Raw genomic sequence first — 54922 nt, 5'->3', positions numbered from 1 at the left:
GTTGCCAGGCAAATCAAAAAGACAATCAACTGTGATTGTCTTTTTTTGTTGTTCATAAAATAGTTAAGACTGCCATCATGAACGAGGGCTTAAGTTGATCGGTCTAATGTTTTGCAAAGGTCATAGTTGGGAAAGCAATGGATAAGATAAGAAAGAAGCTGAATAGAAAAATTCATATGAATATCGTGACTTCCCATTTTTCTAAAGATATTTTGTTTTTTAGCCAAATAATAAAATATCATCATGAATTCGGAGTGATAGATGTGCTAAAGTGAAGGAAGCATAATATTGAGGAGGATTTCCGGTGTTAGAGAATAGTTTTATGATGGTTGCCATTATCTTGATCATCAATATCGTTTACGTTTCTTTTTTTACAATAAGAATGATTTTGACCTTAAAGGGCCAAAGGTATTTAGCGGCATTCCTTAGTATGATCGAGGTTGTGATTTACGTGCTGGGCCTTGGTTTGGTGTTAAATAACTTAAATGAAATACAAAATCTGATTGCCTATGCGGTTGGTTACGGTATCGGCGTTGTTGTCGGTATGAAAATCGAAGAGAAGCTGGCATTAGGATATATTACGGTGAATGTGATAACGGCAGAATACGATAAGGATTTGCCCAGATTATTACGGGAAAAAGGCTATGGAGTAACGGACTGGGCAGCGCACGGCCTGGAGGGAAATCGCATGGCTATGCAAATCCTAACGCCCAGAAAATTTGAATTAAAGTTATATGATCTGATTAAAAGTCTGGATCCAAAGGCGTTTATCATTTCTTATGAACCCAAATCCATTCATGGAGGATTTTGGGTGAAATCAGTGAAAAGAGGGAAGTTATTTTCATGAGCAAAAAGAAACGGCAATTTGAGGTACAGGAAAATGAAAGTATTGACGAATGTCTGAATAGGATAAAGGAGCAAGGATATTCTCCCATTCGCCGGACAGAAAAGCCTATTTTTCAAGAAGTAAAAAAAGCAGGTGAAACGGTTTATGAGCCAATTGGCCGCCATATTGTCTTTGAAGCGGTATTAATTGAGTAAAACACGAACATTTTCATATATTTTAAAAATAATGTTCGACATATTTATTGACATCCAAAGGGTTTGATTGGTAAGATAAAGCTATCAGATTCAATCATTTACTTTTTACCCTCGTATATCCATGGGGATATGGCCCATAAGTTTCTACCCAATAACCGTAAATTATTGGACTATGAGGGAAAGTCAAACAGTTCGGCATAATTAAGGGCAAGTCCCTTACTTTATTTTGACATGCCCGAACAAATGGCTTTCTCTTAGATGAGAAGCTATTTGTTCGGGCATTTTATTTTTTAAAGGGGGATTAGAGATGTCTAATCTTGTTGGAGTCATCATGGGGAGTAAATCAGACTGGGAAACAATGAAACATACATGTGAGGTTCTCGATCAGTTTGAAATTGCGTATGAAAAAAAAGTGGTTTCAGCTCATCGGACACCTGATTTGATGTTCACATATGCGAATGAAGCAAGTGAAAGAGGATTAAAGGTGATTATTGCTGGTGCGGGTGGCGCGGCCCATCTTCCTGGAATGGTTGCCGCCAAAACGACCTTGCCAGTCATTGGCGTTCCCGTCCAAACTCAAGCACTAAAGGGGCTAGATTCACTACTGTCAATCGTTCAGATGCCAGGCGGGGTGCCAGTAGCAACGGTCGCCATTGGTAAAGCAGGTGCAGTCAATGCCGGTTTACTCGCAGCGCAAATCTTAGCAACTGCAGATAGAGAGCTTACTAGAAAGATAGAGGCCAGAAGAGAGGCCATCAAACAGGAAGTGCTGGAAAGTAGTGATCAACTTGTTTAGTAAAACCATTTTACCAGGGGCGACGATAGGGATTATTGGCGGTGGACAATTGGGGCGAATGATGGCAATGGCTGCAAAGGTTCAAGGCTTTCGGATTGCTGTGTTAGAGCCGACGACTGATTCACCTTGCGGACAAGTTGCCGATGTTGAAGTGTTAGGGGCGTACGATGATCGTGACGCAATCAGTCAACTAGCCGATGTGAGCGATGTGATTACCTATGAATTTGAAAACATTGATGCTGATACGTTAGCATGGTTATGTGAGCAGGCTTATGTACCGCAAGGACCTAACCTTTTAACCGTTACGCAGGACCGAATCAAGGAGAAGGCAGCGATTCAACATGCAGGTGCAGACGTGGCGCCATATGAAGTGGTAGAACGCATGGAGAATTTAGTTGAAAAAATAACTACGCTGGGCTATCCAGCTGTTCTTAAAACGGCAAGAGGCGGCTATGATGGGAAAGGTCAGCTCGTTATACAAGCGGAGAATGACCTTCTAAAGGCCCAATTGCTTTTAAACCATGGCCCCTGTGTATTAGAGAAATGGATTCCTTTTGAAAAAGAAATTTCTGTGATTGTAACGCGGAGGCCTGATGGTGAAACAAGTGTTTTACCTGTAGCGGAGAACATTCACAAGGAAAATATTTTACACACAACGATTGTTCCTGCCCGAATTTCACAAGTTATCCAGTCTGAAGCTGTTCGACTGGCAAAGACACTTGCGGATTCGTTACAATTAGTCGGTACGCTTGCTGTGGAGATGTTTGTAACAGTGGATGGCCAAATATTCATAAATGAGCTGGCACCACGTCCACATAATTCGGGGCATTATTCGATAGAGGCTTGCGGGACGTCACAATTTGAGCAGCATATCCGGGCGATCTGTAATTGGCCATTAGGCAGTACAAAGCTATTAAAACCTGCTGTTATGGTCAACCTATTAGGAGAACAGCTCGAAAGCCTATATGAGGAAATTCCAATAATGAAAGACTGGAAAATTCACTTATATGGGAAGAAAGAGGCGAAGATCAAACGGAAGATGGGTCATGTGACCATTTTGCGTGATTCGGTAGAAGAGGCGTTAGCAGAAGTAGCTGACAGCAGTGTCTGGAAGACAGTGAAGGAAAAGATTGGAGGATAAAAGATGATTGATCGTTATACTAGACCAGAAATGGGTACCATTTGGACAGAAGAAAATCGCTTTAATGCGTGGCTCGAGGTAGAAATTCTCGCCTGTGAAGCATGGGCAGAGTTAGGAGAAATTCCAAAGGAGGATGTTCGCAAATTACGTGAAAATGCCACCTTCAATATTGACCGAATTAAAGAGATTGAAGAAGAAACAAGACATGATGTTGTGGCCTTTACCCGGGCTGTTTCCGAAACTCTCGGTGAGGAACGGAAATGGGTTCATTACGGGCTAACCTCGACGGATGTTGTTGATACAGCCCTATCATATGTCTTGAAACAGGCAAACGCGATTTTAGTAAAAGACATCGAAAACTTTATCGAGATTTTAAAAAATAAGGCGATTGAACATAAATATACCGTGATGATGGGACGGACGCACGGCGTTCATGCCGAGCCGACAACATTTGGCCTTAAGCTTGGATTATGGTATGAGGAAATGAAACGAAACCTGGAACGATTTAAGCAGGCAGCTGAAGGGGTAGAATTCGGTAAGATCTCCGGGGCAGTTGGCACATACGCAAATATTGACCCTTTTGTAGAGCAATATGTATGTGAAAAATTAGGTTTAGGCCGGGCGCCGATTTCAACGCAAACCCTGCAGCGTGACCGTCATGCTCACTACATGTCAACGCTCGCCTTGGTTGCGACTTCGATTGAAAAGTTTGCCGTTGAGGTTCGTGGTTTGCAAAAGAGTGAGACACGTGAGGTTGAGGAGTTTTTTGCCAAGGGGCAAAAAGGTTCTTCTGCGATGCCTCATAAACGTAATCCGATTGGCTCGGAAAATATGACTGGGCTGGCTCGGGTGATCCGCGGTTATATGATGACAGCCTATGAAAACGTGCCACTATGGCATGAACGTGATATCTCGCATTCATCTGCAGAGCGAATTATTTTACCAGATGCAACGATTGCCTTGAATTATATGTTAAATCGCTTCGCGAATATCATTAAAAATTTAACGGTCTACCCTGAAAATATGAAGCGAAACATGGACCGGACCCTTGGGTTGATCTACTCACAACGAGTGCTGCTCGCGCTAATTGATAAAGGGTTATCACGTGAGGCCGCTTACGATACGGTGCAGCCGAAGGCGATGGAAGCATGGGAAAAACAAGTTCACTTCCGCAGCTTGATTGAAGCAGAGGATAAAATTACTTCATTGCTTTCAGCTGAAGAGATTGCCGACTGTTTTGATTACAATTACCACCTCCAACATGTCGATACTATTTTTGATCGATTAGGATTACAGGCGTAAAGGAAGAGCCTGGAGCTAGACAATTCTCAAAGTCAAAATTTATACATTCTTATCTTTTAAAAAAGAGGCACTCATTTTGGAGAGGTTTGCCTCTTTCTCTGAACTGAAGATTCCCAATATTGCGATATAAGGAGCGAACCATAATGAGAGAACTGCTTTATGAAGGAAAAGCGAAACGTATTTATGCAACAGACGATGAACAAATTGTTTTAGTCGAGTATAAGGATTCCGCCACCGCTTACAACGGCCAAAAGAAAGCAGACATTTCCGGTAAAGGCCGCCTGAATAACGAGATTACTAGTTTGCTATTTTTAAAGCTACAAGAACAAGGAATCGAGTCACACTTCATCCAACGAGTTTCAGAAATTGAGCAGCTCGTCAAAAAAGTAGCGATTATCCCCTTAGAAGTGGTTGTACGCAATGTTGCTGCGGGAAGTATGTCGAAAAGATTGGGAATCGAAGAGGGAACACCACTAAAAACGCCGATCGTTGAATTTTATCTGAAAAATGATGATCTTGGTGACCCGATCGTAACAGTGGATCATGTTCTAGAGCTTGAAGCAGCGACCATCAAAGAAGTTGAACAGTTACGTGAAAAGGCCTTCGTAATTAATACAGTTTTATCAAGCTTTTTTGCGGAGCTCGGCATTCGTCTGATTGATTTTAAATTAGAGTTTGGTAAAGATGCCAATGGGCAAATTTTACTCGCCGATGAAATCTCCCCGGACACTTGCCGTTTGTGGGATAAAGATACGAATGAAAAGCTCGATAAGGATGTATTTCGTCGAGATTTAGGAAGCCTTACTACTGCCTATGAAACTATCTTAAACAGACTTGGAGGACATCAGCATGTATAAAGTAAAGGTATATGTCACGTTAAGAGAAAGTGTTTTAGACCCACAAGGGAAGGCCGTTACCCATTCATTGCATTCTTTAAACTATCCCGAGGTGGCAGATGTCCGCATCGGAAAATATATGGAACTGACGATTGAAAAATCAACACGTGAGATCAATGAAGTGGTTAATGAAATATGCACAAACCTATTAGCGAATCCAGTCATTGAAGATTATCGATATGAGATTGAGGAGTGTGTCGCGCTGTGAGATTCGCGGTCATTGTTTTTCCAGGCTCTAATTGTGATGTTGATATGTTCCATGCCATCAAGGATGAACTCGGCCAAGAAGTGGACTATGTTTGGCATGATACCGATAGTTTAGAAGCGTTTGACGCTATTTTATTACCTGGTGGATTTTCGTATGGTGATTACTTACGGACAGGAGCGATTGCCCGCTTTAGTAAGGTGATGAAAGAAGTGGTCAAAGCAGCAGAGGCAGGTAAACCAATCCTTGGGGTGTGCAATGGATTTCAGATCCTCCTTGAAATGGGCTTACTGCCAGGGGCAATGCGTCGGAACGAGAGTCTATCATTTATTTGCAAGCCCGTTGAATTGATGGTTGAAAACAACGAAACTTGGTTTACCACTGACTACCAGCAAGGGGAAACCATTACGATTCCAGTCGCACATGGTGAAGGTAATTATTATTGTGACGAGGAAACACTAGCACGACTGAAAGCCAATAAGCAAATCGTGTTTACCTATCAGCACAATCCAAATGGAAGCTTAGCAGATATCGCCGGGATTGTGAATGAAGCTGGTAATGTTCTCGGCATGATGCCGCACCCGGAAAGAGCTGTCGACGAACTTTTAGGCAGTGCCGATGGGTTAAAGATGTTTCAATCGATTGTAAAAGCTTGGAGGGAAGCATATGTTGTCAACGCTTGAACCAAATCCTAATCAGATCAAAACAGACAAAATCTATCAGCAAATGGGTTTGTCCGACGAAGAATTTGCAATGGTTGAAAACATTCTTGGCCGTACACCAAATTATACGGAAACCGGCCTGTTCTCGGTCATGTGGTCGGAGCATTGCAGCTATAAGAATTCCAAGCCAATTTTAAAAAAATTCCCGGTCACCGGTGACCGCGTTCTGCAAGGCCCTGGTGAAGGGGCGGGTATTGTCGATATCGGCGACGGGCAAGCGGTTGTGTTTAAAATTGAAAGCCACAATCATCCCTCCGCGATTGAACCGTATCAAGGTGCAGCAACAGGGGTAGGCGGAATTATCCGCGATGTCTTTTCAATGGGAGCACGGCCGATTGCGATGTTAAACTCCCTTCGGTTTGGCGAACTGGATTCGGCGCGCGTTCGCTACTTATTTAAAGAGGTCGTTGCGGGGATTGCGGGTTATGGAAACTGTATCGGTATTCCAACTGTAGGCGGCGAAATTGGGTTCGATCCTTGCTATGAAGGAAATCCATTAGTGAACGCCATGTGTGTCGGCTTAATCGACCATAAGGACATCAAAAAAGGGCAAGCCCATGGTGAAGGAAATACAGTTATGTATGTTGGCGCGAAAACCGGCCGCGACGGAATCCATGGTGCAACATTTGCCTCGGAAGAATTAACGGAACAATCCAGTGAAGACCGTCCTGCGGTACAGGTGGGCGATCCATTTATGGAGAAGCTTTTATTAGAGGCATGCCTAGAACTGATTCATTGTGATGCACTAGTAGGTATTCAAGATATGGGCGCAGCTGGACTTATTAGTTCATCTGCGGAAATGGCCAGTAAAGCTGGAATGGGAATTGAAATGAACTTAGATTTGGTTCCACAGCGGGAAACAGGGATGTCTGCTTACGAAATGATGTTGTCTGAATCGCAAGAGCGGATGCTTATCGTTGTTAAAAAGGGAAGAGAACAAGAAATTGTTGAGCTTTTTGAAAAATATGGCTTAGAAGCAGTTGGGATTGGAACGGTTACGAGCGATAAACAGGTTCGTCTTTTCCATAAAGGTGAAATCGTCGCAGATGTTCCGGCTGATGCACTGGCGGAAGAGGCACCGGTTTACCACAAGCCTTCTAAAGAACCAAGCTATTTTGCCGAATTCCAAGCGATGGACAATCAAGTTCCTCTGGTGAATGATTTGAAAGAAACGTTCGTCAGTCTGTTAAGCCAGCCGACTGTTGGAAGCAAAGAATGGGTTTATGAGCAGTATGATTATATGGTTCGTACAAACACTGTCGTTTCTCCTGGTTCGGATGCGGCGGTTGTCAGGATTCGCGGCACACGGAAAGCTTTAGCGATGACAACCGATTGTAATTCCCGCTACGTCTATTTGGATCCTGAAGTTGGTGGGAAAATCGCCGTAGCTGAGGCAGCACGTAATATTGTTTGTTCTGGTGCAGAGCCTTTAGCGATTACAGATAACCTGAATTTCGGTAACCCGGAAAAACCAGAAGTGTTCTGGCAGATTGAAAAAGCGGCTGATGGTATGAGTGAAGCCTGCCGCGTTCTAGCGACACCGGTGATTGGCGGAAATGTATCTTTATATAATGAAACAAGCGGAACAGCGATTTACCCAACCCCAGTCGTTGGGATGGTTGGGTTAGTCACGGATCTTGAGCATATTACGACACAGTCTTTTAAAAATAGTGGCGACCTTATTTACTTAGTTGGGGAAACAAAGGCAGAGTTCGGTGGCAGTGAGCTGCAAAAGCTCTTGAACGGACGGATTTTCGGCAAAGCCCCTGAATTAGATATCACGATTGAAAAAGAAAGACAGGAGCACGTTCTTGGTGCGATTCGAGCCGGAGTGGTTCAATCCGCCCATGATTTATCTGAAGGTGGTTTAGCTGTTGCATTAGCGGAATGTCTGTTTGCAAATGAACAGCTTGGAGCAGAGGTAGCAATCGAAGGAAATTCTGTTACAGCATTATTCAGTGAAACGCAATCGCGTTTTCTCTTAACTGTAAAAGAGGAAGATCAGCTTAAGTTTGAAAGTTTAGTAGATGCGATTCACATCGGTACGGTAAATCAATCAGCATCTTTAAACATCACGAACGGTGAGTCGACTGTACTAGCAGCTACTATAGAAGAATTGAAAGCAGCCTGGAGAGGAGCCATACCATGCTTCCTGAAATAAAGGGATTAAATGAAGAGTGCGGAATCTTTGGCGTCTGGGGACATCAGGATGCAGCACAGCTAACCTATTATGGACTTCATAGCCTTCAGCATCGCGGCCAGGAGGGAACAGGGATTGTTGTTTCTGATCGAAAAACGCTGAAGGGAATGAAAGGGGAAGGGCTCGTATCCGAAGTATTTAACACGAATACCATTAAGGAGTTAGTCGGCGATGCCGCGATTGGGCATGTTCGTTATGCGACTGCTGGCGGCGGTGGATACGAAAACGTGCAGCCGCTCTTGTTCCACTCGCAAACCGGAAGTCTTGCTCTGGCACATAATGGGAATTTGGTCAATGCCAATTCCCTAAAGCATCAGCTTGAAGGGCAGGGAAGTATTTTTCAAACAAGCTCTGATACAGAGGTCTTGGCCCATTTAATTAGAAGAAGTGGCTATTCCCATTTGAATGATCAAGTCAAAAATGCCCTTTCGATGTTAAAAGGTGCGTACGCCTATCTCATTATGACAGAAAATGAGCTCATGGTTGCGCTCGATCCACATGGACTACGCCCATTATCGCTTGGCTGCCTTGGGGATGCCTATGTGGTTGCTTCAGAAACCTGTGCCTTTGATGTGGTGGGAGCAGAATATATTCGCGACATAATGCCTGGTGAGCTATTAATTATTAACGACAAAGGCTTAACCTCTGAGCGATTTGCGATGAGTACGACAAGAGCCATTTGTACAATGGAATATATTTATTTTTCTAGACCTGATAGTAATATTCAGGGGATCAATGTTCATACTGCCCGTAAAAATATGGGTAAACAATTAGCAATGGAAGCGCCGATTGAAGCTGATGTCGTGACTGGCGTTCCTGATTCAAGCATCTCCGCGGCGATTGGCTATGCGGAAGCGGCTGGGATTCCTTATGAAATGGGCTTAATTAAAAATAAATATGTCGGCAGGACGTTCATCCAGCCCTCCCAATCACTGAGGGAGCAAGGGGTGAAAATGAAACTTTCGGCTGTTCGTGGTGTCGTCGAAGGGAAACGCGTCGTGATGGTCGATGATTCGATTGTGCGCGGCACAACGAGTAGAAGAATCGTTACCCTCTTGAAAGAGGCCGGAGCAACAGAGGTCCATGTGGTCATCAGCTCCCCGCCAATTAAAAATCCATGCTTCTATGGAATTGATACATCGAGCAAAGAAGAACTGATTGCTTCAGATAAAAGTGTCGAGCAAATAAGGGAACTGATTGGTGCAGATTCATTAACCTTTATTAGTGTGGAGGGGATGATGAGGGCACTGGGGCAGGAAGGAACAAACGGCTATTGCCTGGGTTGCTTCACTGGTAATTATCCAACGGAAATCTATCCTGATACACTTCAATACTATTATCAAAAATAAAGGTGGGATACTCGTGGCTAATGCATATAAGCAGGCAGGCGTAAACATTGAAGCGGGCTATGAGGCTGTTTCAAGAATGAAAAAACATGTTCAAAAAACAGCCCGAGCAGGAGTCATTGGCAGCTTGGGTGGGTTTGGCGGCATGTTTGACTTGTCAACGCTCCGATTAAAAGAACCCGTCTTGGTGTCAGGCACCGATGGCGTGGGGACGAAACTGATGATTGCCTTTTGGATGGATCAACATGATACGATTGGGATAGATGCTGTGGCAATGTGTGTGAATGATATTGTAGTCCAGGGTGCAGAGCCTTTATTTTTTCTAGATTATATTGCGTGTGGAAAGGCTGAGCCAGCCAAGATTGAAGCGATCGTCAAAGGCATTGCCGATGGCTGTGAGCAGGCAGGTTGTGCACTGATTGGTGGCGAAACAGCTGAAATGCCAGGACTCTACAGTGAAAATGAGTACGACCTTGCTGGATTTACGGTTGGTGCCTGTGAGAAGGCAAACGTAATCACGGGAGAAACGATTCAAGCGGGTGATGTACTGATTGGCTTAGCTTCGAGCGGAATTCATAGCAATGGCTATTCGTTGGTCCGTAAAGTGTTTAATAACTGGTCACTATTGGATTATGTCGATGAACTTGGCTGTACCTTAGGGGAAGAGTTACTGAAACCGACAAAAATTTATGTGAAACCTATTTTGGCTGCTTTGAAGCAGTTTCCAATTAAGGGGATGGCCCACATAACAGGTGGAGGATTCATTGAAAACATTCCCCGGATGCTGCCGGAAGGTCTCGGTGCAGAATTGGATGAAAAAAGCTGGATGATCCCGCCCGTGTTTCAACTGATTTCTTCACATGGACAAATCAGCTATCAAGAGATGTATAATATTTTTAATATGGGGATTGGGATGGTGCTGGCTGTGGACCGAGAGCACGTTGCAGATGTCCTCGAGCATTTTAGACAAGCGGGTGAAACCCCGTACCAATTTGGCATGGTAACAGAAACACCGGGAGTGCACATTAAGGGGAATGGTGGATTGCTATGAAAAAAATAGCCGTATTTGCCTCAGGGAGCGGAAGTAACTTTCAAGCCATCCTTGATGTGGTTCGAACAGGCGAACTGGCTGCGGATATTTCCTTATTGGTCTGTGATAAGCCCGGGGCCTTAGCAATTGACCGTGCTCGGGCAGATAGGGTTCCGTCCTTTGTTTTTCAAGCGAAAGATTATCTTAGTAAGGAAGAGTATGAGAAAGCTATTTTAGCTGAATTAAAGCGCTATGATGTGGAGTTCATTGTCCTTGCTGGATACATGCGGTTGCTAGGACCAACATTGCTCACGGCCTATCAAGGGAGGATTATCAACATTCATCCATCGCTTCTTCCAGCCTTCCCTGGCAAAGATGCGATCGGCAAGGCACTCGCGGCGAAAGCGAAATGGAGCGGTGTGACGATTCATTTTGTGGATGAAGGGATGGATACCGGTCCGATCATCGTCCAGGAACGTGTGAAATTAGAAGCAAAAGAAACGAGAGAAAGTCTGCAACGGAAAATTCAGCGGATTGAACATAAGCTATATCCAGAAATTCTTCAAATGCTATTAACACAAGGAGATGTAATTGATGACAAAAAAACGCGCGCTTATTAGTGTTTCTGATAAAAATGGAATTACAGAGTTTGCAAAAGAGCTAGTCAACTTGGGATATGAACTCATTTCTACAGGCGGCACGAAAAAAGCCCTTCAAGAGCATGGAATCCCTGTTCTTGGCGTTAGTGATGTTACTGGTTTTCCTGAGATTTTAGAAGGACGTGTAAAAACGTTAAATCCATTTATCCATGGCGGGCTGCTTGCTAAGCATGATGACGGAGCCCACCAAAAACAGTTAGTTGAACATGGTATTGAGCCAATTCAGCTTGTTTGTGTGAATCTCTATCCCTTCCAGCAAACGATTGAAAAACCAGATGTAACCGTTGCGGATGCAATTGAAAATATTGATATCGGTGGTCCAACGATGCTGCGCGCTTCTGCTAAAAACCATCAATATGTCACTGTTGTCGTCGATCCAGTTGACTATGAAACTGTTATTGCTGAATTGAAAGCAGACGGTGCAACCACGCTTGAAACACGTAGAAAGTTAGCGGCAAAGGTATTCCGCCATACTGCCGCGTATGATGCTTTGATTGCAGAATACATGACAGACTTGGCACAAGAAGAAAGCCCTGAAAAGTTAACTGTTACATATGAATTAAAGCAGCCCTTACGATACGGAGAAAATCCGCATCAACAAGCCGCCTTTTATAAAAAACCACTCGGTACAAAGTTTTCGATTGCCTATGCTGAACAGATTCACGGGAAAGAACTTTCCTATAACAATATCAACGATGCCGATGCTGCCTTGCAAATTGTAAAGGAGTTTTCAGAACCTGCAGCTGTGGCGGTAAAGCATATGAATCCATGTGGTGTCGGAACGGGGAAAAATGGTTTTGATGCCTTTACAAAGGCCTTTGCAGCCGATCCAGTGTCTATTTTTGGCGGAATCATTGCCTTGAACCGCGAAGTGGATGCGGAAACAGCGGCAAAGCTTCATGAAATTTTCTTAGAAATCATCATTGCCCCATCCTTCTCGGAGGAGGCGTTAACGATTTTAACAGGGAAAAAGAATCTTCGACTGTTAACGATGCCGTTTGCTGCCTCGAAGAAAACCGAAGGGAAAATGACAACAATTCAGGGGGGACTGCTTGTTCAAGAGCAAGACCACTATACATTAGAGGATGCGAACATCACGATCCCAACCAAAAGACAACCAACAGATGCGGAGTGGGAAGCCTTAAAGCTTGGCTGGAAGGTGGTTAAGCATGTGAAGTCCAACGCCATCGTCGTTTCGGCAGCAGACATGACGGTAGGAATTGGTGCTGGTCAAATGAACCGTGTCGGTTCAGCTGAGATTGCCCTTAAGCAGGCGGCTGAAAAAGCGGAAGGTGCCGCGCTTGCCTCCGATGCCTTTTTCCCAATGGATGATACCGTCGAAGTAGCGGCACGAGCAGGAATTACAGCGATTATCCAACCAGGTGGATCTATTAAGGATACTGATTCGATCAAAAAAGCAGACGAATATGGGATTGCGATGGTATTTACGGGCGTTCGACACTTTAAACATTAATGGGTGGAGGTTTAGGGATGAAGGTCTTAATTATTGGTCGAGGCGGAAGAGAGCATGCAATCTGCCAAAAGGTTAGCGAAAGTGCGCTCGTTGAGAAAGTGTATGTGGCTCCTGGAAATCCCGGCATGACAAAGGTAGCGGAGCTGGTTCCACTTGAGGAATCACAACATGAGCAATTGATTCAATTTGCCAAGGAACAAGCGATCGGTCTAACGATCATCGGACCAGAAGTCCCACTCTTAGCGGGGCTTGCCGATCAATTTGAAGCAGCTGGATTAGCGGTGTTCGGACCGCGACAGGCGGCGGCAGAGATAGAGGGCAGCAAGTCGTTTGCAAAAGAATTGATGAAAAAATACCAAATTCCAACTGCAGATTATGCCGTTTTTACTTCTATTGAAAAAGCACGTAGCTATATTGAAGAAAAAGGGGCGCCGATTGTCATTAAAGCAGACGGTTTAGCGGCAGGCAAAGGGGTAACGGTGGCCTTAACAAAAGAGGAAGCCTTGAAGAGTGTGGAGGAAATGCTCGTAGAGGAAAAATTTGGGGCGGCCTCTGCTCAGGTCGTGATTGAAGAATTTTTAGCTGGTGAGGAATTTTCGCTCATGGCATTGGTTAATGGGGAAGTCGTCATTCCACTAGAAATTGCCCAAGATCATAAGCGGGCCTATGATGGCGACCTGGGGCCCAATACTGGTGGCATGGGTGCGTACTCACCCGTTCCACAAATCGGTAATGACACTGTGCAACTTGCCGTCGATTCTGTTCTAATTCCAGCAGCAAAGGCCATGGTTCAGGAAGGCAAAAGCTTCTGCGGAGTTTTATATGCGGGATTGATCAAAACGGCCGAGGGACCAAAGGTGATTGAATTTAATGCTCGTTTTGGCGATCCGGAAACACAAGTGATTTTACCAAGGCTGGCATCCGATTTGGTTGAGGTAATTTTGGAACTGTTGGCTGGTAAAAGTCCGGAGCTTAGTTGGGATTCGGAGGCGATGGTGGGCGTTGTGGTCGCAGCTAGCGGGTATCCAGAGGAGTATGAACGAGGAGCTGTATTATCAGGTCTAGCTGATTTTTCCCAAGACAGTTTTACCTTCCATGCAGGAACGGTCCAAAATGAAGAAGGTCAATTTGTCACGGCAGGCGGCCGTGTGCTACTTGTTGGTGCGAAGGGAGAGTCTCTTGGGGAGGCTCAGGCAAAGGTCTACCAAGAGCTAGAAAAATTGACCTGTGCAGGTGTTTTTTATCGAAAAGATATTGGCGCAAAGGCGGTTCAATCTGCCATTCGCTAATAGGACGAACGAAAAGGGCTGGCCGTTTAAAGGTCAGCCCTTTTCGTATTAGGACGGATTGTAAGGTAAGGCAGAGTCGTCATCTATGCCTTCCATCGCATCAATGGAATCCGATGCTTGATGATGCTCTTGAACCATTTCCTGCCAACGTTCACATAAAGCTGTAACAGGGCAATAGCGGACAATTCCCTCAGCAACCTTCATCGCACCACAAAAAGCAGCAAATAAATAGGAGTCCCTCCACGGATGTTTAACAAGCTTGGAAGTGCTCCATGCCAATATGGTTAACCCAAAGGTAATCCGAATTAAGGCGTTTATGATCCCGATATTTGGTTTCATACTAATTCTGTTCACTCCTTCACAATGTTTTAACAATTTTTATCAATACTTTAATGCTTTAAAAAGTAAAATATGATACTATAATATCTAAAGAAAATTGTAAGGGCTTTCTTTGTTGTTAAATCAGCATTTTATTATATAGATCGTCTTATTAAGGGAGGGACATGGTATGCTGGAACAACGCTACCGCTGGAAAAACAAACACTTACGCATGCATGTATCCGTTTTGGATGGGATGACATCTCCAACCATTTTATTAAAAAATGCCTTATATTTAAATCAGACCTTTCGTCAATGGATGCGAGCGAATATTTGGATCTATGAGGATCGAATTGTTTATGTTGGCGAGAATATGCCTACACATATAGAGAACTGTGAAATTATTGATTGTACCAATGAGATTCTAGTCCCAGGTTATATTGAACCACATGCACATCCGTTTCAATTATATAATCCCCTCACATTGGCAGCCTATGCATCCCAATTCGGAACAACTACTTTGATTAATGATAATATGGCGTTAATTTTACATTTGAATAAAAAGGAAGCGTTTTCGTTATTAGGGGATTTACGTTCCATTCCATCAACCATGTATTGGTGGAGCCGATTTGATTCGCAGACAGAATTATTGAATGAAGAAGAGATTTTTTCACATAGTAATGTTAAATCGTGGCTTGAACATGATGCCGTTCTCCAGGGCGGAGAACTAACAGGATGGCCGAAATTACTAGATGGTGACGATATGATGCTTCATTGGATTCAAGAGGCTAAACGGATGCGCAAGCAAATTGAGGGACATTTTCCTGGTGCATCGGAAAAAACGTTAGCGAAAATGATGCTTTTAGGTGCTGATTGTGACCATGAAGCGATGACTGGTGAAGAAGTATATAATCGACTTATGCAAGGATATATGGTGTCGTTACGATACTCGTCCATTCGTCCGGATCTGCCCGATATATTGGACGATATGAAGAAATTAGGCATTGTGGCATACGATCGCTTGCTATTTAATACAGATGGTTCATCCTCGACCTTTTACGAGCAAGGCCTGAACGATCAAATGATTCGAATTGCCATTGAAAAGTGTGTTCCCGTCATCGATGCCTATAATATGGCGACTATTAATGTTGCTAGGTACTACAACATTGACCATCTCCATGGTCAAATTGCAACGGGCCGGGTCGCGAATATTAACTTTTTATCGAGCATCGAAAACCCTACACCGGTGTCTGTGTTGGCAAAGGGAAAATGGGTTAAACGTGAGGGAGTCAAAATTGACGGTGTTTATGGCACGATTAATTGGGACCAATATGGACTTACACCGATGGAAGGTGATTGGGAATTATCTATGGATGATTTACAGTTCTCCATGCCTTTTGGTATCAAAATGGAAAACTCCGTGATCACAAAACCATATTCGATTTCAATTGATGCCTCAGGAGATGAACTGCGCTCCAATCATGATGAATGCTACTTTACATTGATAGACCGCAAGGGAAAATGGCGAATCAATACGCTGCTCAAGGGATTTGCTACCAACCTGTCAGCCCTAGCCAGTTCTTATTCCAATACAGGAGATATTATTTTAATTGGGAAAAACAAAAAGGATATGCTCCATGCTTTTACTAGAATGAAAGAATTAGGTGGAGGAATCGTGCTGGTTGAAGATTCACAGGTCATCTGTGAGGTGCCCCTCACATTAAATGGCCTTATGTCGGATCTCCCTGTTGAAAGATTAATAGAACAAGAAAAAAAATTATTAGTGGAGTTGCGGGAGCGGGGCTATAAATTTTCAGACCCTATTTATAGTCTAGCGTTCTTTTCTGCCACACATTTGCCGTATATCCGTATTACGCCACAGGGAATGTATGATGTGATGAATAAAACTGTACTCTTTCCGTCAATAATGCGTTAAACTGTAAGTATGTAAAGAGGTAAAGCGTGAAAGTAAATATAGAGCTTGGAAATGAAATTGGGGTGTGCATAAGATGAGAAAATGGGCTGTTGCCGTGGCAGCTATTTTATTACTACTTTCAGGTTGTAATAAAAAGGAAACAAGTAGTGAAGCAGGCAAGAAAGAAGAGATTCCGGTAAAAACAGAGGAAAAAGAGGAAGCCGTAAAAACTAGCGATCCGTATTATTATCCATTAACGGGTATAGGCACTGATACAAAAATAGATGAACGTGCAGTAGCTGTCATGGTGAATAATCATCCGAAGGCTAGACCACAATCAGGATTAAATCAGGCAGATATTGTGTATGAACTGCTAGCGGAAGGAGATATCACTCGCTTTCTTGCTGTTTTTCAAAGTGAAAAGCCTAAAAATATCGGACCAGTTCGTAGTGCGCGCGACTATTATGTTGAGTTAGCCAAAGGATTGGATGCCCTCTATGTTGCCCATGGCTGGAGCGAGGAAGCAAAGGCGAAACTTGAGAACGAACATATTGATAATTTAAATGGTATGATTTATGATGGTACCTTGTTTAAACGATCAACTACCCGGAAGGCGCCCCACAACTCCTATATTACTTATGAGAACATTCTAAAGGGCGCTGAGCAAAAGAACTATTCGATGGAAGAAAGTCCTCCTGGCTTTACGTTCATGTCAGAAGAGGAACGAGGCAAGATTACCGGAAATGATGCAAACACCGTGAAAATTACCTATTCGAAGAGTGGAACATCTGATTCTGTATATGAATATGACAGTGCACTCAGAAAATATAAGCGCTTTTCTGGTGGGGAACAATCAGTCGATTTGGACACCAATGAGCCTGTATTGCTTGATAATCTGTTTATTGTCGAAGCTGTTCACAAAATTATTGATTCTTATGGTAGACGAGATATTGATCTGAAGTCCGGTGGTAAAGCCTATTTAGTCCAGATGGGAAAGGTCCAAGAAGTGGAATGGGCGAATAAGGACGGCAGAATTGTTCCAATCAAAAACGGAGCAGAAGTTCCATTTGTACAAGGGAAAACATGGGTAAACGTGGTTCCAACCAATCCAGGACTCGAAGCAAGTGTTTCCTTTAATGCACAATAAAGTTAAAAGGGGTAAAGTACATGCAAATAAATAAATTACGAGGAAAAGAGCTCGATCAATTATTTCAAGCTGTTCTCTCATTAAATGATTTAGAAGAATGTTATCGATTTTTTGATGATTTATGCACGATCAATGAAATTCAGTCGTTAGCACAGCGGCTTGACGTAGCAAGAATGCTCCGCGAAGGAAATACCTATCATAAAATCGAAACAGAAACTGGCGCAAGTACTGCAACGATTTCCCGTGTTAAACGCTGCTTGAATTTTGGAAATGATACGTACGAAATGGTGCTGAAGCGAATTAAAGAAGACGCTAGTAAAACAGAAGAAGAATAATTCAAAACCGGGGAGTATACTCTTCGGTTTTTCTTTTTGACAATATTGGTCTAAAGGGTAGCTCCGTTTTTCCTATAATTTGCATTATTGTTTTATTTTTTTATCGTTTCCTCCAATGCTATAATGGAGGAATGGACTACTGAGTGTGGGAGGATTTTGTTAATGTATGATTTTCGCGAGTGGCGGCATGTGTTCAAACTCGATCCAAATAAAGAAATAACAGACGATCAATTAGAAAAAATATGTGAATCAGGGACAGATGCTGTGATTGTGGGAGGAACCGATGGAATCACTATTGAGAACGTCCTCGACCTAATGGCGAGAATTCGTCGCTACACCGTTCCATGCGTGCTGGAGGTATCGAGGATTGACACCGTTACACCAGGATTTGACCTTTATTTTATCCCAACCATCCTTAATAGCAACGAAGCCAGATGGATTACAGGACTGCATCATCAGGCCGTTAAGGAATTTGGCGAAATTATGGACTGGGAAGAATTCGCCATGGAAGGGTATTGTATTTTGAATGAGGATTGCAAGGCGGCACAACTGACGTCAGCCAATGCAAACATAACAATTGACGATGTAAAGGCCTATGCTATGATGGCTGAAAAAATGTTTCAGCTTCCTATTTTTTATTTAGAATATAGCGGTAAATATGGCGACCCAATCGTCGTGGCTGGAGTCAAAAAAGTACTTGAAAGCACGGTCCTTTTTTATGGCGGCGGTATTGCAACACCAGAACAAGCCTTAGAAATGGCCAAGCATGCCGATGTAATTGTCGTTGGGAATGCTATTTATGAAGATTTTGATCAAGCGCTAGAAACTGTAAAAACAATTCGCTAGAATTTGCTTCATACTAAGAAGAACGTTATGATAAAAATAAGAACAAATGTTTGTAAATGGTGGTGGAAGAAGTGCAATTTTTAACTGATAAGCTTTTAAATGGTTTGAACCCAGAACAACAAAACGCCGTTAAAGCAACTGACGGTCCACTTCTACTGATGGCGGGAGCCGGTAGTGGGAAAACAAGAGTATTAACCCATCGAATTGCCTATTTAATTGTTGAAAAACGAGTAAATCCATATAACATTCTAGCGATAACTTTTACCAATAAAGCGGCACGTGAAATGAAGGAACGGATTGGAAAGATGATGGGCGGAGCGGCTGAAGAGATTTGGATCTCTACTTTTCACTCGATGTGTGTACGGATATTGCGCCGTGACATCGATCGGATGGGCTTTAACCGGAATTTTACCATTCTAGATACAACAGATCAGCAATCCGTTATTAAAAACATCCTCAAAGCCAAAAACCTTGATCCGAAAAAATATGATCCCCGGGCCATCTTAGGCTCGATCAGCTCTGCGAAAAACGAACTAATCGATCCAGAAGAATATAAGAAAACGGCTGGTGGATATTTTGAACAAGTGGTAAGTGAAGTCTATGAGGATTATCAAAAGCAGTTACGGAAAAATCAGGCACTTGATTTTGATGACTTAATTATGATGACTATTCAATTATTTCAACGCGTACCGGAAGTGTTGGAATATTATCAGCGTAAATTTCAATACATTCATGTGGATGAGTACCAGGATACAAACAGGGCGCAATATATGTTAGTCAAACTGCTTGCCAATCGCTTTCAAAATCTTTGTGTTGTCGGGGATTCCGATCAGTCCATTTATAAATGGCGCGGAGCAGATATCGCCAATATTCTTTCCTTTGAAAAAGACTATCCTCGGGCACAGACGATTCTTCTTGAGCAAAACTATCGTTCGACGAAACGAATTCTCTTGGCTGCCAATAAGGTCATTGAAAACAACTTGAACAGGAAGGCGAAAAATCTGTGGACAGAAAACCCTGAAGGGAACAAGCTCGTCTATTATCGTGCCGATAGTGAGCAAGGTGAGGCACAATTCGTGGCGGGGAAAATTAAAGAATTATCCCGTGATGGCAAATACAATCTTTCTGACTTTGCAATCCTCTACCGCACCAACGCACAATCCCGTGTGATGGAGGAAGTCCTGCTGAAATCGAATATTGAGTACAGTATCGTCGGCGGCACGAAGTTCTATGACAGAAAAGAAATTAAAGACATGCTAGCGTATTTACGATTGATTTCCAATCCAGATGATGACATCAGCTTACGTCGTGTCATCAATGTTCCAAAGCGAGGGATTGGTTCTACTTCAGTCGATAAAATTGCGGACTTTGCCGCCATGCATGATTTGTCCTTATTTCAAGCGCTTGACTCAGTAGAATTGATTGGTTTAAGCCCGAAAATAACGAAGGCAGCTGGTCAATTTCGCGATTTAATCCATAATTATACGAATATGCAGGAGTTCCTGTCCGTTACTGAATTAGTGGAAGAAGTACTGGAGAAATCAGGTTATCGGGAAATGCTGAAGGCAGAAAAATCAATTGAAGCCCAAAGTCGTCTTGAAAACTTGGAGGAGTTATTATCCGTAACGAAAAGCTTTGAAGATGCTAGTGAAGATCGAAGCCTGATTGCTTTCCTTACAGATTTGGCCTTAGTGGCAGATATTGATGCACTTGATGATGATGGGGAAAAGGCTGATTCCATTACGCTGATGACCTTGCATTCTGCTAAGGGGTTAGAATTCCCTGTCGTGTTCTTAATTGGACTTGAGGAAGGGGTCTTCCCGCATAGCCGCTCGCTCATGGAGGAGACGGAAATGGAAGAAGAACGCCGACTTGCTTATGTAGGGATTACGAGAGCAGAGCAAAGCTTATTTATTACCAATGCCCAAATGAGAACATTGTTTGGGAGAACAAATATGAATCCCGCTTCCCGATTTATTAGTGAAATTCCAGAAGACCTCATTGAAGGCGTCGAAACGGAGAAACGCAATAACGTTCCATTTGGTTCCGGGGGCAGAACATTTGGCTCTTCAGGAAGCTCTTTTGGGTCGTCAAGGAGTTCATTTGGCACTCCGGCTACACCAAGAAAACCAGTCATGCGTCCTGTCTCTGCTCCTACTGGCGGTGAAGAGAGCGGCTGGAAGGTTGGCGATAAAGCTGAACATGGGAAATGGGGAATTGGAACCGTTGTTAGTGTGAAAGGGCAAGGTGAAGGAACGGAGCTGGATATCGCGTTTCCAAGCCCAGCCGGGATTAAACGCTTATTAGCGAAATTTGCACCTATTAAAAAAGCATAAAAAGCGGGCCTATATGTGGCCGTGGTATTACCTATGAAAGGGCTGGATATATGGACCTTCAAATGGCTGAGTTGAAAATCAATGAAATAAAAAGCCTATTAAATCAATATGGCTATGATTATTATGTGCTGGACAAACCGTCAGTCCCAGATGCCGAATATGACAAACTGATGAATGAACTGCTGGAGCTCGAAGAAAAATTCCCAGCATTAAAAACATCAGATTCCCCCACTGTTCGTGTCGGTGGTGCGATCCTAGACTTATTTGAAAAAGTCGAGCATCGTACCCCAATGCTAAGTTTGGGCAATGCCTTTAACGAACAAGATTTACGGGATTTTGACCGTAAAATCCGTCAAACTGTTGGGGAGGACTTTTCCTATGTGTGCGAGCTGAAAATAGACGGATTGGCGGTTTCATTACGATATGAAGATGGTTTATTTGTTCAAGGTGCAACCCGTGGAGATGGCTCCATTGGTGAAGATATAACGGCAAATTTGAAAACGATCCATTCAGTACCGCTTCGTTTACGGGAAACGGTTTCCATCGAGGTTCGTGGTGAAGCTTATATGCCTAAGCGTTCGTTTGAATTGCTAAATAAAGTGAGAGAAGAACGAGGCGAGGAACTATTTGCAAATCCAAGAAATGCGGCTGCTGGTTCACTAAGACAGCTCGATCCGAAAATTGCTGCATCAAGAAAGCTGGATGTGTTTCTATACGGAATTGGGAATCCTGAAGCGATTGAAGTAGGGGCCCATAGTGAAGGACTTCATTATTTGGACCATCTTGGCTTTAAAACCAATAAAGAACGGCAAACATGTGCAACCATTGAGGAAGTCCTTGAGTATGTCAATGGCTGGGTTGAAAAACGACCGAACCTGCCTTATGAAATCGACGGAATCGTTATCAAGGTCGATTCGCTTGAACAACAAGCAGTGCTCGGTACAACAGCAAAGAGCCCACGCTGGGCGATTGCTTACAAGTTTCCGGCTGAAGAAGTTGTCACGACTCTTTTAGATATTGAGTTAAGTGTGGGCAGAACAGGTGTGATCACGCCAACTGCACTTCTTGAGCCTGTGAAAGTGGCAGGAACAACCGTACAGCGGTCGTCGTTACACAACGAGGATTTAATTCGTGAAAAAGATATTAAAATAGGGGACAAAGTCGTCGTTAAAAAAGCAGGCGACATCATTCCAGAAGTGGTCAATGTACTGGCTGATCAGCGGACCGGAAATGAAGTCGATTTCCATATGCCAACCCATTGTCCCGAGTGTGAAAGTGAGCTGATCCGGCTTGAAGGAGAAGTCGCCTTACGGTGTATTAATCCTAAATGTCCAGCGCAAATTCGTGAAGGACTGATTCACTTTGTTTCCCGTAATGCCATGAACATTGATGGGCTTGGGGAAAAGGTCATTAGTCAACTTTTTGCTGAAAAATTAATCACCGATGTGGCCGATATTTATAAGCTTACACGTGAGCAACTTCTAGCCCTAGAAAGAATGGGTGAAAAGTCTGTTACTAATCTGTTAAAGGCGATTGAAGCCTCCAAAGCAAATTCGCTTGATAAATTGCTATTTGGTCTTGGCATTCGTCATGTTGGGGCGAAGGCGGCAAAAACGCTAGCCCAGCAATTTCATTCAATGGGGCAGCTGGCACAAGCTTCAAAAGAGGAATTAGTGGCTGTTGATGAAATTGGTGATAAAATGGCCGATTCGATTGTGTCATTTTTTGAACAGGACGAAGCTCAAGATCTTATTCAGGAACTCGTCACTGTAGGTGTCAATATGGAGTATAAAGGAGCAAGGCCCGTTTCCGCTGAGGAATCTGATAGTGTTTTTGCCGGAAAAACGGTCGTTCTGACTGGTAAGCTTGAGCAGTTATCCCGCAATGAAGCTAAGGAAAGAATTGAAGCACTTGGTGGCAATGTGGCGGGCAGTGTGAGCAAAAAAACACATCTCGTCATCGCGGGAGAAGATGCTGGTTCTAAGTTAGCCAAGGCGCAAGAACTGGGGATTGAAGTGTGGGACGAGGAGAAGCTTTTAGTAGAATTAAATAAATAAGAGGTGATTTGAGATGAAAAAGTTCTCAGTAGTCGCTCTCTCCCTTGTCTTTTTGCTAAGTGCTTGTGCACCGAATTTCCAAAAGCAAAATGATACCGTCCAAACAGAGGAGAAAACGAAAGGGAAGGCGATTATTCCTAATTATAATATTTCCGACAATTATTACCGTACTATTCTCCCCTTTAAACCAGGGGAAGCACGGGGATTGGTCGTCAATAATATTAATACAAGATATGATTTAAACGAGTTTGAAATGGGCTTAATGCGCATTGCCCAGAACAGCTTTGATACAGAGAAATTTTATTTTCAAGAAGGTCAGAAAATTAAAGCAGAAACGGTTAAACAGTGGCTCAGCCGAAAATATACAGATGCCCAGCTTACGGCAAACAATATAAAGGCTGCTGATAATATCGGACTAAATCCAGTTGATACTAGTGCAGCTGGAGCAGCCCCGACAGCACCAATTTATTTGGCCCATATTTTAGAACATGACTACTTAACAAAGGATGATAAAGGAAATGTCACCCTTGCAGGAATAACGATTGGCCTCGCCATGAATTCTATCTATTACTATAAGTTAGTTCCTGATGGTGATACGTTAGAACAAAAGCTTCCTTTTGCTGAAGTAGAAAAAGAAGGAAAGAAAATGGCTGAAGAAGTAGTAAAACGAATTCGTGCAATGAAAGATTTGAAGGATATCCCAATCACCGTTGCTTTATTTGAACAACAAAGCAAATCATCTGTGGTGCCTGGTACATTTTTCACTTATTCCACAGTCGATAAAGGAAGTACAAGCTTAAATGATTGGGAAAAGGTAGATGAGAAATACTATTTATTTCCTTCGACGGATGCCGAAAATGATCACCGTGATGATTCGATTTCATTCGCAAATTTCAAGCAGGATGTGGAAGAGTACTTTCCGAATTTTAACGGTGTAATTGGCAGGGCATTTTATATTGGTGATCAGCTGCAGGATATGAATATTACGATTCCAATTCAATTCTACGGGAAATCAGAAGGAATCGGATTCTCCCAATATGTGACAGGTTTAGTGATGGAGCATTTCCCTAAGTATTTGTCCGTTTCCGTAAGTATTACCTCTGTTGATGGTCCAGAAGCACTAATTGTCAAAAAAGCGGATGAAACGGAACCATTCGTTCATATTTATCAATAAGAACTGGCGCACATGCCAGTTCTTTTTGTTTTACTGAGACAGGCGAGGGAGCTTCCGCATTTCATTTGATACTCGGAAATGATTCCTGTAGAATGGATTATGGGTGAAAACGTTTTATACATACGTAGGAGGGGTTTTAGAAATGATACAACCTTATAAGCACGAACCATTTACAGATTTTTCAGTGGAAGACAATCGTCAAGCCTATCTTCAAGCACTAAAAACGGTTGAGGGCTATTTAGGCCAGGATTATGACCTTGTGATTGGCGGAGAAAAAATCACTACAGAAGATAAAATCGTTTCCTATAATCCATCAAATAAAGAAGAAGTAATTGGCCGGGTTTCCAAAGCTAACCAAGAACTTGCTGAAAAAGCGATGCAAGCAGCAGTGGAAGCTTTTAAAACGTGGAAAAAAACGAAACCAGAAGTACGTGCAGATGTCCTCTTTAAGGCTGCTGCCATTATTCGCCGCCGTAAGCATGAGTTTTCGGCATTAATGACAAAAGAAGCGGGTAAACCTTGGAGAGAAGCAGATGCTGACACAGCTGAAGGTATTGACTTCCTTGAATATTATGGCCGTCAAATGCTAGCACTTAAAGATGGTGTCCCAGTTCAAAGCAGACCAAATGAATTTAATCGATATGACTATATTCCACTTGGCGTTGGTGTTATTATTTCGCCATGGAATTTCCCTTTTGCTATCATGGCAGGAACAACCGTAGCGGCTATCGTGTCTGGTAATACTGTCCTATTAAAGCCAGCATCAACAACGCCGATTATTGCAGCGAAATTTGTTGAAGTCATGGAAGAAGCGGGATTACCAAAAGGCGTATTAAACTTTGTACCAGGTAGCGGTGCTGAGGTGGGTGACTATTTAGTTGACCATAAAGATACTCGTTTCATCAGCTTTACAGGATCTCGTGATGTCGGCCTTCGTATTTTCGACCGTTCTTCAAAAGTAAACCCAGGACAAGTTTGGATGAAACGTTTGATTGCAGAAATGGGCGGTAAAGATACTATTGTTGTGGATAGTGAAGCAGATTTAGAACTTGCTGCACAATCAATTGTAGCAGGGGCATTCGGCTTCTCCGGTCAAAAGTGTTCAGCATGTTCACGTGCCGTCATTGTAGAAGACGTCTATGATCAAGTCTTAAATCGCGCTGTGGAATTAACCAATCAATTGACAGTTGGAGATCCAACTGAGCAAGGGACATTTATGGGACCTGTAAATGATATTAATGCCTTTAACAAAATCATGGAATACATTGAAATTGGTAAAGGCGAGGGTAAATTAATGACTGGTGGTGAAGGGGATAATTCAAAAGGATACTTCATCAAACCGACAATTATTGCTGATCTTTCCCCTACAGCCCGGATTATGCAGGAAGAAATCTTTGGCCCTGTAGTTGGTTTCACAAAGGCAAAAGACTTTACGAAAGCAATTGAAATTGCCAACAATACAGAGTACGGATTAACAGGTGCGGTAATCACAAAGAACCGTGCACATCAAGAACAAGCACGTGAGGATTTCCATGTCGGGAACCTTTACTTCAACCGTTCTTGTACGGGTGCCATTGTTGGGTATCAGCCATTTGGTGGCTTCAATATGTCCGGAACTGACTCTAAAGCGGGCGGACCAGACTACTTGCTTCTTCACATGCAAGCGAAGACAACTTCAGAAATGTATTAATTTTAGCACCCAAAAAACCCTTCTCAATTTGAGGAGGGTTTTTTGAATCTATTTTTTTGGAACGTCGATCACAAATGGTACGGTGAAGACCTTATCATTATGCTTAAATTGCCCCCAAATCTTGTAGATCCCTGGTTTGGGGAAAATAGTCATAAAGATCACTATTGGTCCATTCTCAGCTGTTGTCATCGGATGGATGTGTAAGTAATTTTCGGTATCTGCACTCATGGCGACGGTATGACCCATGGCACCTAAATAGGGCTGCAAATTTTTAATCGGCTGATTGGTTTTAGCATCATTAATCGTGAAGGTCATATGTAACGTCTTGCCTGCTGTAAGTTCAGTAAATGTGAGTGATACTTTTTTTCCGTCAACCACTTTAGTAAGCTCCTGATCTGGAACAAGGGGTACTTCCTTTGCTGCCTCCCCCCCCACATACTGCCAATGACTCTCTATACTACTATCACCGCCCCCTTTAGGTGTAACATCAGCAATTAGCTTGTAGTCACCTCCCGCTGGGAAAGTGGTAGTAATATCAAATTGTCCGTTTCCTTTATATTTTGGATGGATATGAGAAAAATAAGCTAAATCCTTACTGACAATGAATAAATGCATCTTTTTTTCATGAACCGTCTCAAAGGACTTGATCGGTTGACCGGATTTATCTTTTATTAAAATAGAAATGGGGGTTTTCTCTTTCGCCTTCGGGTGATCTGGAAATATCCATGCTGACTGGGTAGGGACCACATTCGTTGGGATTGCACTCATTTTATGATCTGCCATTGATTTTGGGACTTTTATGGAGTTACATGCGGATAGTAATACAGAGCTGAAAAGAAGGAAGATAACAGCAAAATATTTCAAAGGCCATTCTCCTTTCAAAGCATAGTCAGTCCACCTTAATGTACATTACCTGATAGAATCAATGCAAGAATTTTATGTAAATTCCCTTATTACCTATGATAAGATTAGAAGCAAGATAAAAAGGAACTATTTATCAAAAGGCTGCGATGTTACTATTCATGTTCATTGTCGCTCTAGCATCTGGCCTAGTTCATTAAACGTTATACTTGGAGGAATTACGCAGTTGATCCCATTATACTTATTTCATGTTACAGCCGTAGAGCACAGTGAAAGTTTACTTTGGACCTTTTTAACCTGTAACATCGTTGTTGTCAGCTTAGGAATTGCCTTTATCTATAAATTATTTACGCAAAAAAATGTCCGTGTGACTGGAATCACCTTTGCTATTGCTTTAGTCATAAACTATATTCTGATAGCCATTTTTGGTGATCCCTTTGACCTATTAGGATAAGAGAGAAACACTTTGGCACGGAGCGGTTATGGTTATCAATGTAGAGAGGATGATATCGTGAAATATTACCGTTTATGGGTGCTTGCCTTTTTATTAAAATTTATCGGTTCTGCTTGGGATGCTTCTTATCATTTTAAATATTTGTTTGAGGAATATTCCATCCCGCATATTGTCAATACATTGGGATTTGTCTTAGGAGGTTACTTACTCTATAAGGAGTGGCGCCGCGCGCATTATATGGATAAATTCTCTAGGAACCTCATTACGATTGGCTATGTTCTATTCTTAATTGGCATTCCCTTAGATTTTACCTACCATATCGCCTATGGAATCGATTTAACGACCTGGAGTCCAACCCATTTTATTTATTATATTGCCACAGATATAATGATTCTCGGCGTTTGGCGCGGCTACTTCCTGTATACCCGGAATATCCAGCCCAGCTGGAAGTCCATGCATACATGGTTTGCGATGTTCTTACTCGAATGCTTGATGTTCCCGAATATGCAGCAGGAAAATGGGGCTATCTCTTATGATCAATACATTCATGGGAAATCGATCGCATCACAGGAAATACTGGAATTAATCTCTGATCCTGCCTCCCAAATTTTTGGCGGCATCCCTGAATATGTTTATCCCATTTATTCAGTCCTAATGGTCGTCTTATTAACCGTCCTAATTATTCGAATTTGTCGTGATGCTAAAATCCCGATAATGGGTGCTGCTTTGTACATTTTGTTACGTTTTGTCGGAAAGGCGATCTTTGCAGCTGTAGGTTATCCAACATCCTATGTCCCGATAACACTAATCTTGATTCCGCTCTCATTTTTACTGTTTAGAAAAACCAGCTGGCTGGCAGGACTGGTCGGAAGCATTGCCTACTTCCTTGTGCTGTTTGCCATCCAGCAGTCTGGCCTACTCATCACCCCGCCAATCGAAATGTGGGAGCTCGTCCCTGTTGCCATCGTCGGTATCCTTGTTCCAACTATCAACGCACGAGTAAAACTACAAACATCGCTGAAAAAGAATAAACAACCTGCATAAAGTAGAAAGGGTGTCAGGCACCGTTCGTGGACAATGTCCACGAGCGGTGCCTGACACCTCTTCTTTTTGACAATAATGTGAAATCATTCACAAAAAGAGGTTATATGTGACGAACTTCACAAATTAATTTATGACAGCAAATTACAATATAACTATAGAGAATACCTGAAAAATAGTAGATAGTAAATCAACATAAACGTTTAGGAGCGAGCCAATATGAAGAAATTAGTGATGATTGGGAATGGAATGGCAGGGGTTCGAGCGATTGAAGAAATTCTGAAAGTGGCCCCAGACAAATATACGATTACCATTTTTGGACAAGAACCCTATCCAAACTACAATCGTATTAAGCTATCAAATATTTTACAAGGCGATACAAATTTTGAGGATATTATTATTAATCCGCTAGAATGGTATCAAGAAAATCAGATCCAATTATACACAGGCGAGACAGTGGTCAAAATTGACCGCGAGGCTAAACATGTCATCAGCGATCAAGGTCGAGAAGTCGATTATGATGAGTTAATTATCGCAACAGGATCGAATTCTTTCATTCTTCCAATACCAGGAGCAGACAAAATTGGTGTAACAGGCTTTCGTGATATAAAAGATTGTGAAATGATGATCAAATCATCGAAGCAATACAAAAAGGCCGTTGTCATCGGCGGTGGATTGCTGGGACTTGAAGCAGCAAGAGGGTTATTAAACCTTGGGATGAAGGTGGATGTGGTCCACTTGATGCCGCATCTAATGGAACGCCAGCTTGATCCGATTGCTTCTTCCTTACTAAAAGGGGAATTAGAATCACAGGGCATGAACTTTTTAATGGAAAAAGAAACAGTGGAAATCCTTGGGGATGAACATGTCACAGGCCTCCGCTTTAAAGATGGTTCTGAGGTCGAAACAGATCTTGTCGTCATGGCCATCGGGATTAAGGCAAATACGGCTGTTGCGAAAGATAGCGGAATCTACGTTAACCGCGGGATTGTTGTCAATGATTTTATGGAAACAAGTGAGCCCCATATTTATGCAGTCGGAGAATGTGCTGAACACCGAGAAATTGTCTATGGATTGGTGGCGCCCTTATATGAACAAGGGAAGGTACTGGCCAACCGCATTGCGGGTATAGTCGGTGAAGCTTATGAAGGATCGGTTACCGGGACACAGCTGAAGGTGGCGGGAGTGGATCTCTTTTCAGCAGGAGAAATTTTTGAAGATGGTACTACGAAATCGATCATGATCTATAACGAATACGACGGTGTCTATAAACGGGTACTGACAAGAAATGATTTGATTGTCGGGATCGTTCTATATGGTGACACAACGGACAGCACAAGACTATATCGATTGTTAACGAAAAAAGAAGATATCAGTGGCGTAGCTATTTTTCAAACAGCTTGTTCGGGGGAAAGCAGCAGCGATGATATCGCTTCTATGCCTGATGATGAATTAGTCTGTGGCTGTAATGGCGTCACAAAAGGCGCGATCGTGGAAGCAATTCAAGCCCAAGGGTTAACGACGCTTGATCAAGTAAGCCACTGTACGAATGCCGGCCGATCATGCGGCCGCTGTAAACCAATGGTCAGTAACATACTTGCGCATACATTAGGTGACCAATTTGATGCAACCGCAGCCCAAAAGACAAGCATTTGCGGCTGCACGACCGTAAGTCGGGAGGAATTAGTGGCGGAAATCAAGGTGAAGGGCTTAACCAGTGTGAAAGAGGTCATGAACGTCCTTGATTGGAACAATGAAGAAGGCTGTACGAAATGTCGTCCGGCGATCAACTACTACCTTGGTATGATTTATATGGATGAATATAAGGATGACCGCGATTCCCGTCTCGTAAATGAAAAAATGCATGCAAATATTCAAAAGGACGGAACCTATTCCGTTGTGCCGAGAATGTATGGGGGAGTGACAACGGCAGCAGATTTGAAAAAAATTGCGGAAATTGCTGAAAAATATGCTGTTCCTTTAGTAAAATTAACAGGTGGACAACGAATTGGCTTGTTCGGAGTTAAAAAGGAAGACCTTCCAAGCATGTGGGAAGAGCTTGATATGCCATCAGGATATGCATATGGTAAAACGCTCAGAACAGTTAAAACCTGTGTCGGTGCGCAATTCTGCCGCTACGGTACACAGGATTCGATGGCACTTGGCATTGAACTAGAAAAGAAATTTGAACGCTTGGATACACCGCATAAAGTAAAAATGGGCGTTTCAGCTTGCCCAAGGAACTGTTCAGAAGCAGGCATTAAGGATATCGGCTTCGTCGGTATTGACGGTGGTTGGGAGATTTACGTTGCGGGTAATGGCGGCGTTGACCTTCGGCCCGGCGATCTCCTTTGTACCGTAAAAACGCAAGAAGAAGTGATGGAAATGACGGGTGCCTATTTGCAATATTATCGTGAAACAGCCAATTATTTAGAGCGTACCTCTAAATGGGTAGAGCGAGTCGGTCTCGAGCATGTAAAAGAAGTTTTGGCAAACGAACAAACCCGTAAGGACTTAAATGAACGGATGGATCTAACCTTGAAGAAGTACATTGAGCCGTGGAATGAAGCGATTCAAAATGAAGAAATTCAAGATAAATACTATGCAAAACATACTATCACAAGCGGGAGTGAATCGAAATGATTGAAACGATAACTCGGATACCAGTGGCACATTATGCAAATCTAAAGGAACGAGCAGGTTATTCAATTAAAATAGATGACAAGGAAATAGCTCTTTTTAAACTATCATCAGGTGAAGTGTATGCCCTTGAAAACCGTAGTCCCCATCCGAAAGGCGGTGTTCTCTCTGAAGGGCTTGTCAGTGGCCGCTTTGTCTATTGTCCTGTCTATGACTGGAAAATTTCACTTGTAGATGGTATGGTGCAAGCACCAGATGAAGGACAGGTTCGCACGTATTCGGTAGAAAGAAAAGAGGATATTCTTTTTATCGTACTTTAAATAGCTCAGCATGAGGAAGGATGGCTGCAGGATGGAAACAGGAAAAGTATTTTTAGTCGGAGCAGGGCCGGGGGATGTTGGCTTGATAACCGTAAAAGGAATGGAAGCTATTAAGCAAGCTGAAGTCATTCTTTATGACCGGCTTGCCAATCCGAAACTACTGGAATTTGCCAGCAGTGAATGTGAACTGATTTATTGTGGGAAATTACCAGACCGCCATATTTTGCGCCAAGAGACTATCAATGATCTCTTAGTTCAAAAGGCATTAGCGGGAAAAATCGTCGTTCGCTTAAAGGGCGGCGACCCAGGCGTATTTGGTCGAGTAGGCGAGGAGGCCGCCGCCCTTGCTGACTACGAAATACCCTTCGAAATGGTTCCTGGCATATCATCGGGGATTGCAGCCCCCCTTTATGCAGGCATACCTGTGACCCATCGGGAGCATGCGGAGTCATTTGCCGTGGTAACAGCGCATGATAAATCCCAAGACGGTAAGCCGCTCCTAGATTGGGAGGGGTTAGCCCGTGGCGTTGATACTATAGCATTCTACATGGGAGTTGGAAATCTACCGTTTATTTGTGAGAATCTCGTCAACTATGGAAAGCCCGCCTCGACACCGGTGATGTTGATCCAATGGGGCACATTTGGCCGGCAAAAAACGTTACAAGGGACGCTTGCTGATATAGCCGAGAAGGTGTTGGCAGCTAAGTTCAGCAATCCCGCAATCATTTTAGTTGGCGAAGTCATCTCCCTGCGTGAAAAAATTAGCTGGTTTGAGAAAAAGCCATTATACGGCCGGCAAATCTTGCTTGCCCGCACAAGTGCAGGCCCGAGTGATTTAGCGAGATCCTTACAGACCCAAGGGGCAGATGTAATCGAGTTTCCAAAGTGGAAAAAGAAGATAGTGAAGGTTGATGGCACCAAAGTGCTAACGGCTGCCAGGATTCTCTTTACTTCACCAGAAAGTGTGTCAGAATTATTCACCGCGCTCTTTGAACAAGGCATCGATATTCGCAAAATTACCGCAGACTTCTTGGCGCTGTCTAGTAAAACAATGAATGCTTTACATGAACGAGGATTGCTAGGTGAATTGACTGATGGACTGCCAGATGATGAGGAGTTGCTTGTAGTCGGAGATGAGCGTATTTTGCAAAAGGGCTTTGAAAAAGCGTCTTTATTGATGGTCAGCAAGCTGGAGCTTGACCGCCAGTTTCTGCCGATTTTTCAAAGAATGCTAGCAGAAGCAGATGTCAATACGATCATTTTTCCTAGCAGCTCAGCAGTTGAACCATTTATGGAATCCCTAGCAGCATGCCAAATCGATGTTAGTGAGCTAGTAGAAAATTGCCAGATAGTTAGTATGGGGAACAAAACGCTAGCTGCTGTTGAGAATGCTGGCATTACAACAACGGGAATGCCTGCCACTCCAACAAAAGCGGCATTACTCCAATATTTAATGGAACATCCAGCGAGGGACGTTTAGGCATGAAGGCGGTTATGTATATTGCTCATGGAAGTAGGCGCCAAGCCGCTAACGATACATTTATTTCGTTTATAGAAAAAGTTACCGAGCAATCGCCAAGTGGGATTAAGACGTATGGATTTTTGGAGCATGCCGAACCATCTATTCAGCAAGCAATTGCGACCTGCATCCAGCAAGGGGCAAGTGAAATCACGGTTGTCCCTATTTTCTTATTACCCGGTATCCATGCCAATATCGATATCCCAACAGAGTGTCAAGGTTATCCAGAGGTCGTCTTTCACTATGGCAAGCCATTAGGCGTCGATGAGATCATGGTTGATATTCTGGTCTCACGACTGAAGGAGTCAGGTTTTTCAGGGCTGGAGGATAAAACGATCTTATTGGTGGGCCATGGAAGCCGGCTGCAGGAGGCAACGAGTGAATTTTTAATGATTGCCTCAGGTTTGGCTGTGCAAACAAAATGCACAGTACATAGCGCTTTTGTCACGACAGCCCCCTACTATCTTGAGGCAGCAACAAAGCTCCCAGAACAGAGGATTTATATTCTCCCCTATTTCTTGTTTTCCGGGGGATATACCGTCAAAATAAAGAATGAATTAGCGAAGCTGAGCGGAGAGTTTCTTGTTTGCGACCCCGTTGGTTTTGATGAGAAATTAATTCCGCTACTCGAAAAACGAGCTACTGAGGTGGAGCATGGACGCAAATTATCCGATTATGGTACGGCTTGATGGAAAAATAGTTGTCGTCGTTGGCGGCGGCAGGGTGGCTGAGCGTAAAATCAGCAGTTTGCTTGACACGGGCGCACGAGTGGTGGTCATCAGTCCAAGTGCAACAGATGAAATTCAGAGACTGTCGCTAGAAGGGACGATCCTTTGGAAGCAAAAGGCGATTGCTGCAGAGGACCTTCAGGAGGCCTTCCTGATTTTTGCAGCGACCGCTGACAAAGAAGTCAATCAGTGGGTAAAATCATTGGCAGGTGAGCATCAGCTCGTCACAATCGCCGATGATCCTGAGGGGTCAGACTTTCATGTACCAGCCCATTTTAAGCGAGGGCGTTTAAGCATGGCTGTTTCAACTGGAGGGGCCAGTCCAACCTTGGCTAGGAAAATTCGTGAACAGTTAGAAGGCCAGTTTGATGAGAAATACGAAGCCTACCTTGATTTTCTATCCGCAACTAGAAACTGGATTCTGAAAGAGGTAGAAGATCCATCTTTAAAAAAAAAGCTGTTAACTGTCATCGTGAGTGACGCGTTTTTGAACAGTTCAACAAGAGTAACAGATTTTCAACGTATATATGATGAAATGAAGTAGGAGTGGGTACCTTTTAAGAGGGTATCCGCTTTTTTTATCTCACTAATAGGTAAAATTACCTATATGGTAAACATTAGTCGCAGCAAGCTTTCCGAAGTCTTTTCATTTTTTTGACCAATGTGGACAGGGGATATTTACCTATTTTAGAAAATTTTCAGAAAAATAGTTCCATTTTCCGAAAGTGTGTTATATAATACAAAACGAGGATAGATACTGTATTATAACAAAGAGGTGGTCTTGTTCATGTCGACGCAAACGACAGGTATTGAAGTAGTCGGGGCTTTGAAGGCCCAGTATGATGAGATTTTAACTCCCGCAGCCTTAAACTTAATTGAAGAACTAGAGCGGAAATTTGGTGAGAGAAGAGTTGAACTGTTACAGTACAGGGAAAAACGCCAAGAGGAATTGACAAAGGGGAAATTGCCAGATTTCCTTTCGGAAACCAAGCATATTCGTAATGGAGATTGGACGGTAGCACCGTTACCGAAGGACCTCCAAGATCGCCGGTTGGAAATTACCGGCCCGACAGACCGAAAAATGGTCATCAATGCCTTGAATTCAGGTGCCAAACTATTTATGGCTGATTTTGAGGATGCCACATCCCCTACATGGGAGAGTATCATCGAAGGCCAAATCAACTTACGAGATGCCATAAACCGAACGATCAGCTTTGAAAACCCAAATGGGAAAAAATATCTGTTAAATGAAGAAACAGCAGTCCTCATGGTACGGCCACGTGGATTGCACCTAGAAGAAAAACATGTCCATTTGGATGGCAAGCCTATTTCGGGAAGCTTTTTCGATTTCGGAATTTACTTTTTTCATAATGTAAAGACATTGTTAGCAAAAGGCTCAGGACCTTATTTTTACTTACCAAAGCTTGAAAGTCATTTAGAAGCACGGCTTTGGAACGATGTATTTGTCTATGCACAGGATAAGCTTGGGGTTCCCCAAGGAACCATCAAAGCAACGGTATTAATTGAAACCATTCTCGCATCATTTGAAATGGATGAGATTCTTTATGAGCTAAAGGAACACTCGGCTGGACTGAATTGTGGCCGCTGGGATTATATTTTCAGCTTCATTAAAAAGCTGCGCAGCCATCAGGATGTTATTTTACCTGATCGCTCACAAGTAACGATGACGTCGCCGTTTATGCGCTCCTATTCCCTGTTAACCATCAAAACCTGTCATCGTCGTAATGCCCCAGCAATGGGGGGAATGGCCGCACAAATTCCGGTCAAAAATAATCCGCAGGCAAATGATGAGGCCTTTGCAAAGGTCCGTGCTGATAAAGAGCGGGAGGCTCGTGATGGTCATGATGGTACATGGGTAGCCCATCCAGGACTTGTGCCAGTCGCTATGGAAGTTTTCAACCGTGAGATGCCAACGCCAAATCAAATTCATACTGCCAAGCAACAAAAAATAACCATCACAGCGCAGGACTTACTGGAAATTCCAGGTGGTACGATTACAGAAGAAGGGGTACGCACGAACATCAATGTCGGGATTCAATATGTTGCTTCCTGGCTCTCAGGCAGAGGGGCTGCTCCGATTCATAATTTAATGGAGGATGCGGCTACGGCAGAAATCTCCCGTGCCCAACTATGGCAATGGATCCGTCATCCAAAAGGCATTTTAGGTGATGGCAGGAAAGTAACTGTCGGAATGTATGAACAGTTAAAGGCTGAGGAATTAGAGAAAATTAAACTGGAAGTTGGGGCCGAGCGCTTTGAAACAGAACGATTTGATGAAGCGGTACAACTGTTTGACCAGTTAATATTGAATGATGAATTTACCGACTTCTTAACCCTGCCTGGATATGAAAAATTATAAGCTGTAGGTTTCTAATTTTAAAAAATTATTCTAATAGATTGATAGGAGGAATTTTAAAATGACAGATTCACGAGTAGCACAATTGCAGGAAAGCTGGGAAATGGATAGCCGTTGGAAAGGGATTACGAGACCGTATACAGCTGAGGATGTAATTAAGCTGCGCGGCTCCATTGATATCGAACATACATTAGCTCGCAAAGGATCCGAAAAACTTTGGAAACTATTAAATGAAGAAGACTTCATTAACGCCCTTGGAGCGCTAACGGGAAATCAGGCCGTTCAACAAGTGAAAGCTGGATTGAAGGCCATTTACTTAAGCGGCTGGCAAGTAGCGGCAGATGCTAACCTTTCTGGAAATATGTATCCTGACCAAAGCTTGTACCCAGCCAACAGTGTTCCAAGTGTGGTGAAACGAATTAACCAAGCACTGCAGCGTGCCGATCAGATCACCCATTCTGAGGGGGATGACTCGATTGATTGGTTTGCCCCAATTGTGGCAGATGCCGAGGCTGGTTTTGGCGGACAATTAAACTGCTTTGAATTAATGAAAGGGATGATTGAGGCCGGTGCTTCAGGCGTTCACTTCGAAGATCAGCTTTCTTCTGAGAAAAAGTGTGGCCACTTAGGCGGTAAAGTATTGCTGCCAACGCAAACAGCGGTTCGCAACTTGATTGCAGCACGTTTGGCTGCGGATGTCATGGGTGTGCCAACGGTATTAGTGGCACGGACGGATGCCAATGCTGCTGATCTCATAACGAGTGATATTGATTTGAATGATGCACCATTTATTACTGGCGAGCGAACTGGTGAAGGGTTCTTCCGCACGGAGGCTGGAATTAATCAAGCGATTGCCCGTGGCTTAGCTTATGCACCATATGCTGATCTCATTTGGTGTGAAACATCTGAGCCAAATATTGATGAAGCCAGACAATTTGCTGAAGCTATTCATGAGCAGTTCCCTGGTAAACTTTTAGCCTATAACTGTTCACCATCTTTTAATTGGAAGAAGAAACTGGATCAAGAAACAATTGCGAAGTTCCAAGTGGAGCTTGGTAAAATGGGCTACAAGTTCCAATTCGTTACACTTGCAGGGTTCCATGCCTTGAACCACGGCATGTTCGAACTGGCCCGTGGTTATAAAGAGCGCGGAATGGCTGCCTACTCGGAATTACAGCAAGCAGAGTTTGATAGCGAGCAATACGGCTACACGGCTACCCGCCATCAACGTGAGGTAGGTACCGGCTACTTCGATCAAGTTTCGATGGTGATTACGGGTGGAACCTCTTCGACAACGGCATTGAAGGGCTCAACAGAGGAAGCCCAGTTCACTGGTTCTAAAAAATAACTACATTAAGATCCTTCTCTCCAATTGGGGGGAGGGATTTTTATGTTTAAAAAGGCAAGGATGAAGCTGTCGGTTGAGTGTGTCCGGCCGTTGTAACATATATCGCGAAGATGACTTCCGCACCCTTTTTGGAATGGAACGCTTTTTGAGGTATTATCATACTTAATAATAGCCTTTTATATGGAGTTGATTTTATTGAAAAAGACAACCGTTGATGAGGTCTTGCAGCAAGGCATATATGGGCCTCTTGAAACAAAGCCAGATGAACGACGGAAGTTCTTAGGAACGATTCGAGAACGGATCATCATCGCTTTAAGCAAAGGTCAGGTAGCGGAGGCTGCCCCTTATCCTCAAGTGGAGCAGGCGATGAAGGAATATCCACAGGCACGACTATTTCTAAATGGAAACATGGGCTATGAGGAATTTTCAAAGTATGTCAAGCTTGCCACGAAAAATAAAATGGAGCATACGATTGTTACCAATAAGGAGCATGATACGGAAATTGGCTTAGTCTTAGCAATGGAACATGCGATTGACAAGGAAGAGATTTATATTACGAAAAAGGTAGTTGTTCCGGAGGAAGCGGAAAAGAGTAAAGGTTTTTTTGCAAAATTATTTAAAAGATAAGTGAAAAGGGGCTTCAAAAAGTCAAATAACTGACGCTTTGGAGCCCTTCTACTTATATAAGGAGAGGTGTTACTAGGATGTTGATTTCCACTCCAGACAGCTCTTTTTTCTATTGAGGGGGAGGAAAACAAGCGCCTATTTGAACTCAACCAGCTGCAATTTCCACCTTGGCCTCGAGCTCTATTTCTACATTTCCTTGAATCGCACGGCTGATCATGCAGGATGTTTCTGCTTTTTTGGCAAGTTTTCTCACTAATTCTAACTCTTTTTCCGTTGCATCCGCCTTTAATACTACGTGTGGACGATGGATAATTTTTTTATAGGTGAAAACGCCATTTGTGACATCGACAATCCCTTCGGATTCCATCGTAAGGTCTTCCTTATCCAATCCACTACGCTCCATCATCGCCGCAAGGGTAATAATATAGCAGGTGGCTGCCGCTCCAAGCAGCATCTCATCAGGATTCGTGCCTACCCCCGGGCCGTCCATCTCAGGTGGGATGGATATTTTCGTTTGTAATTGTCCGACGGCAATCTCCCCGACGTCATTCCGTAAACCAGGCCAGTTGGCTTGTAAGTGAAAGTGATGTTCTGCCATGCTAAATTCCTCCAATTCAATTTTAGCTCCCAACCCATTTGGAAAATATGGTAAAATTAAATTCTACATGTTAAAATCGGAGCAGTGACTAAATGAAAATAATCTATAAACTAGTACTGACAATCGTCCTGGTAGTATACTTAGCGATTCTTTCAAAATTAATTTTGTTTAAATATATCCCATTAACTGAGATTATCCAGCATTTTAATTTTACATATAGCGAATATCATTGGCGATCAAATAATTTCATTCCTTTCAAAACTATTTATTTTTACTTGTATTTGGCCGACATCAATCTTAGTATCCGCATCGAAAACCTCGTTGGAAATATTATTGGGTTTGCCCCTTTTGGATTTATCTTACCATTGCTTTCGAAGAAGTTTCAAAGTATCAGCACGGTCATGTGTGCCAGCTTTTGTTTAAGTCTGACATTCGAAATTCTGCAGCTATTGTTTGAATTTGGCAGTTTTGATGTGGATGATTTGATTTTGAATACATTTGGTGGACTAATTGGGTATATTCCTATTAAGTTTTTTTCTCTTTTTATTCATTTGAAAAGGAAACAGATAATGAGGAGAGAGAACCTGTGAAGGGTCAAAACAAAAAAACAAGCGGTGAGGCCTTAAAAAGCCTCACCGCTTGTTTTTTCATTATTTATAACGGGAATACTATCACCTAATAATTGCAGGTTTTTGTTAACCTTTGTGCTATAGGTGAAATCACCATAACAGTAAGGATAGCGGAAGTTATTCTTATCGCCACCGCACGTATACAATGTCGGCTGTTTTTGAACCTGTAATAGCGAGAATTCCTTCGCCAATTCCTCACTATGTTTCCCGCCATGCTGCGCCACATAGTCAATATAACCGCTGCCCATGTTGTAAGCCTGGATGATCGTTGGAAAGTCAACCTGCCGCTCATTCCCATAGGTAAGAATACGTTGAAAATGCAGTACCCCCACCTCGATGCTTTGTTTCGGATCGGTAATGGAATTTCTTGCTAATCCAGCCGATTCTGAGGCCTGCATTGGATCGCCGCCTTTGCCGCCGCTTTCCTGCTGCATGAGGGCCACTAGTAATGATGTGTGACTTTCTAATTGATATTTGGCTAATTCAGCTTGGATTAATGGGCTATATTTTTTAACTTCAATAAATGGATCGTGATTGTCTAAAAGCGACGTCCTTTTCTGGTGTTGAAAATAAGTTTGAAACATGGCTAAAGCAATAAAAAGTAGAAACAACACGAAAAAGGTTTTGAACTTCTTCCGTCTTCGTTTTTTCATTTCAAATTCTCCTGAAACTTCATTCTCATTGACTATTATAATAGAGGTCACAACGGATGTCAGGTATCGCAGTATAGAAAATATGTTACTGAATGGTGACAATCATTTAAAACATGAATGGAATGTTAATACTGTAAAAGGAATCATTGCGGTAAAGCGGAAAAGTTTGGTATCATCAGTATTAATGATGATAACGAAAATATAGGTTAGGAGGTTTTCAAAATGTCACGAATTTCAAACGACCAAGTGAAACACGTCGCAAACTTAGCCCGATTAGCCATTACAGAAGAAGAGGCGGAAAAGTTTACGAAACAACTGGATGCCATTATTACGTTTGCCGAACAATTAAATGAATTGGATACGGAGAATGTAGCGCCTACATACCATGTACTGGATATGAAAAATGTATTACGTGAGGATATCCCGAAACAAGGATTACCGCGTGAAGAAGTACTGAAAAATGCGCCAGAGCATCAGGATGGGCAAATTAAAGTACCATCGATTTTGGGAGAGTAGGGAGTGAGTACGTTGAGTTTATTTGATTATAAGGTTTCAGATCTTCATGAACTTTTACATAAGAAAGAAGTAACGGTAACCGACCTTGTCGAAGAATCGTATAAACGAATCAGCGAGGTTGAGGATAAGGTCCAGGCCTTTTTAACATTGGACGAAGAGCGGGCCCGTCAATTGGCCAAGGCTCAAGATGGAAAAATCGGCACGGACCAATCAAAAGGACTACTATTCGGGATGCCGATTGGTGTGAAGGATAACATTGTCACAAAGGGTTTACGGACCACCTGTGCTAGTAAAATCCTTGAGAATTTTGATCCGATATATGATGCTGCTGTAGTGCAAAAATTACAGCAAGCAGAAACTGTCACCATTGGTAAGTTAAATATGGACGAGTTTGCCATGGGGTCATCAACTGAAAACTCCCACTACCAAAGAACGCGTAACCCATGGAGGCTTGATCGTGTACCAGGCGGTTCTTCAGGTGGTTCGGCTGCTGCCGTTGCGGCTGGAGAAGTTCTCTTCTCGCTCGGCTCTGATACAGGTGGGTCGATTCGCCAACCGGCTTCTTTTTGTGGGGTTGTGGGCATGAAGCCAACCTATGGTCGTGTGTCTCGCTTCGGCCTCGTGGCGTTTGCTTCATCGCTCGACCAAATCGGGCCGATCACAAGGACGGTTGAGGATAATGCTTATTTATTACAAGCGATCTCAGGACTGGATCCAATGGATTCCACCTCAGCGAATGTTGATGTTCCAAACTTTGCGTCTTCGTTAACAGGTGATATCAAGGGTCTCAAAATTGCCGTTCCAAAAGAATACTTGGGCGAAGGTGTGAATGAATCTGTCCGTCAATCGGTTCTGGCTGCCTTAAAGGTCCTTGAAGGACTTGGTGCCGAGTGGGAAGAGGTTTCCCTGCCGCATTCTAAGTATGCCCTTGCAACTTACTATTTGCTTTCCTCATCAGAAGCATCTGCGAACCTAGCCCGTTTTGACGGCGTACGTTATGGTTACCGTGCTAACGATGCCGAAAGTTTGCTGGAATTATATAAAAAGACCCGTGCGGAAGGCTTCGGTGATGAAGTGAAACGCCGGATTATGCTTGGAACGTTTGCGTTAAGTTCTGGCTATTATGATGCTTACTATAAAAAGGCGCAGCAGGTCAGAACGTTAATCAAAAAGGATTTTGAGGATGTGTTTGCAAACTATGACGTGATTGTTGGACCGACCACACCAACTGCTGCCTTTAAAGTGGGCGAAAACATTGATGATCCGTTAACGATGTATGCCAATGATATTTTAACCATACCGGTTAACCTTGCAGGTGTACCAGGGATCTCAGTTCCATGTGGTTTTGATGCAGGCCTTCCGCTTGGATTACAAATCATTGGAAAGCATTTTGATGAAGCGACGATTTATCGGGTTGCCCATGCGTTCGAGCAGGCAACAGACTACCATAAACAAAAGCCGGAATTGTAGGGGGTGGAAAAGATGGAATTTGAAACAGTGATCGGACTTGAAGTCCATGTCGAGTTAAAAACAGAATCGAAGATTTTTTCAGCGAGTCCCAACCATTTTGGGGCGGAACCAAATACGAATACAAGTGTCATTGACCTTGGCTATCCAGGAGTATTGCCAGTACTAAACAAAAAAGCGGTGGATTTCGGGATGAAGGCAGCCATGGCACTGAACTGCCAGGTGGCGACCCATACGAAGTTTGACCGCAAGAACTATTTCTATCCAGATAATCCGAAGGCCTACCAAATCTCGCAATTTGATAAACCAATCGGTGAGCATGGCTGGATTGAAATTGAAGTAAATGGCTATACGAAAAGAATTGGTATTACCAGGATCCATTTGGAAGAGGATGCCGGCAAGCTGAACCATGAGAAAGGGTATTCTTTATGTGACTACAACCGTCAAGGAACACCGCTTGTCGAGATCGTCTCAGAACCGGATATCCGTACCCCAGATGAGGCCTATGCCTATCTGGAAAAATTAAAATCGATTATCCAATATACAGGTGTGTCCGATTGTAAAATGGAAGAGGGTTCCCTTCGTTGTGATGCTAATATCTCGATTCGTCCTGTGGGTCAAGAAGAGTTCGGAACAAAGACCGAATTAAAAAACCTCAACTCCTTCAACTTTGTTCGCAAAGGGCTGGAATTTGAAGAAAAACGCCAACGTGAAGTCATTTCAGCCGGGGGAACGATCGATCAAGAAACGCGCCGCTTTGATGAAGCAACGGGGGCAACGTTATTGATGCGGGTGAAGGAAGGCTCTGATGATTATCGTTACTTCCCAGAGCCAGATTTACTGGATCTGTTTATTGATGAGGATTGGAAGGCGCGGATTCGTGCTGAAATCCCTGAGCTTCCTGACCAACGCCAAAAGCGTTATATCGAAGAGCTTGGTTTACCTGTCTATGATGCTAAGGTATTAACTGTAACAAAGGAAATGGCTGATTTCTTTGAAGCGACAGTTAACGGTGGTGCGGATGCAAAGCTCGCTTCGAACTGGATCATGGGTGACGTATCTGCCTATTTGAATGCAGAGTCGAAGGAATTGGATCAAGTTGCCTTAACGCCAGAAGGCTTGGCAAGTATGATTAAACTGATTGAAAACGGAACAATCTCCTCAAAGATTGCGAAAACCGTTTTTAAAGAGTTAATCGAGCAGGGCGGCGATGCCGAGCAAATCGTTAAGGAAAAAGGACTCGTGCAAATTTCCGATGAGGGGACGCTCCTTAAGATTATTGCTGAAGTGCTCGATGCCAATCCACAGTCGATTGAAGACTTTAAGAATGGTAAAAATAAAGCAGTTGGCTTCCTAGTTGGACAGCTAATGAAGGCAACGAAGGGTCAGGCCAATCCACAAATGGTTAATCAATTGTTACAACAAGAATTACAAAAACGTTAAACAGAAGCTGGCAGATCTCAATTCTGCCAGCTTTTTTAGTATAGGGAATGTCGAAATGGTTTTCGACAATTTCCTTCAACATTTCCCGGGAAAAAACCGTGATGAAACAGGGGATTGTATGATTTCAATTAATCGTTTGTTTAATAAGGGAATATAGAGCTTTCTGTCGATTTGTGAGAGATAGGAGGGGATAAGCTATTTTTCTACCAATTTCTACAATGAAATGTAAAAAGAGCTGAGGTGGTTCGACATTTTTTTTTGCTAGTTTTATGTGGGAAGTTTGGTGTACGAAGGGCTGAATAATATTTTAATCAAACGATTAGTTAGTACATCTTAAACCTAATCAAACGTTTGTGTGAAATGGTTAAATTCATTGGGATGCCGGGGTTTGACTAATCTTGAAGTGAAAATAAATGTCGAATGTGGTCCAGCTTAAAACAGAGCACAAAAAGGCCAGTATGGGTTGTCCATACTGACCAGTTGTTTTCTATTAAAATGAAATCATTGCGCCTCGTTCATCAAAGACGGAGGATGGATTCCAAGCTACTTCCCAGAGATTATTTTCCGGATCGGCAAAGTAGGCGGTCCGTCCTCCCCAAAATGCATCACTTGGCTCTCGTACTATTTTTCCACCTGCAGTACGGATCTGCACCAACGTAGCGTCGACTAGCTCGGGTTGCTCGACATTAATGGCAAAGGTGACGGGCCGAAAGCCTTCAGGGGTTGGTGGCAGATCGACGCCAGCATCTTTGGCTAACTCTGCAATAGGAAACAATGAAAGCAAAACACCTGCCGTTTTAAAGACAGCGTATTCGTCAGAACTAAATTCCGTTTCTTCCCAGCCTAACGATTTGTAGAATGTTCGAAGTTCAGGCAGATTATATGCACCAACAGTAAGAAGAGTTACTCTTTGTGGAACCACTATGTATCCCTCCCAATTCATGTATTTTACATATACTTTCTTCATCTCGTTTCAATTCTCCTTCAAAAAATGGTGTTTTTAAGGCCAGCGTAGTTTACAAGCTACGAATTTAATTAAACGATTGATTAGTTGAAAAGAATGGAGGTGGAAACATAGTTTAGGAGGATATAAAAATGGTAAGATTAATAAAAGTATGTTTTGAAAAAGGAGGGGATATAAATGCCCGTTTATATTGCACTGTTACGTGGGATTAATGTGGGGGGCTACAATAAGATGAAAATGGCAGAGTTGAAAAGTCTATTAACATCACTAGGACTCCAGAAAGTGAAAACGTATATTCAAAGTGGAAATGTACTGTTTGAATCTGAAAGGGCCCCGAATGAACTGATCCAACTACTGGAAAAGGAAATAAAGAGCACCTTTGGCTTTCCTGTGCCTGTCATATTGCGGTCAGTGGAAGAGTATGAACAAATTGTGGGAAATTGCCCGTATGGTACCGATTCATTGGATGAGGGGGAGAGTGTGCAAATTGCCTTCTTAGCGGATCAACCGTCGGAGGAAGGGAGCGCTTATTTGCACTCCTATCCGAGTGAACTGGATGAATGCAGGGTGGTAGGCAAAGAGGTCTATCTCCATTTCCGCCAAAGTATCCGAGATTCCAAGCTTGCCACACAACTACCGAAACTAGGCGTACCTGCTACAGTGCGGAACTGGAAAACGGTTATAAAGTTAGCGGACTTAGCAAAGGACATAGCAAAATAAGAACCCGCTCAGATATCCGAGCGGGTTTAGTCATTACTCTTCTTTTAATAAACGCACACTTTCCGTAAATTCTTTTTCAATTTCTTCATTTTTCTTATAGGTGATGAGGCTGACCATCACTGCCACAAGGAGGTTTAGAAGAAAGCCAGGGACGATTTCGTAAAGAGATTCTCCAAACAACACCTTTCCAAGGTCTCCATTTTTCCAAATAATCACGGTAATGGCACCGACAATCATTCCAAATAAGGCACCCCAATTGGTCATCTTTTTCCAAAATAAGCTTAATAAGATGATCGGTCCAAATGATGCCCCAAAGCCTGCCCATGCATAGGCGACGAGATCTAAGATTGTATTATCCTGTTTGAATGCAAGTGCCGCTGCCACGACGGCAACGAGAAGCACGGCCATTCTTCCTAAAAAAACGAGCTGATGATCCTTCGCATTTTTATTCATGACCATTTTATAAAGATCCTCCACAAGGGCACTGGAGGTCACAATTAACTGAGATGAAATTGTGCTCATGATCGCCGCTAAAATTGCCGCTAAGACGAAACCAGCAAAGATGGGATGAAATAAGATTTGCCCCAACTGAATGAAGACTGCTTCTGGATCGTCTAGGCTAAATTGTGGGTTTTGCTTAAAGAAGGCAATCCCGATTAGAGCCGTAAAAATAGTCCCTATTAAGGAAATAATCATCCAGCCCATCCCGATACGGCGGGCGCTTTTCGTTTCTTTGATGGTTTTGATCGCCATAAAGCGGACGATGATATGGGGCTGTCCAAAATAGCCAAGCCCCCATGCTAAAGCAGAAATAACCCCAATAAAGGTCGTGCCTTTTAAAAAGTCTAGTTTCGTCGGATCAATGGCCCGAATGGTATCGAATGTTTCCGCGGGACCACCAGTATGGAAAATTCCAATTGCCGGCACCAACAGCAGGGCAATTAACATCATCAGCCCTTGAATAAAGTCGGTATAGCTGACAGCGAGAAACCCGCCAAATAATGTATAGGCCACGACCACACCACCAACGATATACAGGCCTGTATGATAGCTTGTCCCAAATGAACTTTTAAAGAAAACAGCTCCTGATACCATTCCTGAGGATACATAAAATGTAAAGAAAAGAAGAATAACGATACCGGAAACGATACGAAGAAGCTTGCTTTTGTCTTTAAAGCGATTCTCCAGATAGCTCGGAATGGTAATAGAATCGTTAGCAACCTGAGTATAGGAGCGAAGGCGCGGTGCTACCCACAGCCAGTTTAAATAAGCGCCAAGCGTCAGACCAACCGCTATCCATGCGTCTGCTAAACCGCTTACATAAATCCCGCCTGGTAAGCCCATTAATAGCCAGCCGCTCATATCAGCAGCACCAGCACTTAATGCGGTGACAGCAGGACCTAATGACCTCCCACCCAGCATATAATCTGTTAGATTGCTTGTTTTTCGATAAGAATACCAGCCAATGAATAACATCATTGCGAGGTAAATTCCAATCGAAACTAGTTGTAATGAAGCATTTGACATTTTTCATCCCCCTGTTATGCAAAAAATAAAGTTTGTATAATATTTATTTTATAAAAAATATTCTATCAATTTAATATACCTATTGCTAGTGTAAAAATATTAGTTTATTGAAATAGGAAAATATACTTGTGGAATAATAATAGGAGTTCGATAAAAGCAGTTCTTTTGTAACTTGTAAATGGAAACGCAATCATGAAAGTAAAGAAAGAGGCCTTGCATGAAGGCCCCTGTTTCTATTACATTTTAAAGCCACCATTCTTAGGGGGGATGCGGTCATTCAGTAAATTTTTATCATTGATCCGTGGTTCAATGCCAAGTAGAAAATTACGGATGTTGGAGCGATGGAGAAATATTAATAAAAAGGTGAATAATAAAAAGATAAGTTCTAATTCTTGCGTCGGAGAAACGATGGCGAACGTAAACAGGGTAAGTCCAACCGAGATGGAGCCAAAGAATACATATTTCGTTAAAAATATAATGATAAAGAAGGTAACATAGGTAATGACGAGTAACGGAAAGTTGGTTATCATAAGTGCACCGGCTGTGGTTGCAATGGCTTTGCCGCCACGAAAGCCGGCAAAAATCGGAAAGCAATGGCCAACGACAGCGGTCAGCCCGAAATAAAGCGGTTCTGCCTCTAGATGAAAGTGAATGGGCAGGTAGGTGGCAAAAGCCCCTTTTGCTAGATCAATGATCAGCACGAACAGAGCAGATTTCTTCCCAAGCACCCTCAGTGTGTTGGTTGCACCGGGGTTTTTGCTTCCGTGATCGCGTATATCTACACCGAAGACTAACTTGCCTACAATCAAAGCAGTGGGTACGCTTCCAATTAGATAGGAAATAAGGAGTAACAGCCAGAACATCACATCAATCCTTCACGAATATGTCTTTTTTCTAATCATATTTTATCATAATAAAATGGTATTATTTTGTTTAAATACTATTTTAAGGAATAAAAGGAGTGCCCTGTAATGAAACAAATTGACTTGGGTCAAGATGATAAAAAGTATGTTAGTCCAAAAGAATATATGCCATTAATGTTGATGGATAGTCTTCAACTTCGAAATATTTTTTTTGCTGGTAAAAAGGTTGCCGATATTGGCTCGGGAACAGGGGCCTTAACAAGGAAAATGGCGATGCGAAAAGCAGATGTGGTAGGCGTTGATTCGTCACAGGATATGCTTGATATTGCTAAAAGTTTGAATCGGTTAAAAAATTTCACAATTCCTTTTCAAAAGGGGAGCGCAGAGGAAACGAGGTTACTTGATTCCTATTTTGATATCGTGACGGTGATGCGGGCCTGGCATTTATTCGACCGGCCGAAAGCAATTCCGGAAATGAAGCGAATTTTAAAGGAAAATGGGACGTTGATTATAATTGATGCTAGGTTTACTGAGATCCATGAAGAAATCTTTAATGCGTTTTACCAAACCCTTACTGGAGGTTCGAATTTACCTAAGCTGGAGGTGGATAATAAGCAACGATTGAATACCTTTCCGGTTGAATGGTTTGCAGAATGGCAATCTGAGGGGTTTGAGCTGAGGGATTTTTATAAGCTCAATTATATGGTTCCTCTTACGAAGCAAGAGTGGATGGATCAGTTTAATGCGAGGGCCTTCATCACGGGACCAGATGAGTCGATTCAGAATGAACTATCGGAGATATTGATCGAGACGCTGGGGGAGGAGCCATACTCTGTTACTTGTGAATGTAATGTTTGTATTTTACGATTAAAGGAATAGCTAGTTTGAAGGTATGTGCGGGAGCTTCTCTCGCACGTCTTTTTTTTGAGTCTAACTGAAAAGATCGTATGATTGGTGAATTGTCCCTTTTGTCGAAAAAACCCATGTTATGATAAAAAGAAAACTTTTTTTAAAAAAATGTGTAGGGGTTATCCGAAAAGATGTCGTCTATTCATGTGTAGATAAAAAAATTCGCTGCTATTCGAGTAGAAAGACAAGGGTGGCGGCAAAGTTAAGTTTGTCCATTCAGTATGGGGAGTTTACCTGCTGAATAGCAACAAGAGAAAGGGGGAGAGGACAATTAGCGACACTGCTTTAATAGAAAAGGTGCTGGAAGGCAATGATCATGCCTTTCGTCTTTTGGTGGAGAAGTACCGCAATGACGTGTTCCGGACGGTCTTTGCTGTACTTCGCGATCAAAAGGAAGCGGAAGATGCGGCACAGGAAGTGTTTATCAAAATTTATACCTCTCTCCCCAAATACGAGCATCAAGGCTTTAAAACGTGGATGACGCGCATAGCCGTTAATCATGCGATAGATGTGAAACGAAAACAGGCAAGAAGAAAAGAGGAGGTCGTGGATGCCCTCGAGCAGCAGGTATTAGGGACCCCAAGAGATAGTGTCGAGAAAGAAATCATTGATAATGATCGGAGAAGCCTTGTTCGAAAAAAACTCAATGAGGTACCCGAGAATTACCGAGAAGTAATTTACGGCTTTTATATAGCAGAAAAAAGCTATCAGCAAATGGCTGAGGAGCAGAATGTTCAAATTAAGACGATTGAAACGAAGTTGTATCGGGCCAGGACCTGGATGAAAAAGAATTGGAAGGAGGACGATTTTTCATGAAGCATTACCTGTACGAAGAATGGCTGCAATACGTGAATAACGAAGTGGATGATAGCACCCGAGAGGAACTAGAGAATCATCTCTATACATGCGACCAATGCCTTGAAAACTACCTTCAAGCAGTCACAGCCAATGAAACATCGCTTCCAACCCTTTCAAACGAAAGTACCTTTACCGATCGCGTAATGGAATTGGTGCCTGACACCAAAAGTACGCTAAACACTATGCAAACAGTCCAATTGGTGCCTGACACCAAATTGAATAGGGATACCACAAGTACTCGTAACAGTGGACAAAACAGGAAAAAGAAGCCTTTGTATCAGCAGGCGCTGTTTCATTATTTGTTGGCGGCTGTTGCGACGCTGCTGTTGACGTTTACGGGGGCTTTTCAGTCGTTGGCATCGTATGCCAGCTCGTTGGAAAGTCCGCATTTACAGGAGAAAAAGCCCTCGATGACCGAAGGGGTTATTAATAAAACATTTGCATGGATGGATTCACTAGAGAAAAAGGAGGCAAATAAGAAATGAAAAGTTCGACCAAGGCATTAACATTATCTCTCTTTCCAGGCCTCGGACATATTTATTTCGGTAATATGGTTCGCGGGGTGTTGTATCTACTATCAGTTGTAGGTTTGGCATTTGTAACGATTATAGGATTAGTCACTAGTAATGAAGAAGTATCCATCTTTACCTTCATGCTTGGGATCTTCATTTACTTAATCAGCTTCATTGATATGGGCGTTCAGGTTTCAAAACAAAAGAAAGCTCTTTTGGAAGCGAATCCTGACCCTGAACATCAAAAGTCTGCCCAGGATTCGGAACGTTTTTATACAATCGTTTTGTCCTTTATCCCAGGCCTTGGTCATTTTCAAATCGGCCTCATGAGCAGGGGCCTGACCCTGCTAGCTTCCTTTTTGGGGCTAGGGGTAATGGTGACCTTTGTGACAGCCCTATCCAACCGTGGTGAATTTATGGTCTTTATGGCAGCCCTGCCAATCATTTGGGTATACGGATTCTTTGATGTTGTACAACAAGTGAATAAAAAGCAGCGCGGTGAGGAGCTTGTCGATAGAACGATTTTTGAAGACTTTGAAATGCGTCGGGAAGACGGGAAAAAGAGTAAGTCGATCGCGACCTTTTTATCCATCTTTCCAGGAGCAGGCCATCTCTATTTAGGATTACAAAAACGCGGAGTCCAATTGATGGCTGCATTTCTTTTCTCCATCTATATCTTAGACGTTTTACGACTCGGGATCTTCTTGTTTTTAATTCCGATTATCTGGTTTTACAGCTTTTTTGACGGGATGCAAAAGGTTTCAAAGTATGGAGAAGAAACCATTGAAGACGTACCCATCATTTCATACATTCTAAATCATCAAAAATGGGTCGGCATTGGCCTCGTCTTAATGGGTCTTTACTATCTGGTCATGAATGTGGTATTCCCTGTATTTTCGCCAATGTTGTCAAGGTTGATCAATATTGATGTCATGTATTGGGTTCAAGGATACTTCCAGACTGGTCTTGTCTGTGTTCTATTAATTGGCGGCGGAATCAAGCTTTTGTCAGGCAGTAAGCAAAAAAGGGAGGCAAAGAATCATGAATAAGTGGGGAAAACGGATGGCCACAGTTGTTTTGATTGGAGCGGGGATTGGGATCCTTTTTAGAAAAAGAAAGGGAGGGAAAGAAGCATGAGAACATGGCGGGTTGGCACGTTTTCAATGGGAGCCTCACTCTTGCTCCTAGGCTTGTTCCTCTTTTTCTCGAAGTTTATGGACTTCAATCTAACCCAGGTCATGACGGCTTGGTGGCCGATTCTTTTAGTCGTATTAGGAATGGAGATTCTTCTCTATTTGTTTCTTTCGCGACAAGAAACGCCCATGTTAAAATATGATTTTTTGAGCATTATCTTTGTAGGACTGCTCGGGACGGTGGGCATTATCTTTGCGATTTTAAGTTCAACCGGCATGGTCGATAAGGTAGAAGAGGTGATGGCAAGAGAAATGCGGTCATTTGAACTGCCTGCCTTTTCCTACAAAACCGATGATACGATCAAACGAGTGGTAGTGAGAACGGTCGGTTACGACATGACGGTTGAAGCGACGGAGGAAAAAGAAGTCTCCATGTTTGGCACTTATCGGATGCAAGCCGTGAAAAAGGCGAAGCCATTAACGAGTGCAGATGATATTATGGTGGCCAATCAGAAGGGAGATACTCTCTATTTAAATTTTAAACAGTTGCCAGACGAAATGGGCCCCTTTGATCAACAAGGAATAGTCGCTGCGACGATTCTCATCCCAAATAATGTGAAGTTAGAAGTCATCGGGAACAATGATTCGCTCACTTTGAAGCCGCGGACGATTGCAAATGACTGGGCGATTGAAAGTGCCTCATCGATCGCGCTTGATGTGAAGGAAAATAGCAATTTAAAGGTCGATGCAGTCGGGGTTGAAAATGTAAGTGGAAAAGAAGGCGAGTGGCAGGTCTCTAAACAAGAGGAAACTGCTGATGGAGAAGAGGTTGGCAGGATAAGAAATGCCGTCTATCAATCAGGTGAGGGTAAATACCGTATTCATATCGCCAATGCCTACGACATCAGCTTAATCACAAATCAATAATTTGCAGATCCCTATTTTTGCAATAAAATAAAAAGCGGTTATGATAGTAGATGGACAATGAAGGATATAATAATTGTTATGGCCTTGCAATATATTTGTAAGGGTTGATGATAATTGGTAGAATATAGAATTGACAAGTCCAATTGTTATTTAAAAAAATAGGATGATGATGATGAAAAGAGCAAGACTTATTTACAATCCTACTTCAGGACGAGAAATATTGAAGCGGAATTTACCAGAAATTTTGGCTAAATTAGAGATGGCCGGCTACGAAGCATCCTGCCACGCCACAACAGGTGCTGGAGATGCCACGAATGCCGCAAAATTAGCGGTAGAACGCCAATATGATGTAGTGATTGCAGCTGGTGGAGATGGTACCATTCATGAAGTGGTTAACGGACTCGCAGACCAAGAATATCGACCGAAATTAGGGATCATTCCAGCGGGAACAACAAATGACTTTGCCCGAGCTCTTCATATTCCGCGGGATGTAGGCGCGGCTGTAGATATTATTACCAGAGGGGAATTAATCCCCGTTGATATTGGTCGCATCAACGATAAATATTTTATTAATATTGCAGGCGGCGGTAGAATTACTGAGCTTACATACGAAGTACCTAGCAAATTAAAAACGATGCTTGGTCAGCTTGCCTATTATTTAAAAGGGATGGAAATGCTTCCTTCGATTAAACCTTCAGATGTACGGATTGAGTATGATGGAAAGTTGTTTGAAGGGGAAGCGATGATGTTTCTTGTTGGGTTAACAAATTCTATTGGTGGATTTGAACGACTTGCACCGGATGCTTCTATTAATGATGGTTTGTTTTCCCTGTTAATTTTAAAGAAGGTTAATCTAGCTGAGTTTATCCGAATTGCGACATTAGCGGTTCGTGGCGAGCATGTGAATGACCCGAATGTCATTTATACACAAGCAAACCGAATTAAGGTGTACTCGAAGGAAAAGGTGCAGCTCAATTTAGATGGTGAGTTTGGCGGGTTATTACCGGCTGAATTTGAAAATCTTTACCGCCATTTAGAGGTATTTGTCCCACTGGATGATATTCGCCCGAATGACCGCCCAACGGATTGGGAATCAGGTCAACGATATAGTTAAAAAAAGTTCGTTCCGAATGGAGCGGCTTTTTTTATGCTCTAGCTGGACAAATTCTGGTAATTACCGTATATAATGTAGAAAAGACATGAGTCAAGATAACGAGGGGGCATATGGATATGAAAGCATTGATTAATATTGATTATACGTATGATTTTGTCGCAGATTCTGGAGCGTTGACCTGTGGTTTACCAGGACAGCAGATTGAAGGGAAAATCGTGGAATTGATGGAGCAATTCATGCAAAACGGCGATTATGTTGTCTTTGCTATCGATGTGCATGACCTACATGACCCATACCACCCAGAAACAAAATTATTCCCACCTCATAACCTGAGAGACACATCCGGTCGAGACCTGTACGGTACCCTTCAGGGGGTTTATGAAAAAAATAAACAACTTGATAATGTGGCCTATTTGGATAAAACACGCTACTCAGCCTTTGCTGGAACAGACCTTGAAATCAAATTACGTGAGCGCGGGATAACCGAGGTTCACCTCGTTGGAGTGTGTACAGATATTTGCGTCCTCCACACGGCCGTTGATGCCTATAATAAGGGCTTTAAGATAGTTGTGTACAAGGATGCGGTGGCATCCTTTAATCCAGCTGGACATGAATGGGCGCTCGGACATTTTGAACAATCGCTTGGGGCTATGGTTAAATAAACATTTTAATGGTATTATTGTTGAAAAGCTGCAATAGTATTTCGGAGGTCGAATTATGAAACACATTTATCATGATGATAGTTTAACTCTGCATACCGATCTGTACCAGATTAATATGGCAGAGACGTATTGGAGAGATGGCATACATAATAAACGTGCGGTCTTCGAGCTATTTTTCCGCAAGTTACCGTTTGGAAATGGCTATGCTGTTTTCGCGGGCTTAGAGAAAGTGATTCAGTATATCCAAGGTTTCCGCTTTACTGAAGACGATCTTGACTATTTGAAGAACGAAGTGGGCTATCAAGATGATTTTCTTGCATACTTGAAAAATATACGCTTTACGGGCAAGATTCGCGCCATGAAAGAGGGCGAACTTGTTTTTGGCAATGAGCCGATTATTCGAGTCGAGGCACCCCTTGCCGAAGCACAGTTAATCGAAACGGCGTTGCTTAATATTGTGAATTACCAAACATTGATTGCCACCAAAGCATCGCGCATCAAGCAGGTTGTTGGCGACGAGATTGCGATGGAATTTGGGACAAGACGTGCACAGGAAATGGATGCAGCCATCTGGGGCACAAGAGCGGCTTATCTAGGTGGGTTTGGATCGACAAGTAATGTGAGGGCTGGGAAGCTGTTTGGCATTCCAGTGTCCGGAACACATGCGCATTCGATGGTGCAAGCCTATAAGGATGAATATACAGCCTTCCATAAATATGCTCAGACTCATAAGGACTGTGTATTTTTAGTAGATACGTATGACACCCTTCGGTTAGGTGTTCCGAACGCCATTAAGGTGGCTAAAGAGTTGGGTGATAAGATTAATTTTATCGGGATTCGCTTGGATAGCGGTGACCTTGCCTACTTTTCAAAAAAGGCTCGAAAAATGCTCGATGAGGCTGGTTTTCAAAATGCGAAGATCGTTGCTTCCAGCGATTTGGACGAGTATACGATTATGAACTTAAAGTCGCAAGGCGCGAAAATTGATAGTTGGGGAGTCGGCACAAAGCTGATCACCGCTTACGATCAAGCAGCCCTTGGTGCAGTCTACAAGATTGTATCGATTGAAAATGAAGATGGCGTGATGGAGGATACAATCAAGATTTCCTCCAATCCGGAAAAAGTAACGACACCAGGCCTAAAAAGAATCTATCGAGTCATTAATAATACGAACCACCATGCTGAAGGGGATTACATTGCGATGGAGGACGAGAAGCTGCCTGAGAAGAAGCTCCGTATGTTCCATCCAACGCATACCTACATTAATAAGGTGGTAACAAATTTTACAGCAAAAGAGCTCCATGAAGATATTTTTGTGAATGGCGAGCTCGTCTATGAGGCTCCATGCTTGGAAGAATCTCGTGATTACTTGAAACAGAACCTGGATGCCCTCTGGGATGAATATAAGCGGATTATGAATCCTGAAGATTATCCGGTCGATTTAAGCCAGAAGTGCTGGGATAACAAGATGAACAATATTGAAGAAGTCAAAGAGAAAGTGGCAGCCATGAAGGAATAGGCTGCATCGGGCGTCCTGCGAGGGGCGTCTTTTTATGTGGATTTTAGGGGATTGGCGGGAATGGTGATGAAGTT

At 42.8% G+C, this 54922-nt stretch carries 52 protein-coding genes and 1 riboswitch; of the genes, 45 read left to right on the top strand and 7 right to left on the bottom strand.

Going from position 1 to position 54922, the window contains the following annotated elements; translation table 11 throughout:
* Positions 1–304 precede the first annotated feature (304 nt).
* The 14 genes from TY15_RS13240 (at position 305) to purD (ending at position 14101) form a co-directional block, all read left to right on the top strand.
* Positions 305–847 carry a DUF2179 domain-containing protein gene (locus TY15_RS13240; protein WP_040205443.1) on the top strand — a complete coding sequence of 181 codons (543 nt, stop codon included), beginning with the start codon at positions 305–307 and terminating at the stop codon, positions 845–847.
* On the top strand, positions 844–1041 hold the full coding sequence (locus tag TY15_RS13235; protein ID WP_040205442.1) for an NETI motif-containing protein: 198 nt from the start codon (positions 844–846) through the stop codon (positions 1039–1041). The genes TY15_RS13240 and TY15_RS13235 overlap by 4 nt, the downstream gene beginning before the upstream one ends.
* 91 nt (positions 1042–1132) lie before the next feature.
* Positions 1133–1234, top strand: a riboswitch (purine riboswitch).
* Positions 1235–1348: 114 nt separating this feature from the next.
* The gene (gene purE / locus TY15_RS13230) at positions 1349–1837 is read left to right on the top strand and encodes a 5-(carboxyamino)imidazole ribonucleotide mutase (protein WP_040205440.1); all 489 of its coding nucleotides are present in this window, start codon (positions 1349–1351) and stop codon (positions 1835–1837) included.
* Positions 1830–2978 (top strand): 5-(carboxyamino)imidazole ribonucleotide synthase, encoded by a 1149-nt coding sequence (gene purK / locus TY15_RS13225; protein WP_040205496.1) that lies wholly within the window; start codon positions 1830–1832, stop codon positions 2976–2978. The genes purE and purK overlap by 8 nt, the downstream gene beginning before the upstream one ends.
* A gap of 3 nt (positions 2979–2981) precedes the next feature.
* On the top strand, positions 2982–4280 hold the full coding sequence (gene purB / locus TY15_RS13220) for an adenylosuccinate lyase (protein ID WP_040205438.1): 1299 nt from the start codon (positions 2982–2984) through the stop codon (positions 4278–4280).
* Positions 4281–4423: 143 nt separating this feature from the next.
* On the top strand, positions 4424–5137 hold the full coding sequence (gene purC / locus TY15_RS13215; RefSeq protein WP_040205435.1) for a phosphoribosylaminoimidazolesuccinocarboxamide synthase: 714 nt from the start codon (positions 4424–4426) through the stop codon (positions 5135–5137).
* On the top strand, positions 5130–5384 hold the full coding sequence (gene purS, locus TY15_RS13210) for a phosphoribosylformylglycinamidine synthase subunit PurS (RefSeq protein ID WP_040205433.1): 255 nt from the start codon (positions 5130–5132) through the stop codon (positions 5382–5384). Before purC ends, purS begins: the two co-directional genes overlap by 8 nt.
* Positions 5381–6064 carry a phosphoribosylformylglycinamidine synthase subunit PurQ gene (gene purQ / locus TY15_RS13205; protein ID WP_040205431.1) on the top strand — a complete coding sequence of 228 codons (684 nt, stop codon included), beginning with the start codon at positions 5381–5383 and terminating at the stop codon, positions 6062–6064. The genes purS and purQ overlap by 4 nt, the downstream gene beginning before the upstream one ends.
* Complete coding sequence (gene purL / locus TY15_RS13200; protein ID WP_040205429.1) at positions 6048–8264, top strand: phosphoribosylformylglycinamidine synthase subunit PurL; 2217 nt, start codon at positions 6048–6050, stop codon at positions 8262–8264. Before purQ ends, purL begins: the two co-directional genes overlap by 17 nt.
* Positions 8249–9652: an amidophosphoribosyltransferase gene (purF, locus tag TY15_RS13195; protein WP_040205427.1), complete on the top strand. Its 1404-nt coding sequence runs from the start codon at positions 8249–8251 to the stop codon at positions 9650–9652. The genes purL and purF overlap by 16 nt, the downstream gene beginning before the upstream one ends.
* 13 nt (positions 9653–9665) lie before the next feature.
* Positions 9666–10700: a phosphoribosylformylglycinamidine cyclo-ligase gene (gene purM, locus TY15_RS13190; protein ID WP_040205425.1), complete on the top strand. Its 1035-nt coding sequence runs from the start codon at positions 9666–9668 to the stop codon at positions 10698–10700.
* Complete coding sequence (gene purN / locus TY15_RS13185; protein ID WP_040205423.1) at positions 10697–11299, top strand: phosphoribosylglycinamide formyltransferase; 603 nt, start codon at positions 10697–10699, stop codon at positions 11297–11299. Before purM ends, purN begins: the two co-directional genes overlap by 4 nt.
* Positions 11274–12812 carry a bifunctional phosphoribosylaminoimidazolecarboxamide formyltransferase/IMP cyclohydrolase gene (gene purH, locus TY15_RS13180; protein WP_040205420.1) on the top strand — a complete coding sequence of 513 codons (1539 nt, stop codon included), beginning with the start codon at positions 11274–11276 and terminating at the stop codon, positions 12810–12812. Before purN ends, purH begins: the two co-directional genes overlap by 26 nt.
* A 17-nt stretch (positions 12813–12829) precedes the next feature.
* Entirely contained in the window at positions 12830–14101 is a 1272-nt protein-coding gene (gene purD / locus TY15_RS13175) for a phosphoribosylamine--glycine ligase (protein WP_040205419.1), read from the top strand.
* Positions 14102–14149: 48 nt separating this feature from the next.
* Here the strand turns inward: purD and TY15_RS13170 are convergent, their stop codons facing one another.
* On the bottom strand, positions 14150–14446 hold the full coding sequence (locus TY15_RS13170; RefSeq protein ID WP_040205494.1) for a YgaP family membrane protein: 297 nt from the start codon (positions 14444–14446) through the stop codon (positions 14150–14152).
* Positions 14447–14609: 163 nt separating this feature from the next.
* Here TY15_RS13170 and TY15_RS13165 point away from each other — a divergent pair, with 163 nt between their 5' ends.
* The 8 genes from TY15_RS13165 (at position 14610) to pruA (ending at position 25919) form a co-directional block, all read left to right on the top strand.
* Positions 14610–16355: an adenine deaminase C-terminal domain-containing protein gene (locus TY15_RS13165; protein ID WP_040205417.1), complete on the top strand. Its 1746-nt coding sequence runs from the start codon at positions 14610–14612 to the stop codon at positions 16353–16355.
* 73 nt (positions 16356–16428) lie between these two features.
* Positions 16429–17481, top strand: a complete 1053-nt coding sequence (locus tag TY15_RS13160) for a DUF3048 domain-containing protein (protein ID WP_040205415.1) — start codon at positions 16429–16431, stop codon at positions 17479–17481.
* 20 nt (positions 17482–17501) lie between these two features.
* Positions 17502–17816 (top strand): YerC/YecD family TrpR-related protein, encoded by a 315-nt coding sequence (locus tag TY15_RS13155; protein WP_040205413.1) that lies wholly within the window; start codon positions 17502–17504, stop codon positions 17814–17816.
* A 162-nt stretch (positions 17817–17978) separates the two neighbouring features.
* A complete protein-coding gene (gene pcrB / locus TY15_RS13150) occupies positions 17979–18662 on the top strand; it encodes a heptaprenylglyceryl phosphate synthase (protein WP_040205411.1) in 684 nt (227 codons plus the stop codon).
* Between the two features lie 71 nt (positions 18663–18733).
* Positions 18734–20998, top strand: a complete 2265-nt coding sequence (gene pcrA, locus TY15_RS13145; RefSeq protein WP_040205409.1) for a DNA helicase PcrA — start codon at positions 18734–18736, stop codon at positions 20996–20998.
* 50 nt (positions 20999–21048) lie between these two features.
* The gene (ligA, locus tag TY15_RS13140) at positions 21049–23055 is read left to right on the top strand and encodes an NAD-dependent DNA ligase LigA (RefSeq protein ID WP_040205408.1); all 2007 of its coding nucleotides are present in this window, start codon (positions 21049–21051) and stop codon (positions 23053–23055) included.
* 13 nt (positions 23056–23068) lie between these two features.
* The gene (locus TY15_RS13135) at positions 23069–24229 is read left to right on the top strand and encodes a CamS family sex pheromone protein (RefSeq protein ID WP_040205407.1); all 1161 of its coding nucleotides are present in this window, start codon (positions 23069–23071) and stop codon (positions 24227–24229) included.
* Between the two features lie 142 nt (positions 24230–24371).
* Positions 24372–25919 (top strand): L-glutamate gamma-semialdehyde dehydrogenase, encoded by a 1548-nt coding sequence (pruA, locus tag TY15_RS13130; protein WP_040205405.1) that lies wholly within the window; start codon positions 24372–24374, stop codon positions 25917–25919.
* A 48-nt stretch (positions 25920–25967) separates the two neighbouring features.
* Here pruA and TY15_RS13125 read toward each other — a convergent pair whose 3' ends face one another.
* Complete coding sequence (locus TY15_RS13125) at positions 25968–26783, bottom strand: hypothetical protein (RefSeq protein ID WP_040205404.1); 816 nt, start codon at positions 26781–26783, stop codon at positions 25968–25970.
* Positions 26784–27006: 223 nt separating this feature from the next.
* Here TY15_RS13125 and TY15_RS13120 point away from each other — a divergent pair, with 223 nt between their 5' ends.
* The 10 genes from TY15_RS13120 (at position 27007) to TY15_RS13075 (ending at position 37834) form a co-directional block, all read left to right on the top strand.
* The gene (locus TY15_RS13120; RefSeq protein WP_040205401.1) at positions 27007–27234 is read left to right on the top strand and encodes a hypothetical protein; all 228 of its coding nucleotides are present in this window, start codon (positions 27007–27009) and stop codon (positions 27232–27234) included.
* A 57-nt stretch (positions 27235–27291) separates the two neighbouring features.
* Positions 27292–28278, top strand: a complete 987-nt coding sequence (locus tag TY15_RS13115) for a hypothetical protein (RefSeq protein WP_142305365.1) — start codon at positions 27292–27294, stop codon at positions 28276–28278.
* 216 nt (positions 28279–28494) lie between these two features.
* Positions 28495–30918 (top strand): nitrite reductase large subunit NirB, encoded by a 2424-nt coding sequence (gene nirB / locus TY15_RS13110; RefSeq protein ID WP_040205397.1) that lies wholly within the window; start codon positions 28495–28497, stop codon positions 30916–30918.
* Entirely contained in the window at positions 30915–31235 is a 321-nt protein-coding gene (gene nirD / locus TY15_RS13105) for a nitrite reductase small subunit NirD (RefSeq protein ID WP_040205395.1), read from the top strand. Before nirB ends, nirD begins: the two co-directional genes overlap by 4 nt.
* A gap of 31 nt (positions 31236–31266) precedes the next feature.
* Complete coding sequence (gene cobA, locus TY15_RS13100) at positions 31267–32715, top strand: uroporphyrinogen-III C-methyltransferase (protein WP_040205394.1); 1449 nt, start codon at positions 31267–31269, stop codon at positions 32713–32715.
* A 2-nt stretch (positions 32716–32717) separates the two neighbouring features.
* Positions 32718–33443 (top strand): sirohydrochlorin chelatase, encoded by a 726-nt coding sequence (locus TY15_RS13095; protein WP_040205392.1) that lies wholly within the window; start codon positions 32718–32720, stop codon positions 33441–33443.
* A complete protein-coding gene (locus TY15_RS13090) occupies positions 33409–34026 on the top strand; it encodes an NAD(P)-binding protein (protein ID WP_040205389.1) in 618 nt (205 codons plus the stop codon). The genes TY15_RS13095 and TY15_RS13090 overlap by 35 nt, the downstream gene beginning before the upstream one ends.
* 243 nt (positions 34027–34269) lie before the next feature.
* Positions 34270–35862, top strand: coding sequence for a malate synthase A (aceB, locus tag TY15_RS13085; protein WP_040205387.1), 1593 nt, complete (start codon positions 34270–34272; stop codon positions 35860–35862).
* Positions 35863–35920: 58 nt separating this feature from the next.
* Positions 35921–37207: an isocitrate lyase gene (aceA, locus tag TY15_RS13080; protein ID WP_040205386.1), complete on the top strand. Its 1287-nt coding sequence runs from the start codon at positions 35921–35923 to the stop codon at positions 37205–37207.
* 195 nt (positions 37208–37402) lie between these two features.
* Positions 37403–37834 (top strand): YueI family protein, encoded by a 432-nt coding sequence (locus tag TY15_RS13075; protein ID WP_244440929.1) that lies wholly within the window; start codon positions 37403–37405, stop codon positions 37832–37834.
* A 145-nt stretch (positions 37835–37979) separates the two neighbouring features.
* Here TY15_RS13075 and TY15_RS13070 read toward each other — a convergent pair whose 3' ends face one another.
* Positions 37980–38432, bottom strand: coding sequence for an OsmC family protein (locus TY15_RS13070; RefSeq protein WP_040205382.1), 453 nt, complete (start codon positions 38430–38432; stop codon positions 37980–37982).
* A 92-nt stretch (positions 38433–38524) separates the two neighbouring features.
* Between TY15_RS13070 and TY15_RS13065 the strand changes: the two genes are divergently transcribed.
* Positions 38525–39022, top strand: a complete 498-nt coding sequence (locus TY15_RS13065; protein WP_040205380.1) for a VanZ family protein — start codon at positions 38525–38527, stop codon at positions 39020–39022.
* A 32-nt stretch (positions 39023–39054) separates the two neighbouring features.
* Here TY15_RS13065 and TY15_RS13060 read toward each other — a convergent pair whose 3' ends face one another.
* Positions 39055–39714, bottom strand: coding sequence for a lysozyme family protein (locus tag TY15_RS13060; RefSeq protein ID WP_040205378.1), 660 nt, complete (start codon positions 39712–39714; stop codon positions 39055–39057).
* Positions 39715–39936: 222 nt separating this feature from the next.
* Here TY15_RS13060 and gatC point away from each other — a divergent pair, with 222 nt between their 5' ends.
* The 3 genes from gatC to gatB are packed head-to-tail and all read left to right on the top strand — an operon-like array spanning position 39937 to position 43140.
* Positions 39937–40230, top strand: coding sequence for an Asp-tRNA(Asn)/Glu-tRNA(Gln) amidotransferase subunit GatC (gatC, locus tag TY15_RS13055; RefSeq protein ID WP_040205377.1), 294 nt, complete (start codon positions 39937–39939; stop codon positions 40228–40230).
* A gap of 12 nt (positions 40231–40242) precedes the next feature.
* A complete protein-coding gene (gatA, locus tag TY15_RS13050) occupies positions 40243–41700 on the top strand; it encodes an Asp-tRNA(Asn)/Glu-tRNA(Gln) amidotransferase subunit GatA (protein WP_040205376.1) in 1458 nt (485 codons plus the stop codon).
* Between the two features lie 12 nt (positions 41701–41712).
* Positions 41713–43140: an Asp-tRNA(Asn)/Glu-tRNA(Gln) amidotransferase subunit GatB gene (gene gatB / locus TY15_RS13045; RefSeq protein WP_040205373.1), complete on the top strand. Its 1428-nt coding sequence runs from the start codon at positions 41713–41715 to the stop codon at positions 43138–43140.
* Between the two features lie 490 nt (positions 43141–43630).
* Here the strand turns inward: gatB and TY15_RS13040 are convergent, their stop codons facing one another.
* Positions 43631–44107, bottom strand: a complete 477-nt coding sequence (locus TY15_RS13040; protein ID WP_244440928.1) for a VOC family protein — start codon at positions 44105–44107, stop codon at positions 43631–43633.
* A gap of 174 nt (positions 44108–44281) precedes the next feature.
* On the opposite strand from TY15_RS13040, the gene TY15_RS13035 reads away from it, so the two are divergent.
* A complete protein-coding gene (locus tag TY15_RS13035) occupies positions 44282–44824 on the top strand; it encodes a DUF1697 domain-containing protein (protein WP_040205370.1) in 543 nt (180 codons plus the stop codon).
* Positions 44825–44857: 33 nt separating this feature from the next.
* On the opposite strand, the gene putP is transcribed toward TY15_RS13035, so the two are convergent.
* Together putP and plsY are read right to left on the bottom strand one after the other, a co-directional pair.
* Positions 44858–46351, bottom strand: coding sequence for a sodium/proline symporter PutP (gene putP / locus TY15_RS13030; RefSeq protein WP_040205368.1), 1494 nt, complete (start codon positions 46349–46351; stop codon positions 44858–44860).
* A 236-nt stretch (positions 46352–46587) separates the two neighbouring features.
* Positions 46588–47214 carry a glycerol-3-phosphate 1-O-acyltransferase PlsY gene (gene plsY / locus TY15_RS13025; RefSeq protein ID WP_040205366.1) on the bottom strand — a complete coding sequence of 209 codons (627 nt, stop codon included), beginning with the start codon at positions 47212–47214 and terminating at the stop codon, positions 46588–46590.
* Positions 47215–47322: 108 nt separating this feature from the next.
* On the opposite strand from plsY, the gene TY15_RS23195 reads away from it, so the two are divergent.
* The 8 genes from TY15_RS23195 to TY15_RS12985 all read left to right on the top strand — a co-directional run bounded on the left by TY15_RS23195 (position 47323) and on the right by TY15_RS12985 (position 54848).
* Entirely contained in the window at positions 47323–48093 is a 771-nt protein-coding gene (locus TY15_RS23195) for a class I SAM-dependent methyltransferase (RefSeq protein WP_052353771.1), read from the top strand.
* Between the two features lie 300 nt (positions 48094–48393).
* Positions 48394–48939 (top strand): RNA polymerase sigma factor, encoded by a 546-nt coding sequence (locus tag TY15_RS13015; protein WP_040205365.1) that lies wholly within the window; start codon positions 48394–48396, stop codon positions 48937–48939.
* The gene (locus TY15_RS13010; protein WP_040205364.1) at positions 48936–49466 is read left to right on the top strand and encodes an anti-sigma factor family protein; all 531 of its coding nucleotides are present in this window, start codon (positions 48936–48938) and stop codon (positions 49464–49466) included. The genes TY15_RS13015 and TY15_RS13010 overlap by 4 nt, the downstream gene beginning before the upstream one ends.
* Positions 49463–50542: a DUF6677 family protein gene (locus TY15_RS13005; protein ID WP_040205362.1), complete on the top strand. Its 1080-nt coding sequence runs from the start codon at positions 49463–49465 to the stop codon at positions 50540–50542. The genes TY15_RS13010 and TY15_RS13005 overlap by 4 nt, the downstream gene beginning before the upstream one ends.
* 84 nt (positions 50543–50626) lie before the next feature.
* Entirely contained in the window at positions 50627–51553 is a 927-nt protein-coding gene (locus TY15_RS13000; RefSeq protein WP_040205361.1) for a hypothetical protein, read from the top strand.
* Between the two features lie 172 nt (positions 51554–51725).
* Positions 51726–52667, top strand: a complete 942-nt coding sequence (locus TY15_RS12995) for a diacylglycerol kinase (RefSeq protein WP_040205359.1) — start codon at positions 51726–51728, stop codon at positions 52665–52667.
* 116 nt (positions 52668–52783) lie between these two features.
* A complete protein-coding gene (locus TY15_RS12990) occupies positions 52784–53329 on the top strand; it encodes a cysteine hydrolase family protein (protein WP_040205357.1) in 546 nt (181 codons plus the stop codon).
* A gap of 55 nt (positions 53330–53384) precedes the next feature.
* Entirely contained in the window at positions 53385–54848 is a 1464-nt protein-coding gene (locus TY15_RS12985) for a nicotinate phosphoribosyltransferase (protein ID WP_040205356.1), read from the top strand.
* The last annotated feature ends 74 nt before the right edge of the window (positions 54849–54922 follow it).

Source organism: Neobacillus jeddahensis (genome assembly GCF_000612625.1).
In the GTDB taxonomy this organism is placed as follows: domain Bacteria; phylum Bacillota; class Bacilli; order Bacillales; family Cytobacillaceae; genus Neobacillus; species Neobacillus jeddahensis.
The sequence above is the reverse complement of the archived record's forward strand: the minus strand, read 5'-3'. Positions and strand labels throughout refer to the sequence as shown.

Coding starts and splice junctions, on each gene's coding strand:
- TY15_RS13235 (WP_040205442.1), top strand. CDS start 844: ATGAGCAAAAAGAAACGGCAATTTGAGGTACAGGAAAATGAAAGTATT.
- purE (WP_040205440.1), top strand. CDS start 1,349: ATGTCTAATCTTGTTGGAGTCATCATGGGGAGTAAATCAGACTGGGAA.
- purB (WP_040205438.1), top strand. CDS start 2,982: ATGATTGATCGTTATACTAGACCAGAAATGGGTACCATTTGGACAGAA.
- purC (WP_040205435.1), top strand. CDS start 4,424: ATGAGAGAACTGCTTTATGAAGGAAAAGCGAAACGTATTTATGCAACA.
- purS (WP_040205433.1), top strand. CDS start 5,130: ATGTATAAAGTAAAGGTATATGTCACGTTAAGAGAAAGTGTTTTAGAC.
- purL (WP_040205429.1), top strand. CDS start 6,048: ATGTTGTCAACGCTTGAACCAAATCCTAATCAGATCAAAACAGACAAA.
- purF (WP_040205427.1), top strand. CDS start 8,249: ATGCTTCCTGAAATAAAGGGATTAAATGAAGAGTGCGGAATCTTTGGC.
- purN (WP_040205423.1), top strand. CDS start 10,697: ATGAAAAAAATAGCCGTATTTGCCTCAGGGAGCGGAAGTAACTTTCAA.
- purH (WP_040205420.1), top strand. CDS start 11,274: ATGACAAAAAAACGCGCGCTTATTAGTGTTTCTGATAAAAATGGAATT.
- purD (WP_040205419.1), top strand. CDS start 12,830: ATGAAGGTCTTAATTATTGGTCGAGGCGGAAGAGAGCATGCAATCTGC.
- TY15_RS13165 (WP_040205417.1), top strand. CDS start 14,610: ATGCTGGAACAACGCTACCGCTGGAAAAACAAACACTTACGCATGCAT.
- TY15_RS13160 (WP_040205415.1), top strand. CDS start 16,429: ATGAGAAAATGGGCTGTTGCCGTGGCAGCTATTTTATTACTACTTTCA.
- TY15_RS13155 (WP_040205413.1), top strand. CDS start 17,502: ATGCAAATAAATAAATTACGAGGAAAAGAGCTCGATCAATTATTTCAA.
- pcrB (WP_040205411.1), top strand. CDS start 17,979: ATGTATGATTTTCGCGAGTGGCGGCATGTGTTCAAACTCGATCCAAAT.
- ligA (WP_040205408.1), top strand. CDS start 21,049: ATGGACCTTCAAATGGCTGAGTTGAAAATCAATGAAATAAAAAGCCTA.
- TY15_RS13135 (WP_040205407.1), top strand. CDS start 23,069: ATGAAAAAGTTCTCAGTAGTCGCTCTCTCCCTTGTCTTTTTGCTAAGT.
- pruA (WP_040205405.1), top strand. CDS start 24,372: ATGATACAACCTTATAAGCACGAACCATTTACAGATTTTTCAGTGGAA.
- nirB (WP_040205397.1), top strand. CDS start 28,495: ATGAAGAAATTAGTGATGATTGGGAATGGAATGGCAGGGGTTCGAGCG.
- nirD (WP_040205395.1), top strand. CDS start 30,915: ATGATTGAAACGATAACTCGGATACCAGTGGCACATTATGCAAATCTA.
- cobA (WP_040205394.1), top strand. CDS start 31,267: ATGGAAACAGGAAAAGTATTTTTAGTCGGAGCAGGGCCGGGGGATGTT.
- TY15_RS13095 (WP_040205392.1), top strand. CDS start 32,718: ATGAAGGCGGTTATGTATATTGCTCATGGAAGTAGGCGCCAAGCCGCT.
- TY15_RS13090 (WP_040205389.1), top strand. CDS start 33,409: ATGGACGCAAATTATCCGATTATGGTACGGCTTGATGGAAAAATAGTT.
- aceB (WP_040205387.1), top strand. CDS start 34,270: ATGTCGACGCAAACGACAGGTATTGAAGTAGTCGGGGCTTTGAAGGCC.
- aceA (WP_040205386.1), top strand. CDS start 35,921: ATGACAGATTCACGAGTAGCACAATTGCAGGAAAGCTGGGAAATGGAT.
- TY15_RS13070 (WP_040205382.1), bottom strand. CDS start 38,432: ATGGCAGAACATCACTTTCACTTACAAGCCAACTGGCCTGGTTTACGG.
- TY15_RS13065 (WP_040205380.1), top strand. CDS start 38,525: ATGAAAATAATCTATAAACTAGTACTGACAATCGTCCTGGTAGTATAC.
- TY15_RS13060 (WP_040205378.1), bottom strand. CDS start 39,714: ATGAAAAAACGAAGACGGAAGAAGTTCAAAACCTTTTTCGTGTTGTTT.
- gatC (WP_040205377.1), top strand. CDS start 39,937: ATGTCACGAATTTCAAACGACCAAGTGAAACACGTCGCAAACTTAGCC.
- gatB (WP_040205373.1), top strand. CDS start 41,713: ATGGAATTTGAAACAGTGATCGGACTTGAAGTCCATGTCGAGTTAAAA.
- TY15_RS13040 (WP_244440928.1), bottom strand. CDS start 44,107: ATGAAGAAAGTATATGTAAAATACATGAATTGGGAGGGATACATAGTG.
- TY15_RS13035 (WP_040205370.1), top strand. CDS start 44,282: ATGCCCGTTTATATTGCACTGTTACGTGGGATTAATGTGGGGGGCTAC.
- putP (WP_040205368.1), bottom strand. CDS start 46,351: ATGTCAAATGCTTCATTACAACTAGTTTCGATTGGAATTTACCTCGCA.
- plsY (WP_040205366.1), bottom strand. CDS start 47,214: ATGTTCTGGCTGTTACTCCTTATTTCCTATCTAATTGGAAGCGTACCC.
- TY15_RS23195 (WP_052353771.1), top strand. CDS start 47,323: ATGAAACAAATTGACTTGGGTCAAGATGATAAAAAGTATGTTAGTCCA.
- TY15_RS13010 (WP_040205364.1), top strand. CDS start 48,936: ATGAAGCATTACCTGTACGAAGAATGGCTGCAATACGTGAATAACGAA.
- TY15_RS13005 (WP_040205362.1), top strand. CDS start 49,463: ATGAAAAGTTCGACCAAGGCATTAACATTATCTCTCTTTCCAGGCCTC.
- TY15_RS13000 (WP_040205361.1), top strand. CDS start 50,627: ATGAGAACATGGCGGGTTGGCACGTTTTCAATGGGAGCCTCACTCTTG.
- TY15_RS12995 (WP_040205359.1), top strand. CDS start 51,726: ATGAAAAGAGCAAGACTTATTTACAATCCTACTTCAGGACGAGAAATA.
- TY15_RS12990 (WP_040205357.1), top strand. CDS start 52,784: ATGAAAGCATTGATTAATATTGATTATACGTATGATTTTGTCGCAGAT.
- TY15_RS12985 (WP_040205356.1), top strand. CDS start 53,385: ATGAAACACATTTATCATGATGATAGTTTAACTCTGCATACCGATCTG.